At 72.2% G+C, this 57,303-nt stretch carries 47 protein-coding genes (2 of these 47 cut by a window edge); 24 read left to right on the top strand and 23 right to left on the bottom strand.

The window, feature by feature from the left end; all coding sequences use genetic code 11:
* The 3 genes in view from ACBJ32_RS24815 to ACBJ32_RS24825 are tightly spaced (at most 40 nt apart) and all read left to right on the top strand, a layout consistent with a single transcriptional unit that may run on beyond the window.
* Window positions 1-88 carry the final stretch of a hypothetical protein gene (locus ACBJ32_RS24815; protein WP_375128725.1) on the top strand. The gene continues 401 nt to the left of window position 1, outside the view, so the window shows 88 of its 489 coding nt (coding positions 402-489); its start codon lies off the left edge, out of view; the stop codon is at window positions 86-88.
* A complete protein-coding gene (locus tag ACBJ32_RS24820) occupies window positions 88-1,494 on the top strand; it encodes a sensor histidine kinase (RefSeq protein ID WP_375128726.1) in 1,407 nt (468 codons plus the stop codon). The genes ACBJ32_RS24815 and ACBJ32_RS24820 overlap by 1 nt, the downstream gene beginning before the upstream one ends.
* A 40-nt stretch (window positions 1,495-1,534) precedes the next feature.
* Window positions 1,535-2,725 (top strand): response regulator, encoded by a 1,191-nt coding sequence (locus ACBJ32_RS24825; RefSeq protein ID WP_375128727.1) that lies wholly within the window; start codon window positions 1,535-1,537, stop codon window positions 2,723-2,725.
* Here the strand turns inward: ACBJ32_RS24825 and ACBJ32_RS24830 are convergent.
* Window positions 2,685-2,933 carry a hypothetical protein gene (locus tag ACBJ32_RS24830; protein ID WP_375128728.1) on the bottom strand — a complete coding sequence of 83 codons (249 nt, stop codon included), beginning with the start codon at window positions 2,931-2,933 and terminating at the stop codon, window positions 2,685-2,687. The genes ACBJ32_RS24825 and ACBJ32_RS24830 overlap by 41 nt on opposite strands.
* Window positions 2,934-3,143: 210 nt before the next feature.
* Here ACBJ32_RS24830 and ccmA point away from each other — a divergent pair, with 210 nt between their 5' ends.
* Window positions 3,144-3,767, top strand: coding sequence for a heme ABC exporter ATP-binding protein CcmA (ccmA, locus tag ACBJ32_RS24835; RefSeq protein ID WP_375128729.1), 624 nt, complete (start codon window positions 3,144-3,146; stop codon window positions 3,765-3,767).
* Window positions 3,764-5,374, top strand: a complete 1,611-nt coding sequence (locus ACBJ32_RS24840; RefSeq protein WP_375128730.1) for a DUF6297 family protein — start codon at window positions 3,764-3,766, stop codon at window positions 5,372-5,374. The genes ccmA and ACBJ32_RS24840 overlap by 4 nt, the downstream gene beginning before the upstream one ends.
* A 33-nt stretch (window positions 5,375-5,407) precedes the next feature.
* On the opposite strand, the gene ACBJ32_RS24845 is transcribed toward ACBJ32_RS24840, so the two are convergent.
* Together ACBJ32_RS24845 and lepA are read right to left on the bottom strand one after the other, a co-directional pair.
* Window positions 5,408-5,899: a GNAT family N-acetyltransferase gene (locus tag ACBJ32_RS24845; RefSeq protein ID WP_375128731.1), complete on the bottom strand. Its 492-nt coding sequence runs from the start codon at window positions 5,897-5,899 to the stop codon at window positions 5,408-5,410.
* A gap of 40 nt (window positions 5,900-5,939) precedes the next feature.
* Window positions 5,940-7,769: a translation elongation factor 4 gene (lepA, locus tag ACBJ32_RS24850; protein ID WP_375128732.1), complete on the bottom strand. Its 1,830-nt coding sequence runs from the start codon at window positions 7,767-7,769 to the stop codon at window positions 5,940-5,942.
* A gap of 56 nt (window positions 7,770-7,825) precedes the next feature.
* Between lepA and ACBJ32_RS24855 the strand changes: the two genes are divergently transcribed.
* From ACBJ32_RS24855 to ACBJ32_RS24880, 6 genes are all read left to right on the top strand, one after another.
* Window positions 7,826-8,812, top strand: a complete 987-nt coding sequence (locus tag ACBJ32_RS24855; protein WP_375128733.1) for a hypothetical protein — start codon at window positions 7,826-7,828, stop codon at window positions 8,810-8,812.
* A 109-nt stretch (window positions 8,813-8,921) separates the two neighbouring features.
* Window positions 8,922-9,194: a 30S ribosomal protein S20 gene (gene rpsT / locus ACBJ32_RS24860; protein ID WP_225272675.1), complete on the top strand. Its 273-nt coding sequence runs from the start codon at window positions 8,922-8,924 to the stop codon at window positions 9,192-9,194.
* Between the two features lie 180 nt (window positions 9,195-9,374).
* Window positions 9,375-12,428 carry an FtsX-like permease family protein gene (locus ACBJ32_RS24865; RefSeq protein ID WP_375128734.1) on the top strand — a complete coding sequence of 1,018 codons (3,054 nt, stop codon included), beginning with the start codon at window positions 9,375-9,377 and terminating at the stop codon, window positions 12,426-12,428.
* On the top strand, window positions 12,425-15,001 hold the full coding sequence (locus tag ACBJ32_RS24870) for an FtsX-like permease family protein (protein ID WP_375128735.1): 2,577 nt from the start codon (window positions 12,425-12,427) through the stop codon (window positions 14,999-15,001). The genes ACBJ32_RS24865 and ACBJ32_RS24870 overlap by 4 nt, the downstream gene beginning before the upstream one ends.
* Window positions 14,998-15,918, top strand: coding sequence for an ABC transporter ATP-binding protein (locus ACBJ32_RS24875; protein ID WP_375128736.1), 921 nt, complete (start codon window positions 14,998-15,000; stop codon window positions 15,916-15,918). The genes ACBJ32_RS24870 and ACBJ32_RS24875 overlap by 4 nt, the downstream gene beginning before the upstream one ends.
* Window positions 15,911-16,603, top strand: coding sequence for an ABC transporter ATP-binding protein (locus tag ACBJ32_RS24880; protein ID WP_375128737.1), 693 nt, complete (start codon window positions 15,911-15,913; stop codon window positions 16,601-16,603). The genes ACBJ32_RS24875 and ACBJ32_RS24880 overlap by 8 nt, the downstream gene beginning before the upstream one ends.
* Before the next feature lie 96 nt (window positions 16,604-16,699).
* On the opposite strand, the gene ACBJ32_RS24885 is transcribed toward ACBJ32_RS24880, so the two are convergent.
* Window positions 16,700-18,262, bottom strand: coding sequence for an MFS transporter (locus tag ACBJ32_RS24885; protein ID WP_375128738.1), 1,563 nt, complete (start codon window positions 18,260-18,262; stop codon window positions 16,700-16,702).
* 67 nt (window positions 18,263-18,329) lie between these two features.
* Between ACBJ32_RS24885 and ACBJ32_RS24890 the strand changes: the two genes are divergently transcribed.
* Entirely contained in the window at window positions 18,330-18,815 is a 486-nt protein-coding gene (locus tag ACBJ32_RS24890; RefSeq protein WP_375128739.1) for a MarR family winged helix-turn-helix transcriptional regulator, read from the top strand.
* Between the two features lie 433 nt (window positions 18,816-19,248).
* Here the strand turns inward: ACBJ32_RS24890 and holA are convergent, their stop codons facing one another.
* From holA to ACBJ32_RS24925, 7 genes are all read right to left on the bottom strand, one after another.
* Complete coding sequence (gene holA / locus ACBJ32_RS24895) at window positions 19,249-20,220, bottom strand: DNA polymerase III subunit delta (protein WP_357870507.1); 972 nt, start codon at window positions 20,218-20,220, stop codon at window positions 19,249-19,251.
* Between the two features lie 375 nt (window positions 20,221-20,595).
* Complete coding sequence (locus tag ACBJ32_RS24900) at window positions 20,596-23,406, bottom strand: ComEC/Rec2 family competence protein (protein ID WP_375128740.1); 2,811 nt, start codon at window positions 23,404-23,406, stop codon at window positions 20,596-20,598.
* Window positions 23,403-24,011: a helix-hairpin-helix domain-containing protein gene (locus ACBJ32_RS24905; protein WP_375128741.1), complete on the bottom strand. Its 609-nt coding sequence runs from the start codon at window positions 24,009-24,011 to the stop codon at window positions 23,403-23,405. Before ACBJ32_RS24905 ends, ACBJ32_RS24900 begins: the two co-directional genes overlap by 4 nt.
* Window positions 24,012-25,116: 1,105 nt before the next feature.
* Complete coding sequence (locus tag ACBJ32_RS24910; RefSeq protein WP_375128742.1) at window positions 25,117-26,124, bottom strand: DegV family protein; 1,008 nt, start codon at window positions 26,122-26,124, stop codon at window positions 25,117-25,119.
* 79 nt (window positions 26,125-26,203) lie between these two features.
* Complete coding sequence (gene hutI / locus ACBJ32_RS24915) at window positions 26,204-27,412, bottom strand: imidazolonepropionase (RefSeq protein ID WP_148439280.1); 1,209 nt, start codon at window positions 27,410-27,412, stop codon at window positions 26,204-26,206.
* 476 nt (window positions 27,413-27,888) lie between these two features.
* Window positions 27,889-29,301: a GTPase HflX gene (gene hflX, locus ACBJ32_RS24920; protein ID WP_375128743.1), complete on the bottom strand. Its 1,413-nt coding sequence runs from the start codon at window positions 29,299-29,301 to the stop codon at window positions 27,889-27,891.
* Window positions 29,302-29,393: 92 nt separating this feature from the next.
* Window positions 29,394-30,092, bottom strand: a complete 699-nt coding sequence (locus ACBJ32_RS24925) for a DUF4097 family beta strand repeat-containing protein (protein WP_375128744.1) — start codon at window positions 30,090-30,092, stop codon at window positions 29,394-29,396.
* Between the two features lie 143 nt (window positions 30,093-30,235).
* Between ACBJ32_RS24925 and aceB the strand changes: the two genes are divergently transcribed.
* From aceB to ACBJ32_RS24965, 8 genes are all read left to right on the top strand, one after another.
* Window positions 30,236-31,813 carry a malate synthase A gene (aceB, locus tag ACBJ32_RS24930; protein WP_375128745.1) on the top strand — a complete coding sequence of 526 codons (1,578 nt, stop codon included), beginning with the start codon at window positions 30,236-30,238 and terminating at the stop codon, window positions 31,811-31,813.
* 14 nt (window positions 31,814-31,827) lie between these two features.
* Window positions 31,828-33,264, top strand: a complete 1,437-nt coding sequence (locus ACBJ32_RS24935; RefSeq protein WP_375128746.1) for an FAD-linked oxidase C-terminal domain-containing protein — start codon at window positions 31,828-31,830, stop codon at window positions 33,262-33,264.
* Window positions 33,261-34,424, top strand: a complete 1,164-nt coding sequence (locus ACBJ32_RS24940) for an FAD-binding oxidoreductase (RefSeq protein WP_375128747.1) — start codon at window positions 33,261-33,263, stop codon at window positions 34,422-34,424. Before ACBJ32_RS24935 ends, ACBJ32_RS24940 begins: the two co-directional genes overlap by 4 nt.
* Entirely contained in the window at window positions 34,424-35,626 is a 1,203-nt protein-coding gene (locus tag ACBJ32_RS24945) for a heterodisulfide reductase-related iron-sulfur binding cluster (RefSeq protein ID WP_357870484.1), read from the top strand. Before ACBJ32_RS24940 ends, ACBJ32_RS24945 begins: the two co-directional genes overlap by 1 nt.
* 64 nt (window positions 35,627-35,690) lie before the next feature.
* Complete coding sequence (locus ACBJ32_RS24950; RefSeq protein WP_375128748.1) at window positions 35,691-36,431, top strand: IclR family transcriptional regulator; 741 nt, start codon at window positions 35,691-35,693, stop codon at window positions 36,429-36,431.
* Between the two features lie 17 nt (window positions 36,432-36,448).
* Window positions 36,449-37,189 carry an IclR family transcriptional regulator gene (locus ACBJ32_RS24955; protein WP_375128749.1) on the top strand — a complete coding sequence of 247 codons (741 nt, stop codon included), beginning with the start codon at window positions 36,449-36,451 and terminating at the stop codon, window positions 37,187-37,189.
* Window positions 37,190-37,193: 4 nt separating this feature from the next.
* Window positions 37,194-37,406 (top strand): DUF2277 domain-containing protein, encoded by a 213-nt coding sequence (locus ACBJ32_RS24960; protein ID WP_080041988.1) that lies wholly within the window; start codon window positions 37,194-37,196, stop codon window positions 37,404-37,406.
* Window positions 37,407-37,469: 63 nt separating this feature from the next.
* Window positions 37,470-39,374, top strand: coding sequence for a hypothetical protein (locus tag ACBJ32_RS24965; RefSeq protein ID WP_375128750.1), 1,905 nt, complete (start codon window positions 37,470-37,472; stop codon window positions 39,372-39,374).
* A gap of 67 nt (window positions 39,375-39,441) precedes the next feature.
* Here the strand turns inward: ACBJ32_RS24965 and ACBJ32_RS24970 are convergent, their stop codons facing one another.
* Window positions 39,442-39,867: a hypothetical protein gene (locus ACBJ32_RS24970; protein WP_357870473.1), complete on the bottom strand. Its 426-nt coding sequence runs from the start codon at window positions 39,865-39,867 to the stop codon at window positions 39,442-39,444.
* A 93-nt stretch (window positions 39,868-39,960) separates the two neighbouring features.
* Here ACBJ32_RS24970 and ACBJ32_RS24975 point away from each other — a divergent pair, with 93 nt between their 5' ends.
* From ACBJ32_RS24975 to ACBJ32_RS24985, 3 genes are read left to right on the top strand one after another with little or no spacing between them, the layout of a single operon-like run.
* Window positions 39,961-40,638: a response regulator transcription factor gene (locus ACBJ32_RS24975; RefSeq protein ID WP_357870470.1), complete on the top strand. Its 678-nt coding sequence runs from the start codon at window positions 39,961-39,963 to the stop codon at window positions 40,636-40,638.
* On the top strand, window positions 40,635-41,882 hold the full coding sequence (locus ACBJ32_RS24980) for a HAMP domain-containing sensor histidine kinase (protein WP_357870468.1): 1,248 nt from the start codon (window positions 40,635-40,637) through the stop codon (window positions 41,880-41,882). Before ACBJ32_RS24975 ends, ACBJ32_RS24980 begins: the two co-directional genes overlap by 4 nt.
* A 46-nt stretch (window positions 41,883-41,928) precedes the next feature.
* Window positions 41,929-42,294 (top strand): PepSY domain-containing protein, encoded by a 366-nt coding sequence (locus ACBJ32_RS24985; protein WP_375128751.1) that lies wholly within the window; start codon window positions 41,929-41,931, stop codon window positions 42,292-42,294.
* Window positions 42,295-42,360: 66 nt separating this feature from the next.
* Here ACBJ32_RS24985 and ACBJ32_RS24990 read toward each other — a convergent pair whose 3' ends face one another.
* The 7 genes from ACBJ32_RS24990 to ACBJ32_RS25020 form a co-directional block, all read right to left on the bottom strand.
* Window positions 42,361-43,146 carry an endonuclease/exonuclease/phosphatase family protein gene (locus ACBJ32_RS24990; protein ID WP_375128752.1) on the bottom strand — a complete coding sequence of 262 codons (786 nt, stop codon included), beginning with the start codon at window positions 43,144-43,146 and terminating at the stop codon, window positions 42,361-42,363.
* 33 nt (window positions 43,147-43,179) lie between these two features.
* Window positions 43,180-43,857 (bottom strand): HNH endonuclease family protein, encoded by a 678-nt coding sequence (locus ACBJ32_RS24995; protein WP_357870459.1) that lies wholly within the window; start codon window positions 43,855-43,857, stop codon window positions 43,180-43,182.
* Window positions 43,858-43,914: 57 nt separating this feature from the next.
* On the bottom strand, window positions 43,915-46,995 hold the full coding sequence (locus ACBJ32_RS25000) for a 2Fe-2S iron-sulfur cluster-binding protein (RefSeq protein ID WP_375128753.1): 3,081 nt from the start codon (window positions 46,993-46,995) through the stop codon (window positions 43,915-43,917).
* Entirely contained in the window at window positions 46,992-47,234 is a 243-nt protein-coding gene (locus ACBJ32_RS25005) for a sarcosine oxidase subunit delta (RefSeq protein ID WP_375128754.1), read from the bottom strand. The genes ACBJ32_RS25000 and ACBJ32_RS25005 overlap by 4 nt, the downstream gene beginning before the upstream one ends.
* Window positions 47,234-48,436: a sarcosine oxidase subunit beta family protein gene (locus tag ACBJ32_RS25010; protein WP_375128755.1), complete on the bottom strand. Its 1,203-nt coding sequence runs from the start codon at window positions 48,434-48,436 to the stop codon at window positions 47,234-47,236. The genes ACBJ32_RS25005 and ACBJ32_RS25010 overlap by 1 nt, the downstream gene beginning before the upstream one ends.
* On the bottom strand, window positions 48,433-50,859 hold the full coding sequence (locus ACBJ32_RS25015; RefSeq protein WP_375128756.1) for an FAD-dependent oxidoreductase: 2,427 nt from the start codon (window positions 50,857-50,859) through the stop codon (window positions 48,433-48,435). The genes ACBJ32_RS25010 and ACBJ32_RS25015 overlap by 4 nt, the downstream gene beginning before the upstream one ends.
* 82 nt (window positions 50,860-50,941) lie before the next feature.
* A complete protein-coding gene (locus tag ACBJ32_RS25020) occupies window positions 50,942-51,559 on the bottom strand; it encodes a GNAT family N-acetyltransferase (protein WP_375128757.1) in 618 nt (205 codons plus the stop codon).
* Window positions 51,560-51,605: 46 nt separating this feature from the next.
* On the opposite strand from ACBJ32_RS25020, the gene ACBJ32_RS25025 reads away from it, so the two are divergent.
* On the top strand, window positions 51,606-52,592 hold the full coding sequence (locus ACBJ32_RS25025) for a helix-turn-helix domain-containing protein (protein ID WP_375128758.1): 987 nt from the start codon (window positions 51,606-51,608) through the stop codon (window positions 52,590-52,592).
* Window positions 52,593-52,643: 51 nt separating this feature from the next.
* On the opposite strand, the gene ACBJ32_RS25030 is transcribed toward ACBJ32_RS25025, so the two are convergent.
* The 4 genes from ACBJ32_RS25030 to dapF all read right to left on the bottom strand — a co-directional run.
* Complete coding sequence (locus tag ACBJ32_RS25030) at window positions 52,644-53,402, bottom strand: SDR family NAD(P)-dependent oxidoreductase (RefSeq protein ID WP_375128759.1); 759 nt, start codon at window positions 53,400-53,402, stop codon at window positions 52,644-52,646.
* A gap of 226 nt (window positions 53,403-53,628) precedes the next feature.
* Window positions 53,629-55,905 (bottom strand): tetratricopeptide repeat protein, encoded by a 2,277-nt coding sequence (locus ACBJ32_RS25035; RefSeq protein ID WP_375128760.1) that lies wholly within the window; start codon window positions 55,903-55,905, stop codon window positions 53,629-53,631.
* 19 nt (window positions 55,906-55,924) lie between these two features.
* Window positions 55,925-56,680: a hypothetical protein gene (locus ACBJ32_RS25040; protein ID WP_375128761.1), complete on the bottom strand. Its 756-nt coding sequence runs from the start codon at window positions 56,678-56,680 to the stop codon at window positions 55,925-55,927.
* 48 nt (window positions 56,681-56,728) lie between these two features.
* Window positions 56,729-57,303, bottom strand: the 3' portion of a protein-coding gene (gene dapF / locus ACBJ32_RS25045; protein ID WP_357870434.1) for a diaminopimelate epimerase. It continues 238 nt past the right edge of the window; only the last 575 of its 813 coding nucleotides appear in the window; its start codon lies off the right edge, out of view; it ends in the stop codon at window positions 56,729-56,731.

A 57,303-nucleotide genomic window follows, 5' to 3' on the forward strand; every position in this document is an offset into this window, starting at 1 on the left:
CACCATCGGCATCCAGTCCTACCTCGTCGCCCGCAGGGGCCGTGCGCTTACCGGCGCCGGCAGGCAACCGGATACTTTCGTGGGGTGATGCGTGACCTGCCCAGAGTCGTTCCCCATGCCCTGCGGCTGGGTGTGGTCGTGCTGCTGATCGTGGCCCAGGTGCGGGCGACCCCCGCACCCGGCCTCACCGGCACCGCCCTGGCCGTCACCATCCTGACCCTCGCGCTGTCCCTCGCCCTGCTCGTCCCCCTGCTGCCGTCGCTCCGTGCGGAATCCACGAGTTCCCCACCCGCCATCGACCGCGCCACCCCGCGCCCAGACGCCGGCGCCGCCACCGCCGCACGCCCGGACTCGATCGGCGCCGCCGTGCGGCCACGTTCCGCCGGCGCGACGACCCCGCGCACACGCCGCCGGAACGCCTGGTGGAAGGGGATCGAGTCGCTGAGCGGGATGCCGCAGCCCGTCACGCTGATCTCCCTCGGCCTGGCGGTGGCCCTGTCCATCGCGCTCAACTCGATCACGCACAGCGGGGTGACGATCGGCGTCCTGCTCGTCTGCGTCAGCCTGGCGGCGAGCCGCCTGCCGTTGCGCCAGGCGATCGCCGTCGGGCTCCTGGCCGTCGCGGGGCTCGTCGTGGCGGGTGAGCTCGCCGGCGGCCCGGCCGACGTCCTCCCCTTCGTCCTCGGCGTCTGCCTGATCTTCCTGATCACGTACGCGGCGAAGCAACGCAAGGCCGCCAGGGCCGCCGAGGCGAGGGAGGCCGTGCTGGCGGAGAGAGCCAGGATCGCCAGGGAGATCCACGACATCCTCGCCCACTCGCTCTCCGCCCAGCTCGTCCACCTGGAGGGTGCCAAGCTGCTGCTGCGCGCGGAACGTACAGCCGAGGCCCTCGACCGCGTCACCCACGCCCGCGACCTGGCCAAGACGGGCCTGGAGGAGGCCAGGCGCGCGGTCTCGGCCCTCCGCGAGGACCCGCCTGCCCCGCCCGTGGCCCTGCGCACGCTCGCCGCCGACTTCGAGACCGCCACCCACCAGCCCTGCACGCTCCGCATCTCGGGCCCCGAGCAGCGCCTCGCCCCGGAAACGGAGCTCGCCCTCCTGCGCACCGCCCAGGAGGCCCTCACGAACGTCCGCCGCCACGCCCCCGGCAGCCCGGCCCACGTCACGCTGACCTTCGCCCCCGGCCGCTGCGACCTAAGCATCACGAACCCCGCCTCCGCCCAGAAAGGCACACCTGAAGGCGGTCACGACCTCAAGGGCACGCTTGAGGACGGCGACGGCCTGCATGGCGGCCAGGGCGCATCCGGCCCGCCCGGGGGCCGGCACAGCCTCAAGGGCATGTCCGGAGATGGTCGTCACGACCTCAAGGGCACGCCTGGGGGCGGGTACGGCCTCCTGGGGATGCGGGAACGCGCCGAGCTCCTCGGTGGCACGCTGACCGCCGGGGAACGGGATGACGGCGGTTTCCTCGTCCATCTCAGGGTTCCGGCATGAGCCTTGCCGACGTCCCCTCGAAGCGCAGGAGGTCGCACGGATGACCAGGGTGGTCGTGGTGGATGACCAGGCCGTGGTGCGTGAGGGGCTGGTGCTGCTGCTCGGCCTGCTGCCGGGGATCGAGGTGGTCGGCTCGGCGGGCGACGGCGAGGCGGCGCTGCGCATGGTCGAAGCCGAGCGGCCGGACGTGGTGCTCATGGACCTGCGCATGCCCCGCATGGGCGGGGTGGAGGCCACCGGCCGCATCCGCGCCGCGTACCCGGACACCCAGGTCGTCGTGCTCACCACGTACTCGGACGACGAGTCGGTCTTCGCCGCACTGCGCGCGGGCGCTCGTGGCTTCCTCACCAAGGACGCCGACGCCGACGACATCGCCTCGGCCGTGGCCACGGTGATGCGCGGTGACGCCCAGCTCGACCCCACGGTGCAACGCCGCCTCCTCGACACCATGCCCCCTCCCCCGGCCACAACCACCACCCCATCGGCACCGGCCACCTCTGCCACACCGGGCACCGCACCCACCTCACCACCCCCTCCTGCCGCCGGCCCACGTCACAACGACACCGTCGGCAGCCAGGCGGGCACCACCGGATCGCGCACCGCCGAGGCGGGCGGGAACACCCCCGCGCCCGTGGCGGGACGCGATCAGGCAGCCGCTCCGCACGCCCAGAACCGCGAGACCCGCAGGAGCGTTGGGACGACCGCGCCACACGCGCAGGACCGTGAGGCCGACAGGGGCCGCTGGGCCGCCACGCCGCACGTCCAGGACCACGGGGCCGGCGGGCGCGACCAGCCGCCCACCGAGCTTCGCCGGCTGCCCGACAGCCACAGCCGACCACCCGTCCGGAGGAGCCCGTTGCCCGGCGGCGACAGCCAGGCGTCCGGCGGGACGAACCGACCGCAGGACAGCCCTGGCCGGTCGTCCGACACAGCGAGCCGGCCGTCCGACGAGGGGAGCCGGTCACCCGACGAGGGGAACCGGTCACCCGGCAAGAGGAACCGGCCGCCCCACGAGGGGAGCCGGCCGCCCCACGGCCTGACGCCGCGTGAGACCGAGGTGCTGCGCCTCATCGCCGAGGGCCTGTCGAACGCGGAGATCGCCGCCCGCCTCTACATCTCCGAGGCGACCGTCAAGACCCACATCAATAACCTCTTCGCCAAGGCGCACCTGCGGGACCGGGCCCAGGCGGTCACCTACGCCTTTCGTCACGGCCTGGCGCACCCCGGTTGAGCTGGGACTCCTCGTCGAAGCCTGCGAGCTGTAACAACGTCTCCAACGCCGCCTGCCGGGTCTCCTCCACCGAGCTCCCGCGCTCGCCGAAGCACTCGGCCGCCACGTCGAGCAGCGCCGTCACGACAGCCGCGTCGGGGTAGGGCACATCGACCAGGACCGTGCCGTCGGCGCCCTCCTCGCCGTCCTCCAAATGGCGCCTCAGCAACCGCCGAGCCTCCTCAGCCACAGCCACCCCCAGCACCGCGGCACGCTCGAATCGCTCAGAAGCAATCACGTCACCCTCCAGTCGCACAGGTGTTCGGGTACAGAAGGTAGACGGTGGCACCGACAGAATCCCTTGCGTCCTCGGGCTTGCGGGCCGAAATCGGCGCTCGGCGGATACGCGTTCACGGGTGGCTGTGGCTACGCTCGAACGGTGTACGACTCGATCATCAGTGTTGAAACCCTCACCGTGGAGCTGGGCGGCAACCCGGTGCTCCGCGACCTGGACCTGACCGTGGCGCCGGGTGAGATCGTGGCCGTGGTCGGCCCGAACGGCTCGGGGAAGTCCACCCTGCTGCGCTGCCTGGCCGGTCTGCAGCCCGTCACCTCCGGCGAGGTACGCGTGTTCGGGAAGCCCCCGGCCGACGACGCCGCGTTCTGGGGCCGTGTGGCGCTGCTGGGCGACGAGCCCGCCTGGTACCCGGGCCTCACGGCACGCGAGCATCTGGAGCTGATGGGAGCCGTACACGCCCGGGCCAGGATGACGGTGGACGCGGCGCTGGAGCTGTTCGCGCTGCAGGAGCGGGCGGACGCGCCGCCGCTGAACCTGTCCACGGGCCAGCGCCAGCGCCTCTCCCTGGCCGCCACCCTGCTGCGGCCGAGCACGCTGCTCCTCCTGGACGAGCCGGAACGCGGCCTGGACAAGGACTTCCGCGCCGACCTCGCGGACCTGCTCGACGAGTACGCCGACGAGGGCGGCACCGTCGTCATGGCCACCCACGACCAGGGCCTGGCCACGATCGGCCGCCAGGTCGCCCCGTCAGGGCTGGCCGCATGACCGGGTCGTCGGGAGCCGGCGTCCGTACGGTGCGGGCGTACCTGCGGTCGCGCGGGCGGACCCCCGCCGGCGTGATGGACCGTTACGTCTCCGTCTTCTGCCTGGCCATGCTCATCGCCGTGACGGGCAAGCCCCTGTCCGACGTGCTCGCCGGCCTGGCCGTGCCCGGCGAGCCCGCGCGCATGGGGGCGGGGGTGGCGCTGCTCGCGCTGGGCCTGGCCGGGTTCCTGGCCGCGGCCCGTAACGCCGGGCCCGTTCTGCTGCCCGGCGCCGACGCCTCCTGGCTGCTGCTCTCCCCGCTGAACCGGCGGCACGTGCTCGGCCGTGCGGCGCGCCTGCTGCTCGGCGTCGCGGTGGTCGCGGGGATGGTGCTCGGGGTGGGGTTGCTCGCCGTGCTGGGCGCGCCGGACCAGCTCGTGTGGCGGGTGCTGGGCGCGATGGTCGTGGGTGTGGCCGCGGCCGTGGGCGGGATGGCGCTGGCCGTGCTGGGGCAGGCGTCCACGTCGTGGCGGTTGTGGCTGACCGGTGCGGTGGCCATGCTGCTCGTGCTGGCGGCGGTGGCGGTGACCGGGCAGCTCCGTACGGTGCTGGCCATCGCGGCGAGCGCTCCCCTGCCCGCTCTCGCGGCCGCCGTCTCCGGTGCCGCCGTCGTCTCCGGCCTGCTCGTACGGCAGGCGTGGGTCTCGCTCGAACGCATCCCCACCCGCGTACTCGTGGCCTCCTCCACCCGGGCCGGCCACGTGGCGGGCGCGGCCACGTCCCTCGACCCCGGCGCGCTCACCTGGATCGCCGAGGACAACCACTGGCGGGCCAGGAAGCTCCCCTCCCGGCGCTGGCCGTCGTTGCCGGCGCCGTTCGCGCTGGCCTGGCAGGACTGGCGGCGGCTGGCCCGCCGGCGCGGGCGGCTGGTGGGCGTGACGGCGACGGCCGCGCTGCCCGCCGTCCTGGCCCAGGCCGGAGGTTCTCCGACGGCCCTCGGCGTGGCCGTGCTGGGAGGTGCGCTGGCCGTGGCCTCCATCAGCACGTCAGGAGCGCGCAGGGACGCCGACAACCCCGCCCTGGCCCGGCTCATCGGGGTGAGCCGGCGGAAGGCGCTGGCGGCCCGCGCGGTCCTGCCGGGACTGCTGGCCGGCGCGTGGACGGCCCTGGCCTTCACCGGCCTGGCCGTCGGCGGCGCGATGGCCCAAGGTGACGCGATGGCCAGCACAGCCGACGGTGCCGCAATCGTCAGCACGGCTGAGGGTGGCGCGATGGCCGGGCTCGCTGACGCTGGTGGCGTGGCAGGCGGGTTCGGTGAGGTGTGGTGGTTGTTCGGGCCGCTGGCCGCGCCCGCGCTGGCCGCCGCAGCCCTGCGGATGGCCGGGCGCGCTCCCGTCGATCACTCCATGCCGGTCATCGACACCCCGGCCGGCGCCGTCCCGACCGGCCCGCTCTTCTGGGCGGCCACCGGCCCGGACCTGGCCCTGCTCGGCTGCCTCCCCGCCGCCGTCGCGCTGGTCTCCCAGCCCACGGCCCTGGCCCCCTTCCTGGTGGCGCAGGGAGTGGTGAGCGGGGTGGTGCTGGCGGGGTTCGTCTGGCGGTCCCGTTCAGGCGGCAAGGTGCGGTGACCGGCAAAGCCTCAGCGGCGCCATCACTCCCGGTCAGGCGACGTAGACGTCGCTGGGCAGCCCGCCGTACGGGATCGTCCGGTCCTTGCGCATCCCGGCCCGCTCCGCCACCCGGTGCGACGGCAGGTTGACATCCCTGATCACGGCGACCACGGTCCCCAGCCCCTTGCCCACCCGCAGCGCCGCCCGGGCGAGCTCGACCGCGTACCCGTGGCCCCACGCCGACGGCCGGAAGCGGTAGTACAGGTTCAGCACCTCGGCTTCGTCCACGACCGCGTGGCGCAGGCCGCCGAAGCCGAGGACGCGCGGGTGGCCCGGCAGGCGCGCGGCCCAGTAGCCGAGCCCGCGTTCGTCCCAGTCGGCCAGCCACAGGTCGAGCATGGCCCGGCTGGCCTCCAGGTCGGTGACGGGGCCGCCGGGGTGGTAAACGCTGGTGCGCGGATCGGCATGGATCTCGTGCACGGCGTCCAGATCGTCGGGCATCACCCGAGATAGGACCAATCGCGCCGTCCGCACCACTTCCATGCTTTCAGGGTATTCAGGCGCCCCCGCCCCGGAAAAGCGGCTACTTCTTGGTCTTGTCGGCGCTGGAGTCCGTGGACAGCGCGGCGACGAAGGCCTCCTGCGGCACCTCGACCCGGCCGACCATCTTCATCCGCTTCTTGCCTTCCTTCTGCTTCTCCAGCAGCTTCCGCTTGCGGGAGATGTCACCGCCGTAGCACTTGGCCAGCACGTCCTTGCGGATGGCGCGGATGTTCTCGCGGGCGATGACCCTGGCGCCGATGGCGGCCTGGATCGGCACCTCGAACTGCTGCCTGGGGATCAGCTCGCGCAGCTTCTTGGCCATGTCGACGCCGTAGCCGTAGGCCTTGTCCTTGTGCACGATGGCGCTGAAGGCGTCGACCGCCTCGCCCTGCAGCAGGATGTCGACCTTGACCAGCTCGGCCTCCTGCTCGCCCGCCGGCTCGTAGTCGAGCGAGGCGTAGCCGCGGGTGCGGGACTTGAGCTGGTCGAAGAAGTCGAAGATGATCTCGCCGAGCGGCAGCGTGTAGCGGATCTCGACCCGGTCCTCCGACAGGTAGTCCATGCCCTGGAGCTGGCCGCGCCGCCCCTGGCAGATCTCCATGATCGCGCCGATGAACTCGGCCGGCGCCAGGATCGTGGACTTCGTCACCGGCTCGAAGACCTGCGCGATCTTGCCGCCGGTGGGGAACTCCGACGGGTTGGTGACGGTCAGCTCCTTGCCGTCCTCCATGATCACGCGGTAGACCACGTTGGGCGCCGTGGAGATCAGCGACAGCCCGAACTCGCGTTCCAGCCGCTCCCGCACGATCTCCATGTGCAGCAGGCCGAGGAAGCCGACGCGGAACCCGAACCCGAGCGCCGCCGAGGTCTCCGGCTCGTAGACCAGCGCGGCGTCGTTGAGCTGCAGCTTGTCGAGCGCCTCGCGCAGCTCCGGATACTCGTCGCCGTCGATCGGGTAGAGCCCCGAGAACACCATGGGCTTCGGGTGCTCGTAGCCGGCCAGCATCTCCTGGGCGCCCTTGGCCGCCGAGGTGACCGTGTCACCCACCCGCGACTGGCGCACGTCCTTCACGCCGGTGATGAGGTAGCCCACCTCGCCGACGCCCAGGCCCAGGTCGGAGATCTTCGGCTCGGGCGAGATGACGCCGATCTCCAGCGTCTCGTGCGTGGCGTTGGTGGACATCATGAGGATGCGCTCGCGCTTGCCGAGGTGGCCGTCCACGACTCGGACGTAGGTGACCACACCGCGGTAGGTGTCGTAGACGGAGTCGAAGATCAGCGCGCGGGCGGCGGCGTCGGCGTTGCCCACGGGGGCCGGGATCGTCTGCACGACGTGGTCGAGCAGCTCGCGCACGCCCTCGCCGGTCTTGCCCGACACCTTGAGCACGTCGGACGGGTCGCAGCCGATCAGCCCCGCCAGCTCCTCGGCGAACTTCTCCGGCTGCGCCGCCGGCAGGTCGATCTTGTTGAGGACGGGGATGATGTTCAGGTCGGCGTTCATGGCCAGGTAGAGGTTGGCCAGCGTCTGCGCCTCGATGCCCTGGGCCGCGTCGACCAGCAGGATCGCGCCCTCGCACGCCTGCAGCGACCGGGACACCTCGTAGGTGAAGTCGACGTGCCCGGGGGTGTCGATCATGTTGAGCACGTGGCCGGCCCACGGCAGCCGCACGGCCTGCGACTTGATCGTGATGCCGCGCTCGCGCTCGATGTCCATCCTGTCGAGGTACTGGGCACGCATGGAGCGGTCGTCGACCACGCCGGTGATCTGCAGCATCCGGTCGGCAAGGGTCGACTTGCCATGGTCGATGTGCGCGATGATGCAGAAGTTGCGGATCAACGCGGGGTCGGTCTGGCCAGGCTGAGTGCGCACCGAAGTCCGTTTCGACAGGGTTGAGGTCAAGCAGTCTTCTATGGTGACATGCCCGGGTGATTGCCCGAACCGTCATCCGCCGCGGCCTGCGCCTGCTCGCGCTTGCCTTGGCCATCGTGGTCGCGCTGGGCGGCCTCCTCGCCGCGGCGCTCCGGATCCAGTTTACCGGTGCCCCGGCGGCCTGGGCGAAGAGCACCGGCAACGACGCCTTGTGGCTGGGCCACGCCTGGGTGGACGGCCGCCGTACGGAGCAGGACGTCGAGAAGCTCGCGTTACGGCTGCGTACCACAGGCATCAAGGACGTGTACGTCCACTCCGGTCCCTTCGAGTGGGACGGCCGCCTGAACCCCGCTAAATACCCCAACGCCGGAAAGTTCGTGCAATGGATGCGAAAGCACCTGCCCGACGTCCGCATCTCCGCCTGGCTCGGCCAGGCCGTCAAGAACGGCCTCGACCTCGACGCCCCCCGCTCCCGCGAGAACGTCCTGGCCGGCGTCGCCGCCATCATGAAGCAGGGCTACGACGGCATCCACTACAACTTCGAACCCATCGGCGACGGCGACACCGAGTTCCTCGACCTCCTGGACAGGACGCGGCAGCACACGAAGCTGCTGTCCACCTCCGTCCCGCAGATCGAGCCGTACCTGGGCATGCGCCTGACCGCCAGGGCCCTCCTGGGCCACGACAAGTACTGGTCCGAGGGCTACTTCCGCCAGGTCGTGGACCGCGTCGACCAGGTGGCGATCATGACGTACGACTCGTTCACCCCCTCACAGTCCCTCTACGGCGGTTACGTGGCCCGCCAGGCCCGGCTCGCCCTGGACCTGGTTCCGGAGTCCAAGGCCCTGTTCATCGGCGCCCCCGCCTACCACGACCACGGCGTACCCTGGCTGGACCAGGCGGAGAGCGTCGCGATGGCCGCCGAGGGCGCCAGGCTGGCGCTGTCGGACCACGGCCGCCGCGAGCGGTTCGGGCTGGCCCTCTACGTCGACTTCGCAGCCACCGAAGAGGACTGGCGCGAGTACATGACGCGGTGGCGTTGATTTGAGCAGCCGCCTGAGTTATTGGTAACCTGAGCAACTGCGTGTGGCGCGCCCTCTCTCGAGCCCGCGCGCCCCGTCCATCACTTCAGACTTTCACCGAGGCTTCTTCGTGGCGAACATCAAGTCCCAGATCAAGCGCAACAAGCAGAACGAGAAGGCTCGTCTGCGCAACAAGGCAGTCAAGTCCTCGCTGAAGACGGCTGTCCGTAAGTTCCGCGAGGCCGCCGAGCAGGGCGACGTGGAGCAGGCCGTGGCCCTGCAGCGGGTCGCTGCCCGTCAGCTCGACAAGGCCGTCAGCAAGGGCGTCATCCACAAGAACCAGGCCGCCAACCGCAAGTCCGCGATCGCCAAGCAGGCCGCGGCACTCGCCGGCGCCAAGTAAGCCGCAATTCGGCTGCCCGAAACGCCGCACCTCCACCAAGGGGTGCGGCGTTGTTTTTTGCCGCGGTTTGTCACAGTTTCGATATCACACGCCCGTATCGGGTGCGTCACCGTTGCAAAGATCCCTTGCTCCTGCTCCTTCACCTGCCAGAAGGTGCACTAAACGGGTGAAGGGGGACACATGCGGGGGCCGTTGGTCGTCAAGAGGGCGTTCAGCGAGCCGCTGCTCCTCCTGGCCGCCCTGGGCTCGATCCTCCTGGCGACCACCACGCTGGTGGCGCTGACCATGTACGCCTCCTCCATCGCCGACGCCGGTGTCCGCCGGACGATGGAGACGGCCTCGTACGAGCAGACCGCGGCCACCATCAGCGCCCCCGTGACGGCCGAGACGTTCCCCGCGTTCGACCGGTCCGTACGCGCCGAGCTCACCCGCGCCTACGCCGCCGAGCCGGCCCTCACCACCAGCTTCCGCTCCGACTCCTACGCCATGCCGGGCCAGGAGGCACGGCAGCGGCCCGAGCTGCTCAGGTTCGGCAGCTACGACGGGCTCGACCGGCACGCGAAGCTGGTCTCCGGGGCCTGGCCGAAACCCGGGAACGACCCGGTCGAGGTGGCGATCTCGCTGCCGGCGGCCTCGGCGGCCGGGTTCGAGGCGGGGCAGGAGTTCACCACGCGGGGGCGGCTCGACCCCCGCCCGGTCAGGGTCCGCGTGGCCGGCGTCTTCCAGCTCAACGACCCGTCCGGCGAGCGCTGGGCCGGCGAGCACCTCCTCGGCAGGGGCGTGGAGCGCGGCGACTTCACCACGTACGGGCCGCTCATGGTGCCCCGCGAGACCTTCCTGGCCCGCTTCGCCACGAACGTCAACGCGACCTGGACCGCCGTGCCCGACCTGCGCGCGCTCACCCCCGAGCAGCTGCGCCCGCTGGCCGGCGCGATCGCGCAGGTGGAGGAGCGGCTGAAGGCGGGCGGCTGCGCGAGCTGCGTGGCCACGAGCCACCTGCCCGGCATGCTCACCCAGCTCGACACCGCCTCGCTGGTGGCGCGCTCCACCATGCTGATCCCGGTGCTGCAACTGCTGCTGCTGGCCGCGTACGCGCTGATGCTCACCGCGCGGCTGCTGGCCGACCACCGGCGCATGGAGGTGGCGCTGCTGCGCTCGCGCGGCGCGGGCACGATGCGGCTGGCGGCGCTGGCGGGCGGCGAGGCGCTGCTGGTGGCGCTGCCGTGCGCGGTCGTGGCGCCGTTCCTGGGGCCGCCGCTGCTCGCGCTGGTCAACCAATTGCCCTGGATCAGGGCCTCGGGGGTGCGGCTGTCGCCGGTGGCGGACGCGGGGACGTTCCTCGTCTCGTTCGGGGTGGCGCTGGCCTCGGCCGTGCTGCTGGTGCTGCCCGCGCTGGCGGGCGCGCGGCGCACGTACGTGGAGGAGCAGTCGGCGCGCGGGCGCGGGGGCGGGCGCGGCCTGATCGAGCGGGCGGGCGCGGACCTGGCACTGCTGGTCGTGGCCGGGCTGGCCATCTGGCAGCTCCAGCGCTACGGCGCGCCCGTGACCGTGACGGCGGCCGGCGGGCTGGGCATCGACCCGCTGATCATCTCCGGGCCCGCGCTGGCCCTGCTCACGGGCGGCATGCTGGGGCTGCGGCTGGTGCCGCGCCTGTCGCGGCTGGCCGAGCGGGTGACCTCCAGGCGCCCCGCGCTCGCCCCCGCGCTCGGGGCGTGGCAGGTGAGCAGGCGGCCGCTCAAGTACGCCGGGCCCGCGCTGCTGCTCACGATGGCGATCGCGATCGGCATCGTCTCCCTGGCCACCGCCTCGACCTGGCGCTCGTCGCAGCTCGACCAGGCCCGCCACCAGGCAGGGGCCGACCTGCGGCTGTCAGGCCCCGCGGAGGGCCCCGAACTGGGGGCGCTCGGCCGCGGCACGGCGTTCGCCGCGCTGCCGGGCGTCACCGCGGCCTCGCCCGGATTCCGCGGGCAGACCGACGTGGGCGGCGAGAACGCGATGCTGCTCGCGCTGGACGCGGGCAAGCTGGGCGAGCTGTTCCACCTGCGTCCCGACCTGTCGGCGCAGAGCGTCGGCGAGCTGTCGCGGGCGCTGGCCGGCGACCGGGCGGCCGGACTGGCCCTGCCTGGACGGCCGGCCAGGCTGGCCCTGACCGCCGAGGCGAGCGCGGACCTGCCGCTGCGGCTGGTGCTGTCCGACGGGCTCGGCGTCTGGCGTGACGTGTCGCTCGGCATGCTCAAGCAGGGGACGAACCGGATCGAAGTGGACCTTGGCGCGCTGGCAGGACGGAGCGGGACGATCACGTACCCGGTGTCGCTGCTCGGCTTGGTCGCCGGCGCCCAGGACAGCCCCGCGAGCCTGACGCTCGAAGCCGTCACCGCCGACGGGCAGCAGGTGCCGGCGCCCCCGCTCACGATGAGCGTCAGCGGGGACGTGATGGCCCCCTTCGTACGGCGGCCCGAGCCGGGCCCGATGCCCGTGGTGCTCACCACCGACCTGGCAGCCTCGCTCAAGCTGGGCGTCGGGCAGACCGGGAAGGCGTCCATCGACCGCCGGGTCATGCCGGTCAAGGTCGTCGGCGTGGTGGAGACGATGCCGACGACCGCGGCCGGGCAGCAGGCCGTGCTCGTCGACTGGGCGACCATGCAGGCGCACGAGCTGGCCGCGGCGCGGCTCCCCCGGCCCGCCACCGAGTGGTGGCTGGCCGCCGGCGACACCACCGCCGCCGTGGCCGCGCTCGGCGGCCATCCCGAGTGGGACGTCACCGCGCTCGACCAGCGGACGCTGGCCGCCACGCTGCGCGACGACCCGCTGGCCAGCGGGCTGCAGGGGGCCCTGATGCTGGGGTTCATGGCGGCGCTGGTGTTCGCGGCGCTCGGGTTCCTGGTCAACGCGACGGTCGCGGCGCGGGAGCGGCTGGCGGAGTTCGCGATCCTGAGGGCGCTCGGGGTGAGCTCCAGGCAGGTGCTCGGGATGCTGGCCGTGGAGCAGGCGTTCGTGGTGGGGCTGTCGCTGGCGGCGGGCACCGGGCTGGCGGTCGTCGTCGGCGTGCTGGTGGTGCCGCACATCGTGCTGACCGGCCAGGCCGCCGCCGTCACGCCGGGTGTGGTGCTCGACATCCCGTGGGCGGCCACCGGTCTGATGCTGGCGCTGGTGGCGGCGTTGCTGTTCGCGATCGTCGCCGGGCTGGCGCGCAACGTGCGCCGTCAGGGGCACGGCCTTCGGGAGGAACAGTGAGGATCTGGCTGCTCGCCCGGGTGCACCTGGGCACGGTGGCCGTGCTCTTCGTGCTCACGTTGAGCGCGTGCCTGCTGGTCGCGGGCCTGCCGAGGGGGATGCAGGCCTCGTACGACGAGGCCCTGCGCCGCGCGCTGACCACCGCCCCGGCCGTGCAGACCGACCTGACGGTGACCGTGGAGTCCCACGGGCAGGGCGAGGACCTGCGCGAACGCGCCCAGTTCGACTCCCGCGACCGCCTCTGGCGCGAGATCCTGCCCGCCGGGCTGCGCCCGCTGACCACCGGCGCCGGCCACATGAGCGCCAAGACCTCGCTCACGCCGATCACCGGAACCAGCGGCGGGGCGTACGTCAACCTGGGCTGGCTCTCCGACGCCGACCGGCGCGTGGACTGGGTCGCGGGACGGGCGCCCGGCGCACCCGCCACGAGCCGCCACGAAGGTGAGACGATCCCCGTCTTCGAGGTGGGGGTCGTCGAGGAGGCCCTGGCCGAAATGGGCCTGAAGCTGGGCCAGACGATCACCCTCGGCGAGAACGACTACGCCGCCGTGAAGATCGTCGGCGTCTTCCGGGCCAAGGACCCCGGCGACCGCTACTGGTCGCACAACTCCGACATCCTCCACGTCATCGAGCAGCAGCCGCCCGGCGGCAAGGACCACGTCAAGCACATCACCACGCTGATGTCCGACGCCGGGCTGACCGCGCTCAGCGGCGAGGGGCGCAACCTGTCCTACCGCTGGATCCTGCCCCTCGACGCGCGGGCCGCCAGTGCCCTGGACGTGCCCGAGCTGCGGGCGGCGGTCGCCGAGTTCGACCGGGTCGTGGGGCTGCAGACCACCGGCAGCCCGTACCGCGTCGAGACGGCGCTGCCCAAGCTGCTCGGCGACTTCCTGGCCGCGCTGTCCACCGCGCAGACCGTGATGTACCTGGTGCTCGGCGGGCTGCTGGTGGTCGCGCTCGGCGTGATCGTGCTGGCCGTGCAGCTCCTGGCCGACAAGCTGGACCACACGCTGACCCTGGCGCGGGCGCGCGGCGGGTCGCTGCCTCAGGTGGCGGGCACGGCCGCGGCCTTGACCGGGCTGGCGGTGGCGCCCGCGGCGCTGCTCGGGTACGCGCTGTCCTTCCTCGTGACCGGGCCGGCGCTGCCGATCGTGCACGCCGGGCCGGCGATCGTGGTGGTCGTGGCCGCCGGGTTCGCCGCCGTGCGGCCGGCGCTCGTGCACCGCACGCCGCTGCACGGCTCGCGGGACGACGTGGCCACCGCCCGGCCCTCCGCCAAGCGGATCACGCTGGAGGTGCTGGTCGTGGTGCTCGCGCTGGCGGGGGCGTACCTGCTGCGGGCCCGCGGGCTGAGCGCGTCGGGCGGGCAGGACCCGTTCCTGCTCGTGGTGCCGATCGCGCTGACCGTGGCGGCGGCGCTGATCACGTTGCGCTGCTACCCGTACCCGCTGCGGCTGTTCGTCCGGCTGGCCTCGCGCGGCCGGGCGGCGGTGCCGTTCCTGGGGTTGACCAGGGCGGCCAGGGCGCGTTCCGGCAGCCTGCTGCCGGTGCTGATCCTGCTGCCCGCACTGGGCGTGTCGGTGTTCGCGGCGGTGGTCTCCGACGGCATCGCGACCACGCAGCGGACGGCGTCCTGGCAGCAGGTGGGCGCGCCGATCAGGATCACCTCGGAGAGCGAGATCCCCGCAGGGGTGATCGAGCGGGTGCGCGGCCTGCCCGGGGTCGAGCGGGTGGTGCTCGCCCAGACGGGACGGGTGCAGGTCGGGTACGGCGCGGAGCGGGCCGAGGCCATCGCCGTGGACGTGGCCCAGTGGCGGCAGATCCTCGGCGACGCCCCCGTCGGCCTGCCGCCGCTGACCGACGGCGCGCTCGTCTCGCCCGAGCTGCGCGGGCGGGGCACGTTCGAGATCGGGTGGCAGTCGCGGGTGAAGCTGGCCACGCGCGGCGTGATCGAGTCGGTGCCCGGCTTCCACACCCAGGGCAAGTTCCTGGTCGTGCCCATCGGCGTGCAGGTCCGGCCCGCGGTGAACACGCTGCTGATCCAGGGGGATGCCGCGCTCTCCGACCTGGCGCGGCTGGTCCCGTCGGCCGTCGTCACCTCTCAGGAGAGCGCTCTGCGGGCCATCCAGGACGATCCGCTGACGAGCACGGTGCGCTGGACGCTCGTGGTCGTGACGGTCGCGCTGGCGGCGTACGCGCTGATCGCCGTCGTCCTGTCGCTGGTCATCGGGGCCGCCGAGCGGGCGCGGGCGGTGTCGTTCCTGCGCACGCTCGGCCTGTCGGAGCGGCAGGCGCAGCGCCTGACCGTGCTGGAGATCCTGCCCATGATCGTCGTCACCGCGCTGATCGGGCTCGGCCTGGGCCTCGGCCTGCCCGCCGCGCTCGGGCCCGGCGTGGACCTGTCGTCGTACGCGGGCGACCTGCCCGTGGGCGACTACTCGCTGGACCTGTTCCTGCCCAGCGCGCTGGCGGCCGGGCTGGCCGTCGTCGCCGTGCTCGGCGCGTACGCGCACACCGCCATCAGCCGGCGCCGCAGCCTCGGCGCCGTACTCCGAGTGGGAGACCTCCCATGAACCCGACCCTGTCAGAGCTGGAAGCCAAGGCCAGGCGGCCGGCCGCCGCGTTCGGCGGCGACGCGCACATCGTCTGCGACAACCTCGTCCGCATCTACAAGACCGAAGGCGTCGAGGTCGTCGCCCTGCAGGGCCTGGACCTGGTGATCGACAAGGGCGAGCTGGTCGCCATCGTCGGGGCGTCGGGCTCAGGCAAGTCGACGCTGCTCAACGTGCTGTCCGGGCTGGACGTGCCGACCGCCGGCGTGGCCAGGGTGGCCGGGATGGACCTGCTGTCGATGAACGCCAAGGACCGGCTGCGGTACCGGCGGTCCGTGGTCGGGTTCATCTGGCAGCAGACGGCGCGGAACCTGCTGCCGTACCTGACCGCTCGGGAGAACGTCGAGCTGCCGATGAAGCTGGCGGGCTCCGCGCGCAAGGGGCGGGCCCTGGAGCTGCTGGAGCTGCTCGGCGTCGCCTCCTGCGCCAACCGCAGGACGCCCGAGATGTCCGGCGGCGAGCAGCAGCGCGTGGCCATCGCCGTCGCCCTCGCCAACTCCCCGCAGCTCATCCTGGCCGACGAGCCGACGGGCGAGCTGGACAGCGAGACGTCGGAGCAGGTGTTCGACGCGCTGCGCAAGGCCAACAGGGAGCTGGGCGTGACCGTGGTCATCGTGACGCACGACCCGCTGGTGTCGGAGCAGGTGGACCGGACGGTGGGCATCCGCGACGGGCGTACCAGCAGCGAGACGCTGCGGCGGGAGGGCGCCGAGGGGCAGATCATCGCCGAGGAGTACGCCGTGCTCGACCGGGTGGGGCGCCTGCAGCTGCCACGCGACTTCATGAACGCCCTCGACATGGAACGCCGGGTGCGCCTGGAGCTCGAATCCGACCACATCGGCGTGTGGCCCGCCCGAGAGGAGCCCTCGAATGACTGACTCGCCCCTGGTCGTGGTGGAAGGGCTGCGCAAGGTCTACCGGACCGGGCCCAAGGAGGTCGTGGCGCTGCGGGACGTGTCGTTCTCCGTGCTGCCCGGGGAGCTGGTCGCGATCCGCGGCCGGTCCGGCTCGGGCAAGACGACCCTGCTCAACCAGATCGGCGGCCTCGACAAACCGGACGCCGGGCGGGTGGTGGTGGACGGGCGCGAGATCACCTCCCTGTCCGAGGACGGGCTGCTGGCCGTGCGCAGGGACGTGATCGGGTTCGTGTTCCAGTCGTTCGGGCTGATCCCCGTGCTGTCGGCGGCGGAGAACGTGGGGGTGCCCATGCGGCTGCTGCGGACGCCGGTGGAGGAGCGGGAGTCTCGCGTACGGATGCTGCTCGCGCTCGTGGGGCTGGAGCAGCACGTCAACCAGCGGCCGTACGAGCTGTCCGGGGGGCAGCGGCAGCGGGTCGCCATCGCCAGGGCCCTGGCCAACCGGCCCCGGCTGCTGGTGGCCGACGAGCCCACGGGGCAGCTCGACTCGCAGACGGGACGGCAGATCATGGAGCTGCTGCGGGCGCTCGTACGGAGTGAGGGGGTGACGGCGCTGGTGGCCACGCACGATCCGAGCCTGATGACGCTGGCGGACCGGGTGCTGGAGATCAGCGATGGGGTGGTGCGGGAGGCCGCGCTCACGTAGGGGTGTGCGGCGGGGCCACGCTGACCTGGTGGAGCGCGGCGCGGACACGCTGACCTGGTGGAGCGCGGCGCGGACATGCTCACCTGATGGTCCGTCTCATGGCGCCCTGCGCTCGCCCCGGCCTGGCTTGGCTCCGGCCTGGCTTGGCTCCGCCGAACCGGGCTCCTGGCCGTGGTGGCGCCGGCCACGTGGCTGCCAGACGATCGCCACGAGGTTGGCGGCGGCGACCAGCACACCGCCCGTCACCGCCAGCGCCGTCACCCCCGTCATCCCCGCCAGCGGCGCGGCCACCGCCAGCCCGAACGGCCGCGACGCGAACGAGATCAGCTGGTCGAACGACCGCACCCGCCCCAGAGCCCCCTCAGGAACCTCCTCCGCCACCACCGTCTCCCACAGCGGGCTGAGCAGCCCCAGCCCGAACATCGCCACGAAGTACGCCCCCGCCAGCACGGCGACGGGCGCGGGAACGGCCAGGGCCACCATGGGCAGCAGGTAGCTCGCGGCACTGGCCTGCACCACCGCCAGCGGGCGCCGGATCGGCAACCTGGGGGCGGCGAACACGCCCAGCACCATCCCCACGGTCCCGCTCTGCACGATCACCATCCAGCCGGTCTCGCCACCCAGCTGGTGTACGGCGGTCACGGGGGCGAGCGTCAGGAACAACCCGGCCACGAAGTGCCAGACGCCGTGGCCGAGCACGCACGCCAGGAACCAGGGCCGTACCCTGATCTCCCGCCATCCCCGTACGAGGTCCTCCTGGAACGACGCCCAAGCCCCGCGCCGTTCGCCTCGCCTCGGTCCGCTCGTCCGGCTCCTGTCAGGGACCGGCTCAGGCTCTCGACCACTGGGCGCCCCCGGAACCCCGGCCGACCTGCGAACCCCGATTCCCCGCAGAACCCCAGCAGGCCCCTGCCCCTTCCTCGTCACCGCCCCGGCAGAGCCTTGGCCCTCCCTCGTCACCGCCCCAGCAGACCTTTGACCCTCGATCGTCCTCGCGAGCCCGGCCTCCTGCGTCACGCCAGCCTTACCAGCCGGGTCGGCCTTCCCCGCCACGCCAGCCTTACCAGCCACGCCGGCCTTCCCCACCACGCCGGCCTTCCCCGAGACGGCGGGTGACGTTCGGATTCCCCCCAGGGTCAACGCCGAGCAGGCGAACAACACCGCCGTGAGCCCCGCCGCCCACCCGGGGCCGGCGGCCACGGTGACCGTTCCGGCGATGGCCGGGGCCGCGACGCTGGACAGGCTCGTCACCACGCCGATGCGCGCGTTCATCCGCAACCGGTCCGGACCGGGCACCACCGCGATCACCAGCCTCGGCACGGCCGGGCTGCCGAACGCGATGGCCGCCCCCGCCACCGCCGACAGGAAGGCAAGATCGATCAGACGGTTCAGCCCCAGCAGGAGCTCGACGGCGATGGCCGCCTGCGACAGGCATCGGACCAGATCGGCGGCCAGGGCGAGCCGTCCCGGCCTGACCCGGTCGGCCATCACCCCGCCGACGGGCAACAGCACCAGCATCGGGATCAGCTCGCTCGCCAACACGATCCCCAGCTCCCCGCCGTCGCCGCCGGCCCGCAGGACCGCCAGCGTGAGTGTCGTGGGGATGAGGGCCGTGGCCAGGGCTGACAGACAGCGTCCGATCAGAAGCCGATGCATCATGGCCGAGACAATATTTCGCTGACGAATGTTTCGTCAACAAAATACTTGCTGGCGTATGATCCGTGGCATGGAGGACTCGGTCGATCGCCATCTGGCCCGCTGGCGCGGCAAGGCGCCCTTCGACGAGCGGGTGGAGGCCATCGTGACGCGGATGCAGTTCCTCGTGAAGCACCTGTCCCACACGAAGGAGGCGGCTCTGGCGGAGGTCGGCATGCAGGACTACGAGTTCGAGACGCTGCACCGCCTGGTGGCGCGCGGCGGATCGGCGACGCCGTCGGAACTGGCAGCGGACCTGCTGCTCTCACCGGCCGGCATGACGGGGCGCCTGGACACGCTGGAGCGCACGGGGCTGGTGCGCCGGGTCCGCAGCACCGAGGATCGCCGCCGGGTGGACGTCGAACTCACCTCGAAGGGCAAGAACCTGTGGTTCGAGGCGATGGCCATCCGCGCCGAGGTGGAGGCGTCCATGGTCAACGCCCTGAACCCAGCGGATCAGGACCTGCTGGACGCCCTGCTCAAACAACTCCTCCTCAAGGCAGAAGCCACTCACTGACCCCTACCGGCAACCGGCATGCCAGGCACCTGCCCCGGTCCCCCATTCGGACGAAACCGCGCACTCCACCACCACCACGCAACCGCGTTCCAACCGCAACGGACACCGCACTCCACCGGCGACAGGCACGAGCCACCCCGTCCAGGACAGTGCTTCCGCCCGGAACCACCACCCTGAATGCCACCACGCATGCGACCAAAACGGGCTCAAGCTGCCACCGTTCCGGCTGTGCTACCGCCCGGAACGGGCCCGAACCACCACCCTGAGCGCAACCACGTGCTCAATCGAGGCGCGTCCTGAACCGCCACCGTTTCAGGCTGTGGCGACCGCCCGGAACGGGGAGACCACCCGGAACGGGCACGGGCCACCGCCCGAAACCGGCATGGGCCACCGCCCGGAACGGGCCCGGGCCACCGCCCGAAACCGGCACGGGCTACCGTCCGGTGCGGCTGGCCACGATGACCTGCACCGTGTGCTCCAGCGCGTACGCCGGGTCTGCTCCCCCACCCTTGACCTGCTCGTCCGCACTGGCCACAGCCTGGATCGCCCTCGCGAGCCCTTCCGGCCCCCACCCGTTGAGCTGGCGCTTCACCCGATCCACCTTCCACGGCGGCATGCCGACGTGACTGGCCAACTGCCCACCACGCAGGTTGCGCGGCGCGCTGCCGACCTTGGCAAGCGACCGCAGCCCACCGGCCAGCGCACTTACCAGCAGCACCGGCGCAACCCCCGTGCCGAGCGCCCACCGCAACTGCTCCAGAGCCTCCGCCAGCCGCCCCTCGACGGCCGAGTCGGCGACGTTGAAGCCGGTGACCTCCGCCCGTCCCTTGTGATACCGGGCCACCGCAGCCGCACTGATCGTCTTGTCCTCGGTGTCGAACGCCAGCTGGCTACACGCGGCAGCCAGCTCACGAAGATCGTTCCCCACGGCGTCGAGCAACGCCTGCGCCGCGTCGCCGGAGATGTTCCGCCCGGTCCGCTTGAACTCCCCCTTGATGAAGTCCAGCCGCTCCCCTGCCTTGGTGACCTTGTTGACCGTGATCACCTTGGCTCCGGCCTTCTTCACCCCGTCGACCAGCGCTTTCCCCTTCACCCCACCCGGATGCGCCAGGACCATCACGGTGTCCTCCGAGGGCTGCTTGGCATAGGTCACGATCTCGGTGATGACCTCTTTGGCCAGATCCTGGGCGGACCTGATCACCACGACGGAACGATCCCCGAAGAGCGACGGCGAGGTCAGCTGCGTGAGCTCACCAGTGGTGACCTTGCTGCCGAGGAGGTCGTGCACCTCGGCGCTGGCATCGGCAGCCCGCGCCGCCGCCACGACACCACTCACCGCCCGCTCAACCAGCAGCTCCTCGTCGCCGACAACCAAGGTCACAGGTGCTGGATCGGTTCCCGCCATGTCAGGCAGCATGCCATGCGCCGCCGACAACCTGGTACTCAACGTTCTGACTCCCCTCCGCCCTCCTCCTCACCCTCACCAGCCCCCTCCACGTCCTGCAGCCCGCTCCTCGCCCATCAGCCCCCTCCTCGTCCCACAGCCTCTTCCTCGCCCTCACCAGCCCCCTCCTCGTCCCGCAGCCCGCTCCTCCTCCACTACAGCCTGCTTCTCGCCCTCTCCAGCCCCAGTCTTCATGCTCTGCAGCCCTCGTCCCCCTCCCTCCAGCCCTCGTCGCCCGCCTACAGCCCTGTCTCCTCCCTGCAGAACGCCGACATCGGCGATGGCGTTCGTCGGCACCTGCGCACAAGGCACGACGACGACCATGGGTTCCCGTGGTCAGGGTCCGCGCGGAACCACCACCATGCCTCCTTCACGTTCGATGACCGCGAGGTCTCCTGACTGGTCCGTCCGGTAGACGGTGAGCCCGAGGCTGCGGAGGAGGGCCAGCGTGGACGTGGCGGGATGGCCGTAGTCGTTGTCGGCTCCCACGCTGATCAGCGCCGCTCGTGCCCCGAGTGAAGCCAGGAAGGCGGGCGACTGCCTGTTCGATCCGTGGTGCGGCGTTTTGAGGAGGTCAGCTCGTACGGGGAGCCGGTGCAGCAGGTCGTCCTGCGCCTCCGTTTCCAGGTCGCCCCCCAGCAGGATCGAGCCGGAGCGCCAGCGTACGTGCAGGACCACGCTCGAATTGTTGATCGCGCTGCCCTCGCTCCGCCCGTTCATCTCATCATCGGCGGGATCCGGAGCCAGTACGGTCAGCTCTGATGGGCCGAAGCGCCAGCGGGTGCCCGGCGGAGCCGTCCATTCGGGTATCCGGTGGCGCGCCAGCGTGGCCGAGATCCTCGCTCCGGAGCGCGAGCCGGGCCGGTGTGGGCTGACGACCGCTGCCCCGACCCGCCGGTTCCTGAGGACGCCTGGCAGGCCGTCCACGTGATCGGCGTGGGGATGGGTGAGGACGAGCAACGGCACGTCCTCGACGCCGACTCTGCGCAGGCATCGGTCCATGGCGACCGGGTCCGGTCCTGCGTCGACCACGACTCCCCGTCCCTGCCCGGCCGAGAGGACGAGGCCATCGCCCTGGCCCACGTCGCACATCACCATCAGCCATCCTTTGGGCGGCCACGGGCCGACGATGGGCCGGATCACCAGGACCGTCGCCAGGGCGGCTGCGGCGGCCGTCAGCGCGATGGCGCGCCAGGCGCGGTGCCTCAGGACGGGGATCGCCACGATCACCGTCAGCAGGAGCAGGCCGAGCCCGGGCAGACCGGCAGGCCAAGGCACGGTGGCGAACGGCAGGCCGACCGCCCAGCGCGCGACCATGATGATCCAGCCGACCGCGTACCCTGCGGGGATCACCAGCAGTCCGGCGGCGTCCGGCCACACGGGCGACACCAGCGCGGCGCCGAAACCGAGCAGGGTCGCGGGCGCCACCGCCGGCGCGACGAGCAGGTTTGCGACCACCGCCACGGGCGTCAGCTGGCCCGCCATCAACACCAGGACAGGAGTCACGGCCACCTGAGCAGCCGCCGGCACGGCCACGGCCTCAGCCAGCCAGCGAGGAAGCCGGCAACGGGGAAGCCGATCGCTGAGCCTGGGGTTTCCGCCATCTCGCTCACGGCCGGGGATGTGGTCGTCCCCCTGTCCGGGTAGGCGGCCTTGCTCGGGGCCGGGCGCATGCCCTTGCGGCGCGGGTTCTTCTGGGAGGGCGTTGTCCTGTTTTGTGCCCGACAACTTGTCTCGCCAGTGCGGGGCGAGGATGAGGATGCCGGCGGTGGCCGTGACCGAGAGGGCGAAGCCGTACGAACGGGCCAGGTCCGGGACGAACAGGACCAGGAAGAGGACGGTGGCCGACAGCGCCGCGAAGCCGTCCTTCGAGCGGCCCGTACCCATGGCGATGGCGGCGGCGAGGCCCATGAGGAGAGCGCGGAGCACGCTCGGGGACGGCCGGGCGACCACCGCGAACGCGAGCATCGCCACGGCGGCGAAACCCGCCCTCATGGGGAGGGAGAGACCGATCAGGCGGGAGAGAGCGAGCGCCGCGCCTGCGACGATCGCCAGATTGGCGCCTGAAACGGCGTTCAGGTGGCTCAGACCTGCTTCCCTGAGGTCGGAGGTCACCTGGGGGTCCATGCGGGAGACGTCGCCCACGACGAGGCCCGGGAGGAGACCGCGCTGGTCGGGAGGGAGGACGTCGGCGGCGGATCGGAGGCCTGATCTGAGCGCGCCTGCCGCTGCGTGGAGGCCGGATGGGGGTGTCAGGACGCGCGGTGGGCTTCGGACGAGCAGGATTGCCGCTTCCAGGGTGCCGGAGGTCGGTCTTGCCAGGCGGCCGGTGACCTCTACGTCCTGGGTGGGCAGGAGGGCGGCCCAGGCCTGACCTGTGGCGAAGACCGTGATGGGGACGTTGACGGCTTGTCTGGTTGTGGGGGTTTGGATGAGCTTGAGGTCTGCGGAAATTACATAGTTTTCATGGGCGAAGCGGGCGTTTCTGTTGGGTCTGCGCTTCGGGTCGCCGGTCAGGGTGATGTGGGCGGTGATGGAGGCGTTCTTGTCGGCCAGGTCCGCTGTCGGGCCGGATGTCAGGGCGTGGATACGGAGGGCCGTTGAGGCCGAGGCCGCTGCTGTGCAGATGAGCGTGGCCAGCAGGATGTTGCGCCATCCGATGTATCCGGCATGTCCGGCGCGCCCTGTGCGTTCGGCGTGGTGCCATCCCGTGCGTGCGGTGGTGCTGCGGGCGGGTTCGGCCCTTTGCTCCGGGGGCTGACTTGGACCGGGCGCGCAGGGTGGCGCGGATGGCGGGGTGGGATGAGACGCGGAGCGTGGCGCGGGCGGCTCGGCGTGAGCGGGCTCGGAACCTGGTGTGGGCGACTGGATGGGTAGGGACGTGGAAGGTGGTGTGGGGGGCCGAGTTGGGCGTGATCGTTGGCGGGACGTCGCGGCTGTTCTCGTGAGCCAGGCTGTGGCGGCGGCGCCAAGGGCCGCGGTGGTGGCGACGACCAGTCCGGTGAAGGGTGAGCATGCCAGGAGGATCAGGGCGCTCGCCCACGCCGCCAGGGCCGGAAGGGCGAGGGGCCAAGCATGCGCCCGCCTGTCGGTGTGCTGGTGTTCCTGAGCAGCGTCAGGCCTTGAGCCACTGGCCTGCGCAGTCATACCCGGACCTTTGGCTTGATTTCCTCGAACTTTCTCGGGCCGATGCCTGTGACTTCGCGGAGCTGCTCGATGGTGGTGAAGCCGCCGTGGCTCGTGCGGAACTCGGCGATGCGGGCTGCCAGGACCTCTCCCACGCCCGGAAGCTGCTCCAGCTGGTCGGTGGTGGCGGAGTTGAGGTCCAGGATCGTGGCGGCGGGGTCGGTGGCCGGAAGACCGGGCAAGGGTGCCTGGCCGGGGGTGGCGCCCACCACTATCTGCTCGCCGTCGATCAGGCGTCGGGCCAGGTTGAGTGAGCCTGTGGAGGCGCTGCGGGACACCCCTCCTGCGGCTGTCACCGCGTCCGTCACCCGGGCGCCCGTGGGGAGCCGGTAGACGCCGGGTTTGCGGATCTTGCCAGTGACGTGGACGGTGACCTTGGCCGCGACGGTCGATGGGGGCGTGGGTGCGGTCGGGCTCATCGGCGTGGGTGGCGGCAGGGGCTGTGGTGAAGGCTTCGACTGCCAGACGAAGAAGATCGCCACGGCTGTTGCCAGGACGCCCACGGCGAGGAGGACGCGTAGGCCGGGCTTGCCTGGATCGAGGGCCGCCTGGCCCTGGGTGGCCACGGCTTTGCGTAGTGCTTGGAGAGGGGCAGGCAGGGAGGCGGGCAGGGAGGCGGGCAACGGCAACGAGGCCGGCGGAGGGGCAGGGGCAGGGCCAGGGGCGGGGACGAAGGCAGAGACGGCGACGGGTACACGGGGAGAGGCAGACGCAGAGGCGGGGACGGGAGCAGAGGCGGTGGGACTGGGCGACGGCGTGTTTGGCCACCGCTGGGCCGACGAGTCGTCTGTCAATGGCCTCTCGCCTGATGGTCTCTGACCGATCGCCTGCTGCGTGCCTGACAACCGCTCCCCAAACGTCCACTCGCCCGACAACGGCTCGCCCAACGGCCGCTCGGCCGGCGAAGGCTCGGCCCGCGAACGCGTGCCTGGCGACCGCCTGGCCGGCGAACGCTCGGCCGGCGAAAGGTCGGCCGGCGCACTCTCGGCTGGCGAGCGCTCGACCGGTAGCGGGTGCCCTGGTACGGGATGGCGCAGTGATGGCTCATCGACGTCGCCACCGGCATGCTCGGCGATCGCAGCACCGTCCCAGGAAGCATCCTCGTGACGTGGTGGCCCGAACGGGGTGAAGGCCGCCTGTGCGCGTCCCTGTGTCTCCTGCGGCGAGCTGGGGCGGCGCTTCGATGCGTGAACCGTGGCGGCTCCCGTGCCCCACGGAGGGCGGCCGAGGAGGCGGCGGGGGCGGCGGGCAGGGGTGGTGATCGACCGTAGCCGGGACTCGGCTATGGCGCGCTCTGCCGTGGGGTCGGGGGTTCGCACGGCGAAGAATGTACGGCTCAGGCCATCCCCGCCAGGGACCGAGCGGGGTTCTGTGGATGGAGGAGGAAGCGGGGTGGATGGAGAGGGAAGGAGGAGCGAATCCGGGTGGGTGACTGTTGATGGAGGAGGGAAGCGGGGTGGGCGGCTGTGGAGGGAGAGACGGATCCGGGTGGGCGGCTGTGCAAGGAGGAGCTGATCCGTTGGGTGGCCGGGGAGGGAGAGACGGGATCCCGGTGGGTGGCCGGGGAGGGAGAGACGGGATCCCGGTGGGTGGCCGGGGAGGGAGAGACGGGATCCCGGTGGGTGGCTGGGGAGGGAGAGACGGATCCGGGTGGTGGCTTGGGAAAGGTGGTCAGAGGTCTGGTGAGGTGACGGTCAGGCCGAGCATGCCCGGGCCCACATGGACGCCGATCACGGCCCCCACCTCCACCACCCGGAGGTCCCTCAGTCCCGGCACCCGCTTGCGCAGCCGCTCCGCCAGCGCCTCCGCTCGTTCCCGCGCCGCCAGATGCTGCACCGCCACCTCCACGGGCCTCTCACCCGCCACCTCCACCGCCAGGTCCTCCAGGCGGGCGATGGCGCGGGACGACGTACGGACCTTCTCCAGGAGGGAGATGCGGCCGTCGGCGATGTGCAGGAGCGGTCTGATCATGAGGGCGGAGCCGAAGAGGGAGGCCGCCGCGCCGATGCGGCCGCTGCGGCGAAGGTAGTCGAGGGTGTCGACGTAGAAGAACGTCCGGGTGCCGCGCATGCTGTGCCGGGCGACGGCGGCCACCTCGTCCGGTGAGGCTCCGGACGCGGCGGCGCGGGCGGCTGCCAGGACCGGGTAGCCCAGGCCCATCGCGATGGAGCGGCTGTCGATCACTTCCACCGGTACGGGAGCGTCGCGGGCGGCGGCCATGGCGGACTCGATGGTGCCCGACAGTTCGCCCGAGACGTGGATCGAGACGATGGCGGTGGCCCCGCCGGCAGCCAGGTCGGAGTAGCAGGTCGCGAAGCGGGCGGGCGTGGGGCGGGAGGTGGTGGCGTGGGCCAGGTCACCGGTGAAGGATCCCTCGTCGAACGCGCGGACTCCCGGGAAGGAGCTCTCGGCGGAACTGCGACCTCCAGGAGAGGAGCCCTCAGCGGACGTACGGCCTCCGCGGAAGGAGCCCTCAGCGGACGTGCGGGCGCCAGGAAGAGAGCGGTCGTCCACGGTGCGATCGTTCACGGTGCGGTCGTCCACGGCGCGGTCGTCAGGAGTGGCGCGCTCCCCGCCGGTGACGTCCCTGTTGGAGCTCCCGGCGTACGTGAAGGAGCCCTCGGCAGCGGTGGTGCCCCGTGGGCCGGGGCCTCGCGCGATCACCTGTACGGGCACCACGGCCACACCAGGCACAGACCCCAAATAGGCGGTTGAATCCGTAACAACGGCAACCAAGGGCGACATAACCCGAATCTAACTACTGAACGGGTGTCCCACCCCGCCACACCCGCCGCGGCTTCAGCCCGAAGGACCAGGCGAAGGCGCCCTCGTGGTCGGCGTCCCACTGGACGATGTCCGCCAGCCGGCCGGGAGCCAGCACGCCGCGGTCGGGCGCGCCGAGGACGGTGGCGCCGCCGAGGGTGGCCGCGCGCAGGGCGTCGTTGACGCTCATCCCGAACGCCGACACCGCCATGGCGACGACCAGGGACATCGAGGTGATGCCGCAGTAGCCGGGGTTGTGGTCGCTGCCGAGGGCGATCTGCACGCCGTGCTTGATCATCTGCCGGACCGGCGGGAGGTGGCCGCGCTGGAGGGCGGTGGCGGGGCAGACGACGGCGGGCACGCCGTAGCGCGACATGATCGCGATGTCCTCGTCGGACATGTGGTGGAGCCCGTCGGCCGACGCGCAGCCGAGCTCGGCGGCCAGCTGGACGGCGCCGCGGCGGCTGAAGATGCCCGCGTGGATGCGCGGGAGCAGGCCGACGTTGCGGCCCGAGGCGAGGACCCAGCGGGACTCCTCGGTGGTGAAGTACCCCTCGTCGCAGTAGACGTCCACGCTGTCGGCGCCCGCCGCGGCCGCGTCGGCGCACCAGGCGCCCACGGCCTCGACGTACTCGCGCTGCCTGCCGAAGTACTCCGGCGGCACCACGTGCGCGGCCAGGAACGTGACGTGCACCCGCGGCATCATCGGCTCCTTCTCCAGCTCGCGCAGGAGCCGCACGTCGGCGAGCTCGCCGTCGCGGGTGAGGTGGTAGCCGGTCTTGGCCTCGACGGTCGTGGTGCCGCTGAGCAGCCAGCTGCGCAGCCGCTCGCGTACGCCGTTGCACAGCGTCCACGGGTCGGTGCCGCGGGTCACGGTGACGGTGGAGCCCACGCCGCCGCCCGCCGCGGTGATCGAGGCGGAGGTGGAGCCGCCCGTGCGGATGGCCAGCTCGGCGTAGCGGTTGCCGGCGTAGACGGGGTGCGTGTGGGCGTCGATGAGGCCGGGCGTGACCAGGGCGCCGCCGAGGTTCTCGACGTGGTCGACGTCGACGATGTCATCGACCACACCGGGCACGCTCTGGGGGAGGTCCGGCGCGCGGCCGACCCAGGCGATGCGGTCGTTGTGCACCAGGATGGCGGCGTTGCTGAGGACCTCGTTGCCGGTCCACAGGCGGCCGATGTTGGTCAGGAGTCGGACGGTCACCGCATCACCACCCCGTACGACCCCCCGCACGAGCGCGCTGCCCAGCGCACGGCCTGTGCCGCGCCCACTGAGTCCGCTCCGGGTCCGGACGACATGGGGGGTCTCCTGCTCTTCCGCATCGAGTTGTGCGGTGACCGTATCGCCGGAGTCATGATCCGGCGATTTCAGTTCAGTTACGTTATTTCACATGTTGGGCTGCTGTACAGGGTTATTCGGAAGAAAGACCATTCATCCCAACCATCACGCAGCCCTGTCTTGTCCCCACGGCTCCCGCTGACGACGTTCACACCCTCAGCCACCATGAAACCAGAACCCAAACCCAAGGCCAGACCAACGTTAGGTCTGGCCAATCCTAGCAATCCCAGGGTTCTGGGACCACTGCCGCTTTTGGGTAGGCGTGCGCGATTTGCGGCGAGTAATGCCCGCCATGCAAGTGGCCCGGCCACGACAGGCCGGGCCACCGGACGGACAGGCTCCTAGGAGACCCGCTCCACGGGCTTGCCCACGCGCAGCAACTCCTGCGACAGGCTGGGCAGGACCCTGGCGTGCAGGACCGTCCCGTCCTCCACGTGGTCCACCGAGAGCACCTCGCCCTCCCGGTGGGCCCGCGAGATGAGATCCCCCCGCTCGTACGGCACCAGCAGATGCACCTCGTGGTCGAGCCGCGGCAGCCGCTCCTCGATGAGGTCCATCAGCGCGGGGATGCCCTTGCCCGTACGGGCGGACACCACGATGCTGTCCCGCTCACGCCGCGCGATCCGGTCCAGCACCTCCTGATCGGCCGCGTCCGCCTTGTTGATCACCACGATCTCGGGGATCTCGGAGGCGCCGTCGATGTCGGCGAACACCTCCCGCACGGCCGCGAGCTGCCCTTCGGGGTCGGGATGCGACCCGTCCACGACGTGCAGGATCAGGTCGGCGTCCGCGACCTCCTCCAGTGTGGACCGGAACGCCTCGACGAGCTGGTGCGGCAGGTGCCGGACGAAGCCGACGGTGTCGGCGATCGTGAACAGCCTGCCCTCCGGCGTGCGCGCGCGGCGCACGGTCGGGTCGAGGGTGGCGAACAGCGCGTCCTCCACCAGCACGCCCGCGCCCGTGACGCGGTTGAGCAGCGAGGACTTGCCGGCGTTGGTGTAGCCGGCGATGGCCACGGCGGGCACCTCGCGGCGCTGGCGCCGGTGGCGCATGGTCTCGCGCGAGGTGGACATGCCGCTGATCTGCCGGCGCAGCTTGGACATGCGCTCGCGGATGCGCCGGCGGTCCAGCTCGATCTTGGTCTCACCGGGGCCGCGGCCGCCGATGCCGACGCCGCCCGCGGCGCGACCGCCGACCTGCCGGGACAGGTTGCCACCCCAGCCGCGCAGGCGCGGCAGCAGGTACGACAGCTGCGCCAGCTCGACCTGGGCCTTGCCCTCACGGCTCTTGGCGTGCTGGGCGAAGATGTCGAGGATCAGCGCGGTCCGGTCGATGACCTTGACCTTGACGATGTCCTCGAGCTGGCGGAGCTGGCCAGGGGTCAGCTCACCGTCGCAGATCACGGTGTCGGCGCCGCTGGACTCGACGACGTCGCGCAGCTCCAGGGCCTTGCCGGAGCCGATGTAGGTGGCCGGGTCGGGCTTCTGGCGGCGCTGGATGAGCCCGTCGAGCACCTGCGACCCGGCCGTCTCGGCCAGGAGCTTCAGCTCGAGCAGGGAGTTGTCGGCGTCTTCCGCGGTGCCGGAGGTCCAGACGCCGACGAGGACGACCCGTTCGAGCCGCAGCTGACGGTACTCGACCTCGGAGACATCCTGGAGTTCGGTGGAGAGGCCCGCCACGCGGCGGAGCGCCTGGCGATCCTCGAGGTCCATGTCGCCGGTCTCGAACGCGTCGAGCTCGGAGTTTTCGTGCATTCGTGTCATCTCTATTAGGGAACGTCTGAACACCTCGGTGTCTTCCCACGATGGTGGCACGACATCCGCGGCACAATCACCTAGTTATCGAGTCAAGCAGGCTTGACGGTGATGTCCCCCGAACCCGCGGTCAGCGAGATCTTGTGCGCGGAGGAGGCGTCGTTCCTGACCGTCACGGCGGTGTCACCGGAGCCCACGTCGGACTTCACGTCATAGGCGCCGTCGGGGACGCTGAGCGTGATGTCGCCCGAGCCGGCCTTCAGCCGGGCGCTGTCGGGCGCGGAGACGTACTTGAGCTCGAGGTTCCCCGAGCCCACGTCCGCGGACACCTGCTTGCCCGCGAGCCCGGCGGCGTCCACGTCGCCGGAACCGGCGCTCACGTCGATGGGCCCGGTGAGGTTCCTGAGCGTGAGGTTGCCCGAGCCGGTCTCCAGGTCGACGGAGAGCCCCTTGGGAATCTCGATCTTGTAGTCGACGCTGCAGCCCGCGCCCCAGTCCGACGGGCACGTGTACGTCATGAGCAACGTCTCGCCCTCGACCTTGTGCTCGGGCCTGGGCTTGCTGCCCTCGCCGCGCCAGCGCAGGGTCTCCACGACGCGCACGGCGGTGCCGCCGGTCTCGGTGACCACGGCGTCGCCGGCGTTGCTGTTGAGCTGGAGCTTGGTGACCTTCTCCGCCACCTGGTACGAGGCCGTCTCCGACGTGCTCGGCTGGGCGAGGTCGGCCAGCCCGCAGCCGGTCAGCAGTGCGGCTGAGGCCAGCAGCCCGGCCGCGAGCGCGATGGTCTTCATGGCAGAGATGGTGTCGCGCGATCCCCTCCGCCCACATCGGGGATGACCCCAGGCGAACCCCAACCTTTGACCCCTGGAGGTCAGGGGAGTAATTTCACTTCCATAATCCAGAACTCATTTTCCACGATACGGAAAGAGGTCCCATGGAGATCACCGGCCCGATGCTCGACCGGTTCGACGAGATCCTCACGCCGGAGGCGCTCGACTTCGTGGCGGCTCTCCAGCGGGAGTTCGGCGCCAGGCGGCTGGAGCTGCTGCAGGCCCGCCAGGCGCGCCAGGCGGAGCTGTCGGCGGGCGGCATGCTCGACTTCCTGCCGGAGACGAAGGAAATCAGGGGGAGCGACTGGCAGGTCGCGCCCCCGGCGCCCGGCCTGGAGGACCGCCGCGTCGAGATCACCGGCCCCGTCGACAAGAAGATGACCATCAACGCGCTCAACTCCGGCGCCAAGGTGTGGCTGGCCGACTTCGAGGACGCCAACTCCCCGCTGTGGGAGAACTGCGTGGCCGGCCACCTCAACCTGCGCGACGCGCTCGACCGCACGATCGACTTCGAGACGGGCGGCAAGGCGTACGCGCTCAAGCCCGACAGCGAGCTGGCCACCGTCGTCGTGCGCCCACGCGGCTGGCACCTGGACGAGAAGCACGCCCAGGTCGACGGGCAGCCGGTCGCGGGGTCGCTGTTCGACTTCGGGCTCTACTTCTTCCACTGCGCCCAGCGGCAGCTCGACAAGGGCAAGGGCCCGTACTTCTACCTGCCCAAGATCGAGTCGCACCTGGAGGCGCGGCTCTGGAACGACGTGTTCACCAGGGCCCAGGAGCTGCTCGGCATCCCGCACGGCACGATCAGGGCGACGGTGCTCATCGAGACGTACCCGGCGGCGTTCGAGATGGAGGAGATCCTCTACGAGCTGCGCGACCACTCGGCCGGGCTGAACGCGGGCCGCTGGGACTACCTGTTCAGCGTGATCAAGAAGTTCCGGACGAGGGGCCGCGAGTTCCTGCTGCCCGAGCGGAACGCGGTCACGATGACGGCCCCGTTCATGCGCGCGTACACCGAACTGCTCGTGCGCACCTGCCACAAGCGCGGCGCGCACGCCATCGGCGGGATGGCGGCGTTCATCCCCTCGCGCAGGGACCCCGAGGTCAACGCCGTGGCGCTGGAGAAGGTGCGGGCGGACAAGACGCGCGAGTCGGGCGACGGGTTCGACGGGTCCTGGGTGGCGCACCCTGACCTGGTGCCGATCTGCCGGGAGGTGTTCGACGGCGTGCTCGGCTCGCGGCCGAACCAGCTCGACCGGCTGCGCGAGGACGTCAGCGTGACGGCCGGCGAGCTGCTGGCCGTCTCCGAGACGCCGGGCGACATCACCGAGGCGGGGCTGCGCAACAACGTGGACGTGGCGCTGCGCTACCTGGCCGCCTGGATGGGCGGGCTGGGCGCGGTCGCCATCCACAACCTCATGGAGGACGCCGCCACGGCCGAGATCTCCCGCTCGCAGATCTGGCAGTGGATCCACAACGACATCACGCTCGCCGACACCGGCCAGCAGGTCACCAAGGAGCTGGTCGAGCGGATCATCACCGAGGAGGTGGCGAAGATCGCCATGGAGCCCGGTTACGACGAAAAGCTCTTCGCGCAGGCGACGGCCCTGTTCAAGGAAGTGGCGCTGGACGACGACTTCGCCGAGTTCCTGACCCTTCCCGCCTACGCCCGGATGCCGTAAATAATCTGATGATGATGGACACGCTGGTCGCGGCTCTGCGTTCGCTCCTGCCCGCCGATTCGGTCATCACCGATCCGGTGCGATTGCGTACGTACGAGTGCGACGGCCTCACCTACCACCGGGCGACCCCCGGCGTGGTCGTGCTGCCCGGCACGGCCGAGCAGGTCGCCCAGGTGGTACGGCTGTGCAACCAGCACGGCGTGCCCTTCGTGGCCAGGGGCTCGGGCACCGGCCTGTCGGGGGGCGCGCTCCCGCGCGAGGACGGCGTGCTGATCGTCACCTCCAGGATGCGCGCGATCCTGGAGATCGACCTGGACGACCGCCGCGCGGTCGTGGAGCCCGGCGTCACGAACCTGGCCATCACCGAGGCCGTCCGCGACCGCGGCTACTACTACGCCCCCGACCCCTCCAGCCAGCAGGTCTGCTCGATCGGCGGCAACGTCGCGGAGAACTCCGGCGGCGCCCACTGCCTCAAGTACGGCTTCACCGTCAACCACGTGGAGGCCTGCGAGATCGTCACCCCCGACGGCGACCTGGTCACGCTCGACCGCATGGACCCGGGTTACGACCTGCTGGGGGCGTTCATCGGCTCGGAGGGCACGCTGGGCATCGCCACCAAGATCACGGTACGGCTGTGCCGCGCACCCGAGGCCGTGACCACGGTGCTGGCCGCGTTCGAGAGCATCGAGCAGGGCGGGCAGGCCGTCTCGGCGATCATCGGCGCGGGCATCGTGCCGGCCGCGATCGAGATGATGGACGCGCTGGCCATCGAGGCGGCCGAGGCGGCGGTGGCCTGCTCCTACCCCGCGGGCGCGGGCGCGGTGCTGATCGTGGAGCTGGACGGGCCGGCCGCCGAGGTGGAGCGGCAGTTCGTCCAGCTCCGGGAGATCTGCGCGAACGCGTTCGAGCTGCGCGTGGCGGCCGATCCGGCCGAGCGGGCGGCGATCTGGAAGGGCCGCAAGTCGGCGTTCGCGGCCGTCGGGCGCATCAGCCCGGCCTACATCGTGCAGGACGGCGTGGTGCCGCGCACGTCGCTGCCCGCCGTGCTGGCCGCCATCGACCGGCTGTCGGCGGAGCACGGCATCAGGGTGGCCAACGTCTTCCACGCCGGTGACGGCAACCTGCACCCGCTGGTGCTGTTCGACGACGCGGAGCCGGGGGCGGGCGAGCGGGCCGAGGTGGTCTCGGGCGCGATACTCGACCTGTGCATCGAGCACGGCGGCTCGATCACGGGCGAGCACGGGGTCGGCGTCGACAAGTCCAGGTACATGCCGAAGATGTTCAGCGCGGACGACCTGGACACCATGCAGCTCGTCCGGTGCGCGTTCGACCCCCGGGGGCTGGCGAACCCGGGCAAGGTGTTCCCCACCCCGCGCCTGTGCGGCGAGGTGCCGGGCGTGCGCAAGGGCGTGCATCCGCTGGTCGAGTCGGGGAAGGCGGAGCAGTTTTGATCGAGGGGGTGGCGGTCAGGCAGGCGGGTCAGGGCGACGCCGTCCGCGGCGTGATGCCCCGCTGGGTGGCGCTGCCGGAGACCGTCGAGGAGATCGCGGCCGTGCTGCGGGCCTGCGCCGAGCGTGACCTGGCGGTGGTGCCCGCGGGCGGCGGCACGAAGCTGCACTGGGGCCCGCCGCCCGAGCGGTGCGACGTGCTGCTCGACCTGTGCTGCATGAACGAGATCCTGGAGCACGCCGCGGGCGACCTGGTGGTGCGCGCGCAGGCCGGGGTCACCATGGACGCGCTGGCGGGCACGCTCGCGGGCAAGGGGCAGGAGCTGGCGCTCGACGTGCCGTTCACCGAGGGCACGACGGTCGGCGGCACGCTGGCCGCCGCGCTGCCGGGCCCGCGTTCCTTCCGCTACGGCACCGCCCGCGACCTGCTCATCGGCATCACCGTGGTGCTGCCCGACGGCACGATCGCCCGTTCCGGCGGCAAGGTGGTCAAGAACGTCGCGGGATACGACCTGGGCAAGCTCTTCACCGGCTCGTACGGCACGCTCGGCGTCATCGCGGAGGCCACGTTCCGCCTGCACCCGTTGCCTGCCGACCGCCGCTGGGTGGTCGCCGAGCTGGATCGCGCCGAGGTGGCCCCGGTCGCGGCGGCGCTGGCGGCCTCGCAGGCCGAGCCGAGCGCGGTGGAGGTGGACTGGCCGGATCCGGGCGGGCCGCTCACGCTGGCGGCGCTGGTGGCGGGCACGGCGGCCGGGGCCAGGGCGGAGACGTTGCGCGAGCTGATCGGCGGCGGCTCCCCGACCTCGCAACAGCCCTCCTGGTGGGGACTGATCGAGCGGGACGACGTGCTGATCGAGCTGCGGTTCCTCCCGAAGGACACCGCGGGCGTGCTCGACACCGTGGCCGGGACCGGGCTGGCACTGCGGGGCTCGCCCGTCTCGGGGCGGGTGCTGCTGGAGGCGCGGCGGGAGATCGCCGAGGACGAGCTGGCGGCCGCCGTGGCGCGGCTGCGGGAACGGGCGCGGGCGCACGTGCTCGCCGCCCCGTACGACGGGCTCGACCGGTGGGGGCAGGTGAGCGGGCTGCCGTTGATGCGGCGGGTCAAGGAACGGTTCGACCCGGGGCGCAGGATGTCTCCCGGCCGGTTCGTGGGAGGCATCTGATGGACCCGAAGCTGATCAACGACTGCGTGCACTGCGGGTTCTGCCTGCCGACCTGTCCCACGTACGCGCTGTGGGGCGAGGAGATGGACTCGCCGCGCGGCCGCATCCACCTGATGAAGCAGCACGTCGAGGGCACCCCGATCACGCCCGAGATGGCCGGGCACTTCGACGCCTGCCTGGGCTGCATGGCGTGCGTGACGGCCTGCCCGTCCGGGGTGCGCTACGACCGGCTGATCGAGCTGACCAGGGTGGAGGTGGAGCGGCAGCACGTGCGCGAGCCGGAGGACCGGGCGGTGCGCGGGATCGTGTTCAGCCTGTTCCCCTACCCGCGTCGGCTGCGGCTGCTGCGGCCGACGATGTGGCTGGCCGAGCGGATGGCGCCGTTCCTGGCCCGCGCGAACCCGAGCCTGGGCGCCATGGCCGCGCTGGCGCCGCGCGTGGAGCGCAGGCAGCGCCTGCCGCGCCTGGTCAGGGCCAGGGGAGAGCGCCGGGCCACGGTGGGGATGCTGCTCGGGTGCGTGCAGCGGGAGTTCTTCCCGCAGGTCAACGCCGCCACCGCGCGGGTGCTGGCGCTGGAGGGCTGCGACGTGGTCGTCCCGCCCGAGCAGGGCTGCTGCGGGGCGCTCAGCGTGCACTCCGGGCGCGACGCGCAGGCCAGGCGGCTGGCGGGCCGGACGATCAGGGCGTTCGAGCGGGCCGGGGTGGACACCGTCGTGGTGAACGCGGCCGGGTGCGGCTCCTCCATGAAGGAGTACGCCGAGCTGCTGGGGCACGAGCCCCCGTTCCGCGTCGTGGACCTGTCGGAGTACCTGGCCGAGCTGGGCCCCGTGGCCAAGCGGCATCCGCTGCCGCTCACCGTCGCCTACCACGACGCCTGCCACCTGGCCCACGCCCAGGGGGTGCGGGCGCAGCCGCGCGAGCTGCTGAGCGCGATCCCGGAGCTGGAGCTGCGTGAGATCCCCGAGTCGGCCATCTGCTGCGGGTCTGCGGGCACCTACAACCTGCTCCAGCCCGAGGCGGCCCGCGACCTCGGCGACAGGAAGGCCAGGGCGGTCGGCACGACCGGCGCCGAGCTGCTGGTCTCCGCCAACCCCGGCTGCACGATGCAGATCGCCGCCGCCATGCGGCGCGGTGGGGCCACGATCAGGGTGGCGCACACGGCCGAGGTCCTGGACGCCTCGTTGCGGGGAGTGATGCTGTGAGCGGCCGCGGGGAGCCGTCCCCTGGACGCGGCGAGCTGCCCGCGGGCCCGGCGGAGGAGGGCCGGTGAGCGTCCAGTCCGTGGAAAGGGCGCTGGACGTGCTCGAAGCGCTGGCCGAGCACGGCGGCGAGGCCGGGCTGTCGGAGATCGCCGCCAGGACCGGGCTGCCGTACGGGACCATCCACCGGCTGTTGCAGACCCTGCTCGCCCGCGGCTACGTGCGCCAGGAGTCCGACCGGCGCTACGCCCTGGGCGGCGGCCTGGTACGGCTGGGCGGCATCGCGGAGAGCATGGTGGGGGCGTGGGCGCAGCCGTACCTGACCAGGATGGTCGAGCTGTCCGGCGAGACCGCGAACCTGGCCGTGCTCGAAGGCGACTTCGTCGTCTACGTGGCGCAGGTGCCCTCGCCGCGCAGGCTGCGGATGTTCGCCGAGGTCGGGCGGCGGGTGCTGCCGCACAGCACAGCGGTGGGCAAGGTGCTGCTGGCCGGGCGGCACGCCTCCGACGCGGTCGCCGTGTTCGAGCGCACCGGCATGCCGCGCCGCACCCCCAACACGATCACCGACGTGTCCGCCATGCTCGCCGAGCTGGGGACCGTCAGGAGCCGCGGCTACGCCATGGACCTGGGCGAGGAGGAGCTGGGCGTGCACTGCCTGGCCGTGCCCGTGTGGGACGGCGACCGGGTGGTGGCCGCGATGTCGGTGTCGGGGCCGGCCGAGCGGATCGACGCGCTGGACCGCGACGACCTGGCCGAGCGCATGCGGAAGATCGCGCTCGACTTCGGCGGTGAGCTGGCTCCGGGCTGAGGCTATTGTGTTGCGCCATGGGCAACAGCACGTCGGTTCAGTCCGTCGATCGTGCCATCGCGATCCTGGAGATCCTGGCCCGCGACGGGGCCACCCGCGTGACGGACCTGGCCGCCGAGCTCGACGTGCACAAGTCCACGGCGTTCCGGCTGCTGGCGGCCCTGGAGCAGGGCGGGCTGGTGGAGCAGACCGGCGACCGCGGGCGCTACCGGCTCGGGTTCGGCGTCGTACGGCTGGCCGGGGCCGCCACCGCGCAGCTCGACCTGTCGCGCGAGAGCCGCCCGGTGTGCCTGCGGCTGGCGGAGGAGATCGGCGAGACCGTCAACATCGCGGTGGGCCGGGGCGGCGACGCGGTCAACGTCAGCCAGGTACGCGGCCCCGCGGCGATCAGCGGGCACAACTGGGTCGGGCAGCGCACGCCCGCCCACGCCACCTCCAGCGGCAAGGTGCTGCTGGCCCACGGCGTCCTGCAGCTCGGCCCCGAGCTGGAGCGTTACACGCCGCACACCATCACCGCGGCGGAGGGCTTGCGCCTCGGCGAGATCAGGGAGCGCGGCTGGGCGGCCACGGTGGAGGAGCTGGAGGTCGGGCTGAACGCGGTGGCGGCGCCGATCAGGGGCGCCGACGGGTCGGTGGTGGCCGCGGTCAGCGCCTCGGGGCCCTCCTACCGGCTGACGCCCGACCGGCTGGCGGAGGTGGGCGCGGCGCTGGTCGCGGGCGCGCGGGAGATAAGCCAGCGCATCGGATATTACGGTTAGTGGCATGTGCAGAAGCATCAAGACCCTCCGCCCGCCGTACACCGAGAGCGTGACCGAGGAGGACGTGCGGGCCGCCGCGCTGCAGTACGTCAGGAAGATCTCCGGCTTCCGCGCGCCCGCGGCGCACAACGCGGAGGCGTTCGACCGGGCCGTCGAGGCGATCACCAGGGCGTCGGAGGAGTTGCTGGGGGCGCTCGAAGTTCGCGGGAGTCGTTGACAGGGCCTGCCTGTGGGAGAAGTCTCCCCGGTGTAACCCCCAGCGATCCCCCAGGGAGCTCCCATGATCAGCGGGTTGTACCAGGGACAGGACGGCGACTCCCGGCTGGCGCTGCGCATCGACGTCGACGGGGCCAGGCCCATGGGGCGGGTGAGCGGCGACCTGTTCACGGTGGCCGGGGCGACCACCTCCTACGTCGGCTCGTTCGTGGTGCACTCCCCTGCCGTGGAGGCGGGGCGGATCCAGGGGCGCGGGGACTTCACGTTCGCCACGCCGGTGCGCGACGTGAGCGTCACGATCACCGAGGAGGCCGGGACGGCCGCGGTCGCCGGGCGCACCTACCAGGTGTCGTTCGTCTCGCCGCACTTCCGCAGCGTGCTGCTGGAGCAGGACTCGGTGGTGGGGACGGCGCCGTTCGTGGCCTACCGCACCGGGTCGCTGCCCGGCCCGGCCGGGTCGCCGGCCAGGGAGCTGAACCTGGTGTCGGCGTACGCGGAGGCGGGCATCGAGCTGACCCTGGCCGAGCCGGGCGTGATCCCGGTCGAGGGGTCGGGCACGGACCTGGCGTGGGACGACGCGGAGCTGCACCACGCGATGACGCGGCACTTCGGCGCGTTCGGGGACGCGGTGGCGTGGCGGCTGTGGCTGCTGGTGGCCAGCAAGCACGTGGGCGGCTACCGGGGCATCATGTTCGACTACAACGACGCGCACCAGCGGCAGGGCGCCGCGGTCTTCTACGACGCGATCAAGGGCGACACGCCGCAGGCGCAGCGGGCGCAGTTACGGACGTACGTGCACGAGCTCGGCCACGCCTTCAACCTGCTGCACTCCTGGCAGAAGAACCTCGCCACCCCACCCCAGCCGCTCGGCCCGAACGGCGGCTTCGGCGATCTGTCGTGGATGAACTACGTGCAGCACTACCGCCCCGGCGGTGAGCAGGGCTACTGGGCCGCCTTCCCCTTCCAGTTCACCGACGCCGAGCTGATCCACCTGCGCCACGGCTTCTACCGCGACGTCGCCATGGGCGCGAACGCCTTCGGCACCGGCGCCGCCGAGATCGACCCCTTCGAGCAGCCTGTCGAGGACCACTCGGGGCTGCGGCTGGAGCTGCGGGCCAAGGAGTCGTACGAGCTGGGCGAGCCCGTCGTCGTGGAGCTCAAGCTCGCCTACACGGGCGAGCCGCGCACGACGCACGGCCACCTGCACCCCGACACGGAGTTCACCCAGGTCTCGATCACGCAGCCCGGCGGCAGGACGGTGCTGTACCGGCCGATGATGCGGCACTGCGTGGACACCTCCCCCGAGATCCGCCTGGACCCGGGCAACCCGGCCATCTACCGCAGCGCGTACATCGGGCACGGCCGGGACGGCCACTACTTCCAGCTCCCCGGCGAGTACCAGATTCGCGCCCAGTACATCGCCGCCGACGGCTCCCGCATCGTCTCCCCCGTCTGCCCGGTCAGGGTGCGCTTCCCGGTCAGCCGCGACGACCACCTGGTGGCCGAGCTGATGCTGGGCGAGGACCAGGGCAAGCTGTTCTCCCTGCTCGGCTCCGACTCACCTGCGCTGCGCTCCGGCAACGAGGCGCTGGACGAGGTCATCGGCCGGTACGGCGACCACCCGCTGGCCGTCTACGCCCGCCTGGTCAAGGGGCTCAACGCGGAGCGGGAGTTCAAGGAGCTGACGCCCGGCAACCGGCTGCGCGTCCGGCCGCCGGACCCGAAGCAGGGCATCGAGCACCTGACGGTCGTGGCCAGGGACGCCGGCATCGACAACATCACGCTGAACCTGGCGATGCGCCGGCTGGCCCGGGCCGAGGCGCGGCAGGGGGACATCGGGCGGGCGAACGCGGTCATGGACAGGATGGTCGCCACGTTCGAGGCCAAGGGGGTCAACGAGATCGTCCTGGGGCAGATCCGCCGCCAGGCCGAGCTGACGAAGAGCGCGCTCAGCGCCGAGGTCTCCTGAGCTCCTCGCCAAGGGGCGGCTCCCGGCCCGATCCGGATCCGCGCCCGCGCGGATCGTCTCTCCGGCGCTACCCGCCGGTACGCGGCACCGGCACGCCGCCGACACAGGTGATCTTCAGTTCGAGCTCCTCGCCCTCGTCCGGCTCGAACTCGACCTTCGCCTCCCGCGCCGGCCCCGACTCGACCTCGTCGACCGAGTAGTCCTGGGCCGGGCTCCACGAGCGCAGCGTGACCAGGCCGCCGGCGTCGCAGGAGGCGATCACCGTGCCGCCCGCGCTGCGGATCAGCCTGCCCTGCGAGCTCTGCGCGGGCGTGGCGCTCGCCGTGGTGGCGGCGCGGGGGGTGGCGGTGGCGAGGGCCGCGCGGACGTCGTCGCGGCTGAGCACGTGGCTGTCGGTGCCCGTCAGGCCGTTGCCGAGCAGGCCGAGCACCGCCACGGCGGCGCCGGTGGCCGCGAGCGCGGTGACCACCCAGGCAACGACGAGCTTCTTCATGCCACTCAGATTTCCCCACGTACGGCTAAGGCCAGGTTAAGGCGACGCTAAGGCTGCCCGGGGCAGCGGCGATGACCGTCTACGTTTCTGTATATGGCGGACATCCTGCTCATCGAGGACGACGTGGCGATCCGTACGGCGCTGAGCCGCGGGCTGCGGGACCTCGGCCACGCCGTCTCCTCCTCCCCCACGGCGCTGGAGGGGCTGCGGCTGGCCGTACAGGACCGGCCCGACCTGATCGTGCTCGATCTGGGGCTGCCCGATCTCGACGGGGTGGAGCTGCTGCGGATGTTGCGGGCGGTCAGCCGGGTGCCGGTCATCGTGGCGACGGCCCGCGACGGGGACGCCGAGATGGTGCCGGTGCTGGACGCGGGGGCCGACGACTACGTGGTCAAGCCGTACAGCGCGGCGCAGCTCGACGCGCGGGTGCGGGCCGTGTTGCGGCGGGCCGGCGGGGCGGCGCCCGAGGAGCCGCTGAAGGTGGGGGCGCTGCGGGTGGATCCGCGGGCGCGGACCGCGACCCTGGACGGGGCGGCGCTGGATCTGACGCCGCGCGAGTTCGACGTGCTGCACTACCTGGCGGCCCGGCCGGGCGAGGTCGTCACCAAGCGGGAGTTGCTGACCGAGGTGTGGCAGCTCCCCTACGGGGGTGCCGACAAGACCGTGGACGTGCACCTGTCGTGGTTGCGCAGGAAGCTGGGCGAGACGGCCGCCGAGCCGCGTTACCTGCACACCGTGCGCGGCGTGGGCGTGAAGCTGGTCGAACCGTGAGGCGGTGGCTGGCGCTGCTCGTCGCGGCCACGACCTCGCTGGTGCTGATCGCCTTGCTGGTGCCGATGGCGCTGCTGATCCGCGCGGTGGCCGAGAACGGGGCGATGAGCCGGGCCACGGCCGCGGCCGAGTCCGTGGCGGTCGCGGTCGGCACGCCCGACCTGGGGCTGGCGGTGGAGCAGGTGTCGCGGCCCGTGACGGTGTTCCTGCCGGACGGGCGGACGGTCGGTGAGCAGGCGGCTCGCTCCGATGCCGTACGCCTTGCCGCCACCGGGCGCAGCGTCACCGCCGAGACCGGCGGGGGCAGGGAGGTGCTGGTCTCGGCGCAGTCGCCCGGAGGGACGGCCGTGATCAGGGTGTTCGTGCCGGACGCCGAGCTCATGCGGGGTGTGCGGGAGGCGTGGCTGGCGCTGGCGCTGCTCGGGATCGGGCTGGTGGCGCTGGGCATCGTGCTGGCGGACCGGCTGGCGCTGGCCGTGACGCGGCCGGTGGACGGGCTGGCGCGGGTCTCGCACCGGCTCGCCGGCGGCGACCTGACGGCCAGGGCCGAGCCAGGGGGGCCGCCCGAGGTGCGTTCGGTGGCGCTGGCGCTCAACCATCTGGCCGGGCGGATCGACGAGCTGCTGGCGGCCGAGCGGGAGTCCGTGGCCGACCTCTCGCACCGGCTGCGCACGCCCCTGACGGGCCTGCGGCTGGACGCCGAGTCGCTGCGCGACCCGGAGGAGGCGGCGCGGGTGCAGGCCAGGGTGGACGCGCTGGAGCGGGCCGTGAGCGCGGTGATCACGGAGGCGCGGCGGCGCTCGGCGGGGCGCGACTCGTGCGACGCGGCGGAGGTGGTGCGCGAGCGGGTGCGGTTCTGGTCGGTGCTGGCCGAGGACCAGGGGCGGGAGGTGTCGGTCTCCGTGCCCGACGGGCCGCTGCCGGTCGCGGTGGGGGCGGAGGAGCTGGCGGCGTGCGTGGACGCGCTGCTCGGCAACGTCTTCGCGCACACCCCGGAAGGGGCCTCCATGGCGGTACGGCTGCACCCGCGTTCCGAGGGGGCGCTGCTGGTCGTGGAGGACGCGGGGCCGGGGTTCGAGGCCGCGTTGCTGGAGCGGGGGAACAGCGGCGGCGGCTCGACGGGTCTCGGGCTCGACATCGCGCGGCGTACGGCCGAGTCCTCCGGTGGCGGTCTGACCGTCTCCAGGCCGGCGGAGGGCGGGGCCCGGGTGGAAGTGGCCCTCGGCCCTTTCTCGTCGCCTTAACCACCCTTTAGCGCCCGGTTACCGGGGATCGCGATTACCTGGAGCCATGCGAATCACCAAGAAGCTCATCGTTGCCGGAATCGTCTCCCTCGCCGCTACCGGTGGCGCGGTCTACGCGACCACCGCCTACGCCTCCGAGACCGCCGAGACCGCCGCCCCCGCCGTCGCCCCCAAGGTCACGGCCGAGCAGGCCATCTCGATCGCCCTCAAGGAGGTGCCGGGGTCCTGGGTCAGCGAGCTCGACTTCGACAGCCGCGGCCAGCAGGCCGACACCTGGGAGCTCGAGCTGACCAAGGGCGCCGAGCGGCACGAGGTGGACGTGGACGCGGCCTCCGGCAAGGTCACCAAGCAGCAGGCCGACCAGGACGACGACGACCAGAACGAGGACGGCGACGACGGGGACGACGACTGATCCCTGGACGTGGTGAAGATGCCGGCCCGCTGATCGCGGGCCGGCCTTTCCATGTTCAGGGGGCGATCAGCGCACCATCCTCATGACCAGCGGCCGGTGGTCGGACAGCGTGGTCGGGAGCACGGATCCGCTGGTCGTGGTGATGCCGCGGGTGTAGATGTAGTCGATGCGGGCGTCGCCGAGGGTGGGCTTGTTCGCGTACCGGGCGCCGGTGTCGGCCCAGCCGGCGCTGACGAACCGCTTCGACAGCGCGTCCGTCGGCAGCGCGTTGAAGTCTCCGGTGAGGATCAGCCCCGTCCTGGTGCCGAAGTAGTCGAGCACCTTGGCGGCCTGCGCCTCGCGGCGGCTGACCGAGGTCTGCGACAGGCCGGGCGACAGGTGCGTGGTGAACACCCGGACCTGCGCGCCGCCGCCGAGGTCGAGCCGCACCCCGGCCATGGAGCGGTTGACGGGGCAGGTGGCGAAGTCGGTGAGCTTGATCGTCACCCGCTCGACGATCCTGTACGAGGACAGGATCGCGTTGCCCGCCTTACCCGGCTGCGGATCGTCGCAGGGCCCCACGTCGTCGCCCGCGCCGAAGTGGGCGTTGTCCGTGATGTCCCACCCCAGCTCGTCGGCGAGCAGGCGCACCTGGTCGGCGTCCGGCCTGCGGTGGATCTCCTGCAACGTGACGACGTTGGCGCCGCTGTCGCGGATGACGCGGGCCATGGCCTCGATGTCGGCGTTCTCGCCGTGGATGTTCCAGCTGAGCACCACGACGTTGGCGGCACGGGCCTGCGCCGGTGGCGGCGAGGCGAGGGCGGTGAGGAGGGCTAAGGCTGCGATCACTTGGCTGCGCCTGATCACTCGCATGACCCGTGATCTTACGTGCACATCACCTGGTAGTCAGCAGTTCTCCAGGATGCCCTTCATGGCGTCCTTCTCCGCCGAGGTCACCCAGAGCTCGTACTTGGCCTTCACGTCGACCTGCTTGGCGATGTACGTGCAGCGGTAGGACTTGCGGGGCGGCAGCCAGGTGGCGGCGTCGGAGTCGCTCTTCTGGCCGTTCAGCGGGCCGTCCACGGCCATGAGGTTCAGCGGGTCGTTGGCGAACTCCTTGCGCTTGGTGGCCGACCACTGCTGGGCGCCCTTCTGCCAGGCGTCGGAGAGCGGGATGACGTGGTCGATCTGCACGGCGGTGCTGGTGTCCTGGCCGCGCTTGAATGTGATGGTCTTGCCGCTGTACGGGTCGTGCAGGGTGCCGGTCAGCACGATGCAGTCGTGGGTGCCGGACCTGAACGTCTCGTCCTCCAGGTCGCGCTTGAGGATGTCGTTGCGGGTGTCGCAGCCGTTGCGGTCCACGTCGGCCCAGGCGGGGCCGAACTTGTCGCGGTCGAAGCCGGTCCTCGGGGCGCGGCCCTTGACGGCCAGCTTCTCCAGCTTCTTCCTGGCGTCGGAGATCGCCGCCGAGTCGGGCTTGGCGGCCTTGCCTTCACCGCCCGGCGACTGCGCCGCTTCGAGCCCGCCGCAACCGGCCAGCACCGCCACCGTGGCCATACCGGCCATGAACGCCCGCACCCGCACGCCAGCCCCCAGACTTCCTTGTTTCCGTAAAGTCTAGGTAATGCCCCAAATATGGATCTATATCGCGTCGATGGCGTCGAGCAGCCACTCCGCGAGGTAGCGGGTGAAGGATGACCTGACGTAGATGCGGTAAGCGCCGGAGGCGCGCCGCTCCAGGATGACCCCCGTCTTGCCGAGCAGGGTCTGGGCGTGGCCGAGGAAGACGTCCGGGTGCAGGTCGAGGGGGCAGCCGGTGATCAGCACGTCCTCGGCGGCCGGGCCCGACAGCTCCAGGATCGCCCGCTGCCCTGACACGTCCACCGAATCCGGGCGCGTCTCGAAATTTCCGGTCACCAGCCACCAGGACGGCCCCAGCCGCAACCCCGCGCCCGGATCCGCGCCCCGCACCTCCCACATCGGCTCGAACGGCACCTCGCGCAGCCGCACCCTGTCCCCGCTCACCGCCTCGAACCGGGCCGCGAACGCGGCGGCCGGGCTCTCGGCGCGCGCCTCGAAGCCCTGCCCGGGACGCGCCCCGGTCAGGGGCTCACCGTCGCGGCGGGTGTTGTCCGGGTCGTAGAAGGCGGGCTCCGCGACGGTCACCGGGCGCGCCGCGCCCCTGGACACGGCGGTGAGCCGGTCGCCTGGCGCCACCCCCTTGGCCAGGGCCAGGCAGAACGTGCGGCCGAGCGCGGCGCTGCGGTAGCTCGAGGTCACGTGACCGAGCATCGGCACCACCCCGTCAGGATCCTGGCCGGCGGCGACGAGCTGGGCGCCCTCCTCCACCAGCGCCTCCGGGTCGTCGGGGAGCAGGCCGACGAGGCGCTTGCGGTCGCCTCTCGCGGTGTCGGGGCGGGCGTGCGAGCGCTTGCCCACGTAGTCGGGCTTGCGCCGGGAGACGATCCACGACATGCCCAGGTCCTGCGGGGTGACGGTCCCGTCGGTCTCCTGCCCGACGATCGCGAACCCCTTCTCGGCCCGCAGCACGTGCATGGCCTCGGTCCCGTACGGCACCGCCCCCAGCTCCAGCACCGCCTCCCACAGCGCCCGCCCGTAGGCCCACGGCACGTTCACCTCGTACGCCAGCTCCCCGGAGAAGCTGATCCTGAACACCCTCCCGGCCACGCCCAGCACGTCGGCCGCCGTGTACCGCATGAACGCCAGCTCGAGCGCCCCGGGCGCGACGGCCGCGACGACCTCCCTGGCACGCGGCCCGGCCACCACCACCGTCGCCCAGTGGTCGGTGACCGAGGTGAACGACACCTCCATGCCGGGCCACTCCGTCTGGTGCCACTCCTCCAGCCAGTCGAGCACCGTGGCGGCGTTGCCCGTGGTCGTGGTCGTCAGGAAGTGGTCCTCGGCGAGCCTGGTGGTGGTGCCGTCGTCGAGCACCATCCCGTCCGCCCCGCACATCAGGCCGTAACGGCAGGCGCCGACGGCGAGCGTGGAGTACAGGTTCGTGTAGACGCGGTCGAGGAAGGCCCCGGCGTCCGCGCCCCGGATGTCGATCTTGCCGAGGGTGGAGGCGTCCATGGCGGCCACGTCCGTGCGGGCCGCGCGGCACTCGCGGAGCACGGCCTCCTCCATCGACTCGCCGTCCTGGGGGAAGTACCAGGGGCGTTTCCACTGGCCGACGTCCTCGAACACCGCGCCAGTCGCCACGTGGGCGTCGTGCATGGCGGTGGTCCTGACGGGGTCGGACAGCTCGCCGCGGTCGCGCCCGGCGAGGGTGGCGAACGACACCGGCACGTACGGGGGGCGGAACGTGGTCGTGCCCACCTGGCCGGGCGCGGCGCCGAGGAGGGCGGACATGACGCCGACGACCACCGCGCCCGAGGTCTTGCCCTGGTCGGCGCCGGTGCCCGCGGTGGTGTAGCGCTTGACGTGCTCGACCGAGCGCATCCCGGTGCCCGTGGCCCTGGCCAGGTCGGCCACGGTCACGTCCCGGTGCAGGTCCGCGAACGCGAGCTCCCCCTCGACCACCCCCAGGGCGGCCGGCGGGCGCAGGGGCTGCTCGTCGCACTCCGGCACCCGCCATCCGCGCGCGGCGTGCCCGGCGGCCTCGGAGCCCGCCGCGTAGCCGTCGGCGATGGCCTCGCGGGTGCCGTACAGGCCCCGGCACGCGCCGGCCGAGCGCTCCGCCTGGGCCGAGACGCCCGGGACGAACGCCTGCAGGTGCTCGTCGAAGCGCACCCGCCCCTGCGACTGGCTGAACAGGTGCACGGCCGGGTTCCAGCCGCCCGCGACGGCCAGCAGGTCGGCCTCGACGTGCCGCGAGCCCACCTGGACGCCGTTCAGCACGCCGTCCGCATCGCCCGTCGTGCCGGTCACGACGTCGCCCGCCACCCGGGGGTCCACGACGGCGGCGATCTCCACCCCGGCCGCGGCCAGGTCCCTGGCCGCCTCGTACCCGGAGTCCGCGCACGCGAACACGACGGCCCGCCGCCACGGCGCGACCCCGTACCGGTTGGCGTAGGCGCGGGCGGCGGAGGCCAGCATCACGCCGGGCCGGTCGTTGCCGGGGAAGGCGATCGAGCGCTCGTGCGCCCCCGTCGCCAGCACCACCTCGCGCGCCCTGATGTGCCACAGCCGCTCGCCCCGTGCCCGCCGCTCCACGGCCACCACGTAGTTGTGGTCGTGGTAGCCGACGGCGGTCGTCCGGGTGAGCACCCGTCCGGGCAGGTCGAGCCCCGCCACCCAGGCGAGCGCGGGCGCGCCGTCGAGGAGCAGGCGGGAGTTCAGCAGGTCGCCGCCCAGCCGCGGCTGCTCGTCCACGAGGATCACCCGCGCGCCCGCCCGCCCCGCCGCCACCGCGGCGGCCAGCCCGGCGGGGCCGCCGCCGACCACCAGCACATCGCAGTGCAGGTACCCCTTGTCGCAGCGGCGCTCGTCCACGACGTCGAGGTCCACGCGGCCCTTGCCGCGCAGGCTCCACGCCTCCAGCCCGTCGTACAGCTCCACGACCGTGGCCGCCAGCATCGGGTCCGCGCCCACCTTGACCAGCGCGTTCGGCTCCTCGGGCCCGGCGGTGAAGACGCCGCGCGGCCGGCCCAGCGCCACGCTGCGGCCCACCACCCGCACGCCGTTGCGCAGCAGCGCGGCGGCCAGCGTGTCACCCGGCTCGCCCCGCATCTCGCGGCCGTCGAACGTGAACCTCATCGAGGGTCCCTCATCTCGTGGGTGACCGTGTGCCGCTCGACGGTGAACCAGGTCCGGCAGCCGTGCGCGTGGAACCAGCGCTCGTGGAACCAGCCCTTGGGGTTGTCGCGCATGAAAACGTAGGAGGCCCACTCCTCGTCGGAGGTCTCGCCGGTCGGGTAGGAGATCCCGGCCTGGCCGCCGTAGCGGAACTCGTTCCCGTCGCGGGGGCCGCAGTGCGGGCAGTGGAGCAGCATCATCAGTGCGCCACCGCCGCCGCGCCGTGCTCGTCGATGAGCGCCCCCGTGGTGAACCTCTCCAGCGCGAACGGCTCCGCCAGCGGATGCGGCCGCTCGTGGGCGATCGTGTGCGCGTACACCCAGCCGGAGCCCGGCGTGGCCTTGAAGCCGCCGGTGCCCCAGCCCGCGTTGACGTAGAGGCCGTCCACAGGTGTGCGGCCGATGACGGGCGAGGCGTCGGGCGAGACGTCCACGATGCCGGCCCACGTCCGCAGCACCCGTACCCGGTTGAAGACGGGGAACAGCTCCAGCGCCGCCGCCATCTGCGCCTCGATCACCTGGAAGTCGCCCCGCTGGCCGTAGGAGTTGTACGCGTCGATGCCCGCCCCCATGACCAGCTCCCCCTTGTGCGCCTGGCTGACGTACACGTGGACGGCGTTCGACATGACCACGCAGTCGAGCACCGGCTCCAGCAGCTCCGACACCAGTGCCTGGAGCGGGTGCGACTGCAGCGGCAGCCGGATCCCGGCCTGCGCGGCGAGCACCGAGGTGTGCCCGGCCGCCGCGAGCGCGACCTTCCCGGCGGCGATCCGGCCCCGCGACGTCTGCACGGCCATGACCCGATTTTTCAGGATCTCGAACCCGGTGACCTCGCAGCCCTGGATGAGGTCGATGCCGTACGCGTCGGCCTTGCGCGCCAGCGCCCAGGCCACGTGGTCGTGCTTGGCGATGCCGCCGCGCCGCTGCAGCGTGGCCCCCATGACCGGGTAGCGGGCCCCGCTCGACACGTTGACGACCGGGCAGAACTTCTTGACCTCGTCCGGGCTCAGCCATTCGGCGTCCACCCCGTTGAGCCGGTTGGCGTTCACCCGGCGCCTGCCCTCGCGCACGTCGCCCGGGCTGTGCGCCAGGTTGAGCACCCCTCGCTGGCTGAACTGCAGGTCGTAGTCCAGCTCCGCGCTCAGCCCCTCCCAGAGCTTGAGCGAGTGCTCGTAGATCGCGGCGCTCTCGTCCCACAGGTAGTTGGAGCGGATGATCGTGGTGTTGCGGGCCATGTTCCCGCCGGCCAGCCAGCCGCGCTCCAGGACGGCCACGTTCGTGATGCCATGATTTTTCGCCAGATAGTAGGCAGTGGCCAGGCCGTGCCCGCCGCCGCCCACGATGACGACGTCGTAGGCGGGCCTGGGGTCGGGGTTGCGCCAGAGGAAGTCGGGGTGGGTCAACGCCTGATCTTCTCCATCCCGGGGTCGTACAGCGGCTCGGCGGCGACCTCCGCGAGCACGCGGCGGCCGAAGTAGGAGATGTCCACCTGCGTCCCGGGCTCCGCCAGCTCGGCGGGCAGCCAGGCGTAGGCGATGGGGTACTCGATGGTGTGACCGTAGGCGGCGCTGGTGACGTACCCGACCGTACGGCCGTCGTGACCGACCGGCTCCTTGCCCATGACGACCTGGTTGCTGAGCAGCGGCACCAGCTTGCGCGTGACGTCCTTGGTCAGCGCGTCACGCCCGATGAAGTCCTTGTCCTCCCTGACGGCGAACCCCAGCCCCGCCTCGTACGGGTTGTGCTCGGTCGTCATGTCCACGCCCCAGAGCCGGTAGCCCTTCTCCAGCCGCAGGCTGTTGAACGCGGCCCGGCCCCCCGCGATCGCCAGCCCCGGTGCCCACAGCGTGTCCCAGAGCTTGAGCCCCAGGTCGGCCGTGGTGTAGAGCTCCCAGCCCAGCTCGCCCACGTAGGAGACCCGCATCGCGAGCACCGGCACCTGCCCGACATATCCGGATTTGCAGCCGAAGTAGCGGAAGCCTTCGTGCGACAGGTCCATGTCGGTCAGCCCCTGCACGAGCTCCCTGGCCCGCGGCCCCCACACGCCGACGCAGCACGTCCCCGGCGTCAGGTCACGCACCCGCACCCCGCCGGGGGCGTGCCTGGCCAGCCAGTCGAGATCGAGGTTGCCGTTGGCACCGAGCTGGAACGTGTCCTCGTCGAGCCGCGCCACGGTGAGGTCCGACCGGATGCCGCCCCTGACGTCCAGCAGCAGCGTGTACGTCACCGAGCCGGGCTTCTTGTCCACGTTGTTCGTGGTCATCCGCTGCAGGAACGCCGCCGCCCCCGGCCCGTGGACCTCGATGCGCTTGAGCGGCGTCATGTCGAAGAGCGCCACGCGCTCCCTGGCCGCGTACGACTCGGCGGCGGCGACCGGCGACCAGTGGCGGCCGGCCCACGGGTCACGCCGCGCGGCCCCCAGGAACGCCTCGGCCGCCGGCTGCCCCAGGGGGCCGCGCCGCAGCAGCAGCTCCTCCAGCAGCGGCGTGTTCGCCTCGAACCAGTGCGGCCGCTCCCACCCAGCCGCCTCCAGGAAGACCGCCCCCAGCTCCCGCTGCCGCGGGTAGAACGGGCTGGTCCGCAGCGGCCGTGGCGACTGCATCGGCTGCAGCGGATGGATGATGTCGTAGACCTCGACGAAGTTCTGCTTGCCCCGCTCCTCGATGAAGGCGGGCGAGAGCTGCACCTGCTCGAACCGGTTCAGCTCGCACTCGTGCAGTTCGACGGCCGAGCGCCCGTCCACCAGCACCTCGGCCAGCGCCCGCGCCACCCCGGCCGAGTGCGTCACCCACACGGCCTCGGCCAGCCAGAACCCGTCGAGATGCGGGGCCTCGCCGATCAGCGGGAAACCGTCGGGGGTGAAGGAGAAGACGCCGTTGATGCCGTCCTCGTACTTGGACTCGGCCAGCGCGGGCAGCAGCTCGACCGCGTCCCGCCAGGCGGGGTCGAAGTCCTCCTCGGTGAACGCCTGCACCGACGGCATCGTGGTGGACCTCGGGCCGATCTCGTCCTGGGCGACCGGCATGGGGCGGTGGGAGTAGGAGCCGATGCCGATACGGTCGCCGTGCTGCCGGAAGTACAGGTCGCGGTCCTGATGGCGCAGGATCGGGGCCTGGTTCATCGGGCTCAGCGGCCCCGACTTGGCGTACTGGTGGGCCAGGGGCTGCAGCGGCACGGTCAGCCCGGCCAGCTTCCCGATCGACGGCCCCCAGAACCCGGCCGCGCACACCACCACGTCCGCCGGGATCGTCCGGTACTCCCCCGACGTCACGACCGAGACCCCGGTGACCCGCCCGCCCCGCTGCTCGATCCCGACCACGGTGTGCCCGGCCAGGAACCTGGCCCCGCGCTCGACGGCCCGCGCCGCCTGCGCCTGGCCGCAGGCCACCGCCGCCGCCAGCCCGTCGCTCGGCACGTGGAACCCGCCGAGCACCTTGTCGGTGGCGAGCAGCGGCCACAGCTCGGCGCACTCCCCGGCGTCGAGCAGCCGCGCCTCGACGCCCCACGACTCGGCCCAGCCGTGCTTGCGGTGCAGGTCGGTCCAGCGCTCCGGGGTGGTGGCCACCTCCAGCCCGCCCACCTGCCTGAAGCAGTCGCCGCCCAGCGCCGTGTACTTGGCCACGGTGTAGGCGGCGAACTCGGTCATGGTCCTGGACGGGTTCGTCTGGAAGACGAGGCCGGGGGCGTGGGAGCTGGACCCTCCGGCGGCGAAGAGCGGGCCCTGGTCCACGACCGTGACGTCCGTCCACCCCCGCTCGGTGAGCTCGTCGGCGAGGGCGCAGCCCACGATCCCCGCTCCCACGATCACCAAACGAGGTCGGCTCATGGTGCCTCCGGTTGTTCCTTAATACGCAACACACACCGGACTACGCAACGACCATAGAGTCCAGGACCCGCCGGAACAAGAGCTACCGCACGGGCGAGGTGTCCCGTACGAGATACGTGACCACGCCCGCGTCCGGCACGGCCAGCTCCTCGAACCCCAGCCGGTCGTAGAAGGCCCGCGCCGCCACGTTGCTGGTCAGCATGCTCAGATGCAGCCTCGCGACCCCCGCCTCGCGCAGCCCGTCGACGAAGGCGCCCATGAGCCTGCGCCCCCATCCCTTGCCCTGCCAGTCCGGCAGCAGGTCGATGTGCAGGTGCGCCGGGTACCCGGCCAGCTCGGGCCGGATCATCCGCTCGGGCCGGTAGTGCAGCGCCAGCATCTGGTCGTCCCGCGTGACGGGCGGGTCGGCGGGCGCGGGCAGCGCCGCGCGCGGGATCCACTCCTCGCGGTAGCGGCGCACGAACCGCTCGGTGTCGGCCGTACCCACGATGTAGCCGACGGCGTTGCCCTCGCCGTCGTCCACCACGTGGGCGTGCTCGGGCTCGAGGATCACGTACGGAGCGGCGAACAGGTCGCCCATCAGCCGGTCGGAGGCGTACATGCCGCGGGCGTCGCCTCCGGCGTCGGCCGTGCGCACGCAGATGTCGTAGACGCTGTCCAGATCCCGGGGCTGGTACGAACGCACATAAGGGGAGATCATTCGCGACAACGTACCAGTACGCTGAGCTCGCGCGGGAAGGGGCGACATGGCGCAGCAGCGGCGTTTACTCGAAGGACTCGGCGTCACCGTCGCCGAGGAGACCGCCTACCGGGCCCTGCTCCGGCACGGCCCCGCGACGCTGAGCGAGCTGGCCGCCGAGACCGGCTCCTCGGCCGCCGCCATCCGCCGCATGCTGCCCAGGCTGGAGGACCTCGGCCTGATCTCCCGCGTGGCCGGCCGCCCGCTCCGCCTCGTCGCCACGCCCCCGAACATCGCCATCGACATCCTCGTCGCCCGCCGCCAGGAGGAGCTCACCCACAGCCGCGCCGCCGCCGCCCTCCTGGCCACCGAGGTCGCCGACCGCGGCGGGCCGCACCCGGAGGAGGTGCTGGAGGTGGTGACCGGCCGCGACGCCGTGGCCAGGCGGTATCTCCAGCTCGAACGCAACGCGACCCGGGAGATGCTGGTGCTGGTGCATCCGCCGTACGCGGTGGACATCAGCGACGACCGCGAGAACCGCCGCCGCGCCGCCCGCCAGGGCGCACCCGTCACCCGCGGCATCTACAGCCCGCTGGCCTTCGAGCAGCCCGGCATGCTGGCCCACACCCGCCGCGCCGTCGCCGACGGCGAGCAGGCCCGGCTCGGCCAGGTGCCGGTCAAGCTCGCCATCGCCGACGCCCGCACCGCCATCCTCCCGCTGGTCTCCGACGAGGACCGGGCCGTGGAGAGCGCCCTGGTGGTGCACCCGTCGGCGCTGCTGGACGCCCTGGTGGGCCTGTTCGAGACGCTGTGGCGGGCCGCCGTCCCGCTGCGCCTGACCCCGGAGGGCCTGGAGCAGGACCGGCGCGGCCCGGACGAGGAGGTGCTGGCCCTGCTGGCGGCCGGCATGAAGGACGACGCCATCGCCCGGCAGCTCGGCCTCAGCCCGCGGACGGTGCAGCGCCGCGTCCAGGTGCTGTGCGAGCAGCTGGGCGCGCGGACCCGCTTCCACGCCGGCTTCCTGGCCGCCCACCACGACCTGCTGCCCGAATGACCGCTCGCCCGCGCCCGAGGGCCCGCCGGTCGAAGGCCGGCGCCCGACGGCCTACGTGATCAGGATCCCGCCGTCCACCGGCAGCGCGACCCCGGTGATGTACGAGGCCGCGTCGCTCGCCAGGAACACCGCCGCCGCCACCAGCTCGGCCGGATCCCCCGCCCGCTGCATGACCACCCGCGACGCCATCATCTGCTCCAGGTAGCCCGGCTTGTACTGCTCGGTCATCTCCGAGGCGAAGAAGCCGGGCTCCAGGCAGTTGACCCGGATGCCGCGCCGCCCGGTCCACTGCTGGGCCAGGTCGCGCGTCAGCCCCACCACCCCCGCCTTGGACGCGCTGTAGGCGGCCTGGGGCAGGCCGGCCGTGGTCTCGCCGAGGATGCTGCCGATGTTCACGATCGACGAGCCCGGCCGCATCACGCGGGCGCACGCCTGCGCCATCCAGTACGTCCCGTGCAGGTTGATCTCGACGACCCGGCGGAACTCCTCGGGGGTCTCCTTGAGCGCGGGCACGGCGGTGCCGACCCCGGCGTTGTTGACCAGCACGTCCACGGAACCCATGGCCTCGACGGCGGCGGCCACGACCGCGTCGCAGTCGCCGGGCAGCGCCACGTCGGCGGGCACGGTCAGGCACCGGCGGCCGGTCTCCTCGACCAGCCGCCGCGTCTCCTCCAGCCGTTCCTTGCGCCGGGCGCAGATGACCACGTCGGCGCCCGCCTCGGCCAGGCCGCGCGCGAACGCCACCCCCAGCCCGGCGGAGGCCCCGGTGACGATCGCCACCTTGCCGTCGAGCCGGAACCGCTCCAGCACGCCTGGATCAGTACTCCGCGCGTCACCCACTGCCCCGCGTTCCTTCCGCCGGTGAAAGCCTTCCCGGGGAGGATGGCACAGCAAGGGCCCGCTCCGCACCGCCCGGCCTCTCACCGTCCGACGGCAGCGCCCCCGTCGACACGCGAAAAGGCGGCCCTCCGCCGGCGCACCGCCCCCGCGTGAGAGGTGGTGCGCCTTCGGCAGGCCGCCCGTGCCGGCGACGGACCTACAGGCCGTACTCCTTGACGATCCGCTCGTGCCGCTCGACCTCGACGTCGATCTCGCGGGCCAGGTCGAGCCAGGCCAGCGGATGCACCCACCGCTCGGTGGCGTCGTCGAGCAGCGCGTCGACCTCGGCGGGCGACACGTCCGGCGGCACCGCGACCCAGCCGAACACGCCCGGCAGCGGCTCGCCGCTGGTCGGGTGGTTGACGGTGTAGTTCTCGTCGCTGTAGACCCACATCGGCCAGCCGCGCTCGGCCATGACCTCGGTGAACTCCGCCCAGTCCTCCTCGCTCGGCGCGGCGCCGTCGAAGAAGTAGCTGGTGTAGCCGCCGGGCCGCAGGATGCGCACCGCCGCGAACGGGGGCACGAAGTTCTGCTGCTCCTGCGGGTCGTCGGGGACGGGCTCGAGGAGCTGCGGGTCGAACACGACCAGGTCGCCCGCGTTGTACTCCATGCCGCGCGGCTGCGGCAGGGCGAGCCTGGCGGTGGCGGGGCCGGTGCGGATCGACAGGACCTGGCGCTGGCCGCCGTCGGGCGCGGGCAGGATGAGCCGGATGAGGCCCATCTCCTCCTCGATCGGGCCCTCCGTGGACTTGATCGGCATGCCGATCTTGGCGGCGCCCTTGCGTACGGTCTCCCAGTCCTCCGCCGAGGTGGCCATGACGATCATGCGCCAGACGTCCTCGTCGAGCAGCTCGTCGAGCACCTCCAGCAGCACCTCGGCGGCCCTGCCGTTGGCGTCGAGCTGCTGGGCGGCGCCGGACAGCAGGCGGCGGGCCTCGATGCCGGCCCCGGCGTGGATGGCGTGCTCGGCCGCGTCGGCCGTCTCCTGCCAGCGCTCGCGGGCGCTGTGCAGCCTGGCCAGCGTGAGGTGCTGGGCGGCGTGCGGCAGCAGGGCGGCCATCTGCTCCAGGCGCTCGTCCTGGCGGGCCTCGATGAGCAGCGTGGTGAGGTAGGCCACGTCGTCGGAGTCGGCGGTGGCGATGTCGCCGCTGTCGACCAGCAGCTTCCAGTAGATGTCGGCGCCGGTGGCGGGGTAGCCGAGGAAGCCGAGCGTGGTGGTGTGCCGGCGGGTGGCCTCGATGTCCTGGCCGGACAGCGGGGCCAGCCAGCCGACCCACTTCTCCGGGTCGGCGTTGAAGCCGTCGGCGGCGTCGAACAGGCCCACCCGCTCCTCCACGGGGCCGGGGGCCTCGGGCTCCGCGGTGGCCTCGGCGGCGGCCCGCAGCGCGTTGATGCGCTCGGTGAGGTCGCCGGTCTCGCGCAGCTCGGCGCTGCCGGACTCGGCCAGGTCGGCCAGCAGCCTGGCCTGCCACACGCCCTGCCTGCCGATGGCCAGCTCCCCCGCGACCAGCGCGAGCTCGACGCGCGAGCGGTAGCCGCCCATCATGCCGAAGTAGTCCATCCACTGGCGCACGACCCGGCCGAGCTGCCAGGTGTTGGTGATCTGCGCCGAGCCGGCCAGCTTGTTGACCGCGTGCGACCACTCGACCCACACCCGCGGGTGCTCGCCGACCACGTCGAGGTCGGGCAGCGCGTCGACGGCCTCGGCGATCCGGCCGAGCGTGGCCAGGATCAGCGCCCGGCGCACGCCGTCGCGGTGCTCCTTGGCCACCGGGTCGTCGGCCTGGAACCCGGCCGCGGCCTGCAGCGCGGTGAGCGCGTCCTCGGCGCGGCCGACGGCCAGCAGCGCGCGGGCGCTCTCGGCGCCCAGCTCCCAGCTCGCCTCGCGCCCGGCCGTGCGCAGCCGCTCGACCGCGGACTCGGCGTAGGTCACGGCCTCGCCCGGCTTGCCCGCGTCGATGAGGGCGGAGACGTACTGCGTCACCAGCCCGGCGAAGGCCGGCTTCTCCGGGCTGGTGCTCTCGAGGTAGGCGCCGAGCGTCTCGAGGCGGTCGGTGGCGTAGCCGGGGCCGTCGGTGTTGGCCCAGACGACGGCCAGCGCCTCGACGGCGGCCGGCACGGCGGGGCACTCGCGCACGTCTTCGCGCTGGGCGAACGCCAGGAGCTGCTGGGCGTCGTCGATGGCGACCGCGCCCTGGGCCCGGTCGCCGATGCGGCCGATCAGATGCCAGTAGCGGGCGTAGAACTCGAGCCAGGGCAGCTCCAGGCCTTCTGCCTGCTGCGCGATGGCCGGAGCCATGACGTCGAGCTGCGGATACCGGCCCTCATAGGCCTGTGCGGGGAGGTCTCCCAGCGCCATGGCGAGGCCAACGTTGCCCGCCTCGGAAAGCTGCTGCTGGGTTTCGCCGACCCAGGCCCAGATGTCCACGTCCATGGGCAGTCAGTCTGCCAGGTCAACGGGCGTGCCCAAAACGCAGAAGCTCGATCAGCTCGTCCGATTCGCTGTCCGTCAGGACCGAAAACACCGGCGCCATGAGGTCGTCGGTGGTCTCCTCCACGGCCGCGCGCCGCGCGACCACGTCGGGGCCCGGCTCCGCGTACGGCTCCGGCCAGGTGAAGAACCTGGCGATGGCCGCGCCCTGCGACTGCCCGAGCGGGGCCCCGCCGTGCTCGGCGGCCAGCGTCGCCTCCAGCGGGTGCAGCCCGGCCGCGAGCACCGCGTTGGCGTGCAGGCCGCCGCGCAGCTCGCGGACGAGGTGCATGAGCTGCACGGCCCTGGCGGGCGGGTCGTCGGGCAGCGGCACGGCCCGCCAGCCCGCGAAGAGCGGCGCCCCGACCGGCGAGGCCTGCTCGACGACCGGCTCCAGCAGCTCGGCGAGCCTGGCGCAGCCCTGGTAGCCGCCCAGCTTGCGGCGGCCCCACGCGTGGCAGGCCTCGGCGTAGAGCTCGACGGCCCGATCGGCGGGGAGCTTGCGGCCGCCGTTCCAGTTCTCCTCGACGTGCGCGGCGGGGAAGAAGACGGCGACGGCGGTGACGACGCCGGCGTCGCACTCGCCGAGCACGCCGCAGCGGCCCCTGAAGTAGACCTCGCGGGCGCCGAGGCCGTACTCGTCGCAGATGGCCTTGACCTCTCGGGAGATCATGAATCCGCCGCCGAGCCGGCCGATCGGCGTCTTCACCTGTACGGCGGTGGTGCGTGGGTCTGCCATGTCCACCTCTCAGTTCGCGAAGTAGACCCAGCATCTCCCATTAGAACTTCATTCTGCAAGCATCAGTTCGCCACTGGCCACGATCACCGCCGGGCCGGACAGGTAGCTGGTGTCCTCGTCGAGGATCACCGTCAGCGTGCCGCCCAGCACCTCGACCGTCCACGTGCCGGTGGTGTCGCCGGACAGGTGCGCGGCGGCGACGGCCGTGGCCACCGAGCCGGTGCCGCAGGAACGCGTCTCGCCCGAGCCGCGCTCGTAGACGCGCATGACGGCGCGGCTGACGCCGACCGGGTTGAACAGCTCGACGTTGACCCCGGCGGGGAAGACGCCGGTGTCGAAGCCCGGCTGGTGGGTGAGGTCGAGCTGGGCGACGGGGTCGCCGATGGAGCAGGCCAGGTGGGGGTTGCCCATGTCGACGCAGATCCCGGGGTACTCGTGCCCGCCCAGGGTGGCCACGCTCTCCCCGTGCACGACGGGCTTGCCCATGTCCACCGTGACGTCGCCGTTGGGCTCGATGTGCACCTTGCGCAGCCCGCCCCTGGTCGCGATCGCGAACTCCGAGCCGTGCTCAAGCCCGGCGTCGAGCAGGTAGCGGGCGAACACGCGCACGCCGTTGCCGCACA

Origin of the sequence: Nonomuraea sp. GTA35 (assembly GCF_041950525.1) — a bacterium.
Taxonomy (GTDB): Bacteria; Actinomycetota; Actinomycetes; order Streptosporangiales; family Streptosporangiaceae; genus Nonomuraea.

Excerpts from the sequence above, each read along its gene's own strand:
- ACBJ32_RS24820 (WP_375128726.1), top strand. The coding sequence starts at position 88 with ATGCGTGACCTGCCCAGAGTCGTTCCCCATGCCCTGCGGCTGGGTGTG.
- ACBJ32_RS24825 (WP_375128727.1), top strand. The coding sequence starts at position 1,535 with ATGACCAGGGTGGTCGTGGTGGATGACCAGGCCGTGGTGCGTGAGGGG.
- ACBJ32_RS24840 (WP_375128730.1), top strand. The coding sequence starts at position 3,764 with ATGACCGGGTCGTCGGGAGCCGGCGTCCGTACGGTGCGGGCGTACCTG.
- ACBJ32_RS24845 (WP_375128731.1), bottom strand. The coding sequence starts at position 5,899 with ATGGAAGTGGTGCGGACGGCGCGATTGGTCCTATCTCGGGTGATGCCC.
- ACBJ32_RS24865 (WP_375128734.1), top strand. The coding sequence starts at position 9,375 with ATGCGGGGGCCGTTGGTCGTCAAGAGGGCGTTCAGCGAGCCGCTGCTC.
- ACBJ32_RS24875 (WP_375128736.1), top strand. The coding sequence starts at position 14,998 with ATGAACCCGACCCTGTCAGAGCTGGAAGCCAAGGCCAGGCGGCCGGCC.
- ACBJ32_RS24880 (WP_375128737.1), top strand. The coding sequence starts at position 15,911 with ATGACTGACTCGCCCCTGGTCGTGGTGGAAGGGCTGCGCAAGGTCTAC.
- ACBJ32_RS24885 (WP_375128738.1), bottom strand. The coding sequence starts at position 18,262 with ATGATGCATCGGCTTCTGATCGGACGCTGTCTGTCAGCCCTGGCCACG.
- ACBJ32_RS24890 (WP_375128739.1), top strand. The coding sequence starts at position 18,330 with ATGGAGGACTCGGTCGATCGCCATCTGGCCCGCTGGCGCGGCAAGGCG.
- holA (WP_357870507.1), bottom strand. The coding sequence starts at position 20,220 with ATGGCGGGAACCGATCCAGCACCTGTGACCTTGGTTGTCGGCGACGAG.
- ACBJ32_RS24900 (WP_375128740.1), bottom strand. The coding sequence starts at position 23,406 with ATGACTGCGCAGGCCAGTGGCTCAAGGCCTGACGCTGCTCAGGAACAC.
- hflX (WP_375128743.1), bottom strand. The coding sequence starts at position 29,301 with ATGCACGAAAACTCCGAGCTCGACGCGTTCGAGACCGGCGACATGGAC.
- ACBJ32_RS24925 (WP_375128744.1), bottom strand. The coding sequence starts at position 30,092 with ATGAAGACCATCGCGCTCGCGGCCGGGCTGCTGGCCTCAGCCGCACTG.
- aceB (WP_375128745.1), top strand. The coding sequence starts at position 30,236 with ATGGAGATCACCGGCCCGATGCTCGACCGGTTCGACGAGATCCTCACG.
- ACBJ32_RS24935 (WP_375128746.1), top strand. The coding sequence starts at position 31,828 with ATGGACACGCTGGTCGCGGCTCTGCGTTCGCTCCTGCCCGCCGATTCG.
- ACBJ32_RS24945 (WP_357870484.1), top strand. The coding sequence starts at position 34,424 with ATGGACCCGAAGCTGATCAACGACTGCGTGCACTGCGGGTTCTGCCTG.
- ACBJ32_RS24955 (WP_375128749.1), top strand. The coding sequence starts at position 36,449 with ATGGGCAACAGCACGTCGGTTCAGTCCGTCGATCGTGCCATCGCGATC.
- ACBJ32_RS24960 (WP_080041988.1), top strand. The coding sequence starts at position 37,194 with ATGTGCAGAAGCATCAAGACCCTCCGCCCGCCGTACACCGAGAGCGTG.
- ACBJ32_RS24965 (WP_375128750.1), top strand. The coding sequence starts at position 37,470 with ATGATCAGCGGGTTGTACCAGGGACAGGACGGCGACTCCCGGCTGGCG.
- ACBJ32_RS24970 (WP_357870473.1), bottom strand. The coding sequence starts at position 39,867 with ATGAAGAAGCTCGTCGTTGCCTGGGTGGTCACCGCGCTCGCGGCCACC.
- ACBJ32_RS24975 (WP_357870470.1), top strand. The coding sequence starts at position 39,961 with ATGGCGGACATCCTGCTCATCGAGGACGACGTGGCGATCCGTACGGCG.
- ACBJ32_RS24985 (WP_375128751.1), top strand. The coding sequence starts at position 41,929 with ATGCGAATCACCAAGAAGCTCATCGTTGCCGGAATCGTCTCCCTCGCC.
- ACBJ32_RS24990 (WP_375128752.1), bottom strand. The coding sequence starts at position 43,146 with ATGCGAGTGATCAGGCGCAGCCAAGTGATCGCAGCCTTAGCCCTCCTC.
- ACBJ32_RS25000 (WP_375128753.1), bottom strand. The coding sequence starts at position 46,995 with ATGAGGTTCACGTTCGACGGCCGCGAGATGCGGGGCGAGCCGGGTGAC.
- ACBJ32_RS25005 (WP_375128754.1), bottom strand. The coding sequence starts at position 47,234 with ATGATGCTGCTCCACTGCCCGCACTGCGGCCCCCGCGACGGGAACGAG.
- ACBJ32_RS25015 (WP_375128756.1), bottom strand. The coding sequence starts at position 50,859 with ATGAGCCGACCTCGTTTGGTGATCGTGGGAGCGGGGATCGTGGGCTGC.
- ACBJ32_RS25020 (WP_375128757.1), bottom strand. The coding sequence starts at position 51,559 with ATGATCTCCCCTTATGTGCGTTCGTACCAGCCCCGGGATCTGGACAGC.
- ACBJ32_RS25025 (WP_375128758.1), top strand. The coding sequence starts at position 51,606 with ATGGCGCAGCAGCGGCGTTTACTCGAAGGACTCGGCGTCACCGTCGCC.
- ACBJ32_RS25035 (WP_375128760.1), bottom strand. The coding sequence starts at position 55,905 with ATGGACGTGGACATCTGGGCCTGGGTCGGCGAAACCCAGCAGCAGCTT.
- ACBJ32_RS25040 (WP_375128761.1), bottom strand. The coding sequence starts at position 56,680 with ATGGCAGACCCACGCACCACCGCCGTACAGGTGAAGACGCCGATCGGC.